This is a genomic window from Comamonas sp. MYb21, assembly GCF_037479395.1.
Classification (GTDB): Bacteria; Pseudomonadota; Gammaproteobacteria; order Burkholderiales; family Burkholderiaceae_C; genus Comamonas.
Window position 1 is genome coordinate 168654 of the sequence record NZ_JBBGZC010000003.1, and the last position, 56429, is coordinate 225082.

52 protein-coding genes (2 of these 52 cut by a window edge) are annotated in these 56429 nt (G+C 64.7%); 32 read left to right on the forward strand and 20 right to left on the reverse strand.

Translation table 11 applies throughout. The annotated features are described in order from the left end of the window. Both WH367_RS05795 and WH367_RS05800 read left to right on the forward strand, forming a co-directional pair. Positions 1 to 83 carry the 3' end of an acyl-CoA dehydrogenase family protein gene (locus WH367_RS05795; RefSeq protein ID WP_027011285.1) on the forward strand. 1081 nt of this gene lie to the left of the window's left edge, so 83 of the gene's 1164 nt are visible here — the last part of the coding sequence; its start codon lies off the left edge, out of view; it ends in the stop codon at positions 81 to 83. An 80-nt stretch (positions 84 to 163) separates the two neighbouring features. Continuing rightward, entirely contained in the window at positions 164 to 1066 is a 903-nt protein-coding gene (locus WH367_RS05800) for a LysR family transcriptional regulator (RefSeq protein ID WP_052330205.1), read from the forward strand. A 66-nt stretch (positions 1067 to 1132) separates the two neighbouring features. Here the strand turns inward: WH367_RS05800 and WH367_RS05805 are convergent, their stop codons facing one another. From WH367_RS05805 to WH367_RS05815, 3 genes are all read right to left on the reverse strand, one after another. Beyond that, positions 1133 to 1885, reverse strand: coding sequence for a sulfite exporter TauE/SafE family protein (locus WH367_RS05805; RefSeq protein ID WP_339534804.1), 753 nt, complete (start codon positions 1883 to 1885; stop codon positions 1133 to 1135). Between the two features lie 168 nt (positions 1886 to 2053). After that, a complete protein-coding gene (gene ybeY / locus WH367_RS05810; RefSeq protein WP_339534806.1) occupies positions 2054 to 2512 on the reverse strand; it encodes an rRNA maturation RNase YbeY in 459 nt (152 codons plus the stop codon). Between the two features lie 48 nt (positions 2513 to 2560). After that, positions 2561 to 3508 carry a PhoH family protein gene (locus tag WH367_RS05815; protein ID WP_021028528.1) on the reverse strand — a complete coding sequence of 316 codons (948 nt, stop codon included), beginning with the start codon at positions 3506 to 3508 and terminating at the stop codon, positions 2561 to 2563. Between the two features lie 91 nt (positions 3509 to 3599). Here WH367_RS05815 and ruvA point away from each other — a divergent pair, with 91 nt between their 5' ends. The 5 genes from ruvA (at position 3600) to ruvB (ending at position 10990) form a co-directional block, all read left to right on the forward strand. Beyond that, positions 3600 to 4172, forward strand: coding sequence for a Holliday junction branch migration protein RuvA (gene ruvA / locus WH367_RS05820; RefSeq protein ID WP_339534808.1), 573 nt, complete (start codon positions 3600 to 3602; stop codon positions 4170 to 4172). A gap of 76 nt (positions 4173 to 4248) precedes the next feature. Continuing rightward, complete coding sequence (locus WH367_RS05825) at positions 4249 to 5721, forward strand: trypsin-like serine peptidase (protein WP_339534810.1); 1473 nt, start codon at positions 4249 to 4251, stop codon at positions 5719 to 5721. A gap of 613 nt (positions 5722 to 6334) precedes the next feature. Then, on the forward strand, positions 6335 to 7783 hold the full coding sequence (locus WH367_RS05830) for a trypsin-like serine peptidase (protein ID WP_339534811.1): 1449 nt from the start codon (positions 6335 to 6337) through the stop codon (positions 7781 to 7783). 199 nt (positions 7784 to 7982) lie between these two features. Further along, a complete protein-coding gene (locus tag WH367_RS05835; RefSeq protein ID WP_339534813.1) occupies positions 7983 to 9881 on the forward strand; it encodes a trypsin-like serine protease in 1899 nt (632 codons plus the stop codon). Positions 9882 to 9922: 41 nt separating this feature from the next. Further along, positions 9923 to 10990: a Holliday junction branch migration DNA helicase RuvB gene (gene ruvB, locus WH367_RS05840; RefSeq protein ID WP_312987863.1), complete on the forward strand. Its 1068-nt coding sequence runs from the start codon at positions 9923 to 9925 to the stop codon at positions 10988 to 10990. Between the two features lie 85 nt (positions 10991 to 11075). On the opposite strand, the gene WH367_RS05845 is transcribed toward ruvB, so the two are convergent. From WH367_RS05845 to WH367_RS05870, 6 genes are all read right to left on the reverse strand, one after another. After that, positions 11076 to 12032, reverse strand: a complete 957-nt coding sequence (locus tag WH367_RS05845; RefSeq protein ID WP_339534814.1) for a LysR family transcriptional regulator — start codon at positions 12030 to 12032, stop codon at positions 11076 to 11078. Between the two features lie 356 nt (positions 12033 to 12388). Further along, positions 12389 to 13027 (reverse strand): histidine phosphatase family protein, encoded by a 639-nt coding sequence (locus WH367_RS05850; protein ID WP_339534816.1) that lies wholly within the window; start codon positions 13025 to 13027, stop codon positions 12389 to 12391. 10 nt (positions 13028 to 13037) lie between these two features. After that, on the reverse strand, positions 13038 to 13763 hold the full coding sequence (locus WH367_RS05855; RefSeq protein ID WP_339534817.1) for a hypothetical protein: 726 nt from the start codon (positions 13761 to 13763) through the stop codon (positions 13038 to 13040). Between the two features lie 132 nt (positions 13764 to 13895). Then, the gene (gene ttcA, locus WH367_RS05860) at positions 13896 to 14891 is read right to left on the reverse strand and encodes a tRNA 2-thiocytidine(32) synthetase TtcA (RefSeq protein WP_339534819.1); all 996 of its coding nucleotides are present in this window, start codon (positions 14889 to 14891) and stop codon (positions 13896 to 13898) included. Positions 14892 to 14895: 4 nt separating this feature from the next. Continuing rightward, positions 14896 to 15270 carry a dihydroneopterin aldolase gene (locus WH367_RS05865; RefSeq protein WP_116926667.1) on the reverse strand — a complete coding sequence of 125 codons (375 nt, stop codon included), beginning with the start codon at positions 15268 to 15270 and terminating at the stop codon, positions 14896 to 14898. Positions 15271 to 15296: 26 nt separating this feature from the next. Next, the gene (locus tag WH367_RS05870; protein ID WP_339534820.1) at positions 15297 to 16073 is read right to left on the reverse strand and encodes an SDR family oxidoreductase; all 777 of its coding nucleotides are present in this window, start codon (positions 16071 to 16073) and stop codon (positions 15297 to 15299) included. A 78-nt stretch (positions 16074 to 16151) separates the two neighbouring features. Here WH367_RS05870 and WH367_RS05875 point away from each other — a divergent pair, with 78 nt between their 5' ends. From WH367_RS05875 to WH367_RS05935, 13 genes are all read left to right on the forward strand, one after another. Next, positions 16152 to 17225, forward strand: coding sequence for a class I SAM-dependent methyltransferase (locus WH367_RS05875; RefSeq protein ID WP_339534821.1), 1074 nt, complete (start codon positions 16152 to 16154; stop codon positions 17223 to 17225). A gap of 510 nt (positions 17226 to 17735) precedes the next feature. Then, positions 17736 to 18704 (forward strand): TauD/TfdA dioxygenase family protein, encoded by a 969-nt coding sequence (locus WH367_RS05880; RefSeq protein WP_339534823.1) that lies wholly within the window; start codon positions 17736 to 17738, stop codon positions 18702 to 18704. Between the two features lie 246 nt (positions 18705 to 18950). Beyond that, on the forward strand, positions 18951 to 20072 hold the full coding sequence (locus WH367_RS05885; protein ID WP_339534824.1) for an ABC transporter substrate-binding protein: 1122 nt from the start codon (positions 18951 to 18953) through the stop codon (positions 20070 to 20072). 1 nt (position 20073) lies between these two features. Beyond that, on the forward strand, positions 20074 to 21087 hold the full coding sequence (locus tag WH367_RS05890) for an ABC transporter ATP-binding protein (protein WP_339534826.1): 1014 nt from the start codon (positions 20074 to 20076) through the stop codon (positions 21085 to 21087). 20 nt (positions 21088 to 21107) lie between these two features. Next, positions 21108 to 22010 carry an ABC transporter permease gene (locus WH367_RS05895; protein WP_339534828.1) on the forward strand — a complete coding sequence of 301 codons (903 nt, stop codon included), beginning with the start codon at positions 21108 to 21110 and terminating at the stop codon, positions 22008 to 22010. A 347-nt stretch (positions 22011 to 22357) separates the two neighbouring features. Then, complete coding sequence (locus WH367_RS05900; protein WP_339534994.1) at positions 22358 to 24352, forward strand: BCCT family transporter; 1995 nt, start codon at positions 22358 to 22360, stop codon at positions 24350 to 24352. A gap of 589 nt (positions 24353 to 24941) precedes the next feature. After that, entirely contained in the window at positions 24942 to 26555 is a 1614-nt protein-coding gene (locus WH367_RS05905; protein ID WP_339534830.1) for an amidohydrolase, read from the forward strand. A 37-nt stretch (positions 26556 to 26592) separates the two neighbouring features. Next, entirely contained in the window at positions 26593 to 26787 is a 195-nt protein-coding gene (locus WH367_RS05910) for a DUF2905 family protein (protein ID WP_021028510.1), read from the forward strand. A gap of 152 nt (positions 26788 to 26939) precedes the next feature. Further along, complete coding sequence (locus tag WH367_RS05915) at positions 26940 to 27965, forward strand: ABC transporter ATP-binding protein (protein ID WP_339534832.1); 1026 nt, start codon at positions 26940 to 26942, stop codon at positions 27963 to 27965. A 77-nt stretch (positions 27966 to 28042) separates the two neighbouring features. Continuing rightward, entirely contained in the window at positions 28043 to 29341 is a 1299-nt protein-coding gene (locus tag WH367_RS05920; RefSeq protein ID WP_339534833.1) for an ABC transporter substrate-binding protein, read from the forward strand. 84 nt (positions 29342 to 29425) lie between these two features. Continuing rightward, positions 29426 to 30325, forward strand: a complete 900-nt coding sequence (locus WH367_RS05925) for a carbohydrate ABC transporter permease (protein ID WP_021028506.1) — start codon at positions 29426 to 29428, stop codon at positions 30323 to 30325. Then, positions 30322 to 31155, forward strand: a complete 834-nt coding sequence (locus WH367_RS05930) for a carbohydrate ABC transporter permease (protein WP_021028505.1) — start codon at positions 30322 to 30324, stop codon at positions 31153 to 31155. The genes WH367_RS05925 and WH367_RS05930 overlap by 4 nt, the downstream gene beginning before the upstream one ends. A gap of 50 nt (positions 31156 to 31205) precedes the next feature. Further along, a complete protein-coding gene (locus tag WH367_RS05935) occupies positions 31206 to 31601 on the forward strand; it encodes a VOC family protein (RefSeq protein WP_339534834.1) in 396 nt (131 codons plus the stop codon). Positions 31602 to 31623: 22 nt separating this feature from the next. On the opposite strand, the gene WH367_RS05940 is transcribed toward WH367_RS05935, so the two are convergent. After that, entirely contained in the window at positions 31624 to 32775 is a 1152-nt protein-coding gene (locus WH367_RS05940) for an agmatine deiminase family protein (protein ID WP_445228076.1), read from the reverse strand. Between the two features lie 126 nt (positions 32776 to 32901). Between WH367_RS05940 and WH367_RS05945 the strand changes: the two genes are divergently transcribed. From WH367_RS05945 to WH367_RS05955, 3 genes are all read left to right on the forward strand, one after another. Next, on the forward strand, positions 32902 to 33792 hold the full coding sequence (locus WH367_RS05945; RefSeq protein ID WP_339534835.1) for a LysR family transcriptional regulator: 891 nt from the start codon (positions 32902 to 32904) through the stop codon (positions 33790 to 33792). A gap of 84 nt (positions 33793 to 33876) precedes the next feature. Next, complete coding sequence (locus WH367_RS05950; RefSeq protein WP_339534837.1) at positions 33877 to 34512, forward strand: TetR/AcrR family transcriptional regulator; 636 nt, start codon at positions 33877 to 33879, stop codon at positions 34510 to 34512. A gap of 288 nt (positions 34513 to 34800) precedes the next feature. Continuing rightward, entirely contained in the window at positions 34801 to 35508 is a 708-nt protein-coding gene (locus tag WH367_RS05955) for an SDR family oxidoreductase (RefSeq protein WP_339534839.1), read from the forward strand. 23 nt (positions 35509 to 35531) lie between these two features. Here the strand turns inward: WH367_RS05955 and WH367_RS05960 are convergent, their stop codons facing one another. After that, on the reverse strand, positions 35532 to 36056 hold the full coding sequence (locus tag WH367_RS05960) for an AAA family ATPase (RefSeq protein WP_339534841.1): 525 nt from the start codon (positions 36054 to 36056) through the stop codon (positions 35532 to 35534). 179 nt (positions 36057 to 36235) lie between these two features. Continuing rightward, positions 36236 to 36691: a GNAT family N-acetyltransferase gene (locus tag WH367_RS05965; protein WP_339534843.1), complete on the reverse strand. Its 456-nt coding sequence runs from the start codon at positions 36689 to 36691 to the stop codon at positions 36236 to 36238. Between the two features lie 119 nt (positions 36692 to 36810). Here WH367_RS05965 and WH367_RS05970 point away from each other — a divergent pair, with 119 nt between their 5' ends. Together WH367_RS05970 and trxC are read left to right on the forward strand one after the other, a co-directional pair. Next, positions 36811 to 37671 (forward strand): endonuclease/exonuclease/phosphatase family protein, encoded by an 861-nt coding sequence (locus WH367_RS05970; protein WP_339534845.1) that lies wholly within the window; start codon positions 36811 to 36813, stop codon positions 37669 to 37671. A 68-nt stretch (positions 37672 to 37739) separates the two neighbouring features. Then, positions 37740 to 38177: a thioredoxin TrxC gene (trxC, locus tag WH367_RS05975; protein WP_339534847.1), complete on the forward strand. Its 438-nt coding sequence runs from the start codon at positions 37740 to 37742 to the stop codon at positions 38175 to 38177. Between the two features lie 85 nt (positions 38178 to 38262). Here the strand turns inward: trxC and WH367_RS05980 are convergent, their stop codons facing one another. Beyond that, positions 38263 to 40200, reverse strand: a complete 1938-nt coding sequence (locus WH367_RS05980) for a PhoX family protein (RefSeq protein WP_339534849.1) — start codon at positions 40198 to 40200, stop codon at positions 38263 to 38265. Between the two features lie 506 nt (positions 40201 to 40706). Between WH367_RS05980 and WH367_RS05985 the strand changes: the two genes are divergently transcribed. From WH367_RS05985 to WH367_RS05995, 3 genes are read left to right on the forward strand one after another with little or no spacing between them, the layout of a single operon-like run. Continuing rightward, positions 40707 to 42629, forward strand: coding sequence for a PrkA family serine protein kinase (locus WH367_RS05985; RefSeq protein ID WP_021028741.1), 1923 nt, complete (start codon positions 40707 to 40709; stop codon positions 42627 to 42629). Between the two features lie 56 nt (positions 42630 to 42685). Further along, complete coding sequence (locus tag WH367_RS05990; RefSeq protein WP_339534851.1) at positions 42686 to 43957, forward strand: YeaH/YhbH family protein; 1272 nt, start codon at positions 42686 to 42688, stop codon at positions 43955 to 43957. Then, positions 43954 to 45582 (forward strand): SpoVR family protein, encoded by a 1629-nt coding sequence (locus WH367_RS05995; RefSeq protein WP_339534853.1) that lies wholly within the window; start codon positions 43954 to 43956, stop codon positions 45580 to 45582. Before WH367_RS05990 ends, WH367_RS05995 begins: the two co-directional genes overlap by 4 nt. 32 nt (positions 45583 to 45614) lie before the next feature. Here the strand turns inward: WH367_RS05995 and WH367_RS06000 are convergent, their stop codons facing one another. Together WH367_RS06000 and WH367_RS06005 are read right to left on the reverse strand one after the other, a co-directional pair. After that, positions 45615 to 46892: a multifunctional CCA addition/repair protein gene (locus tag WH367_RS06000; RefSeq protein ID WP_339534854.1), complete on the reverse strand. Its 1278-nt coding sequence runs from the start codon at positions 46890 to 46892 to the stop codon at positions 45615 to 45617. A 9-nt stretch (positions 46893 to 46901) separates the two neighbouring features. Continuing rightward, positions 46902 to 47768, reverse strand: a complete 867-nt coding sequence (locus WH367_RS06005; RefSeq protein WP_021028744.1) for a MurR/RpiR family transcriptional regulator — start codon at positions 47766 to 47768, stop codon at positions 46902 to 46904. Between the two features lie 151 nt (positions 47769 to 47919). Between WH367_RS06005 and WH367_RS06010 the strand changes: the two genes are divergently transcribed. Further along, a complete protein-coding gene (locus WH367_RS06010) occupies positions 47920 to 48819 on the forward strand; it encodes an amino acid ABC transporter substrate-binding protein (protein ID WP_339516478.1) in 900 nt (299 codons plus the stop codon). A 93-nt stretch (positions 48820 to 48912) separates the two neighbouring features. Here the strand turns inward: WH367_RS06010 and WH367_RS06015 are convergent, their stop codons facing one another. Both WH367_RS06015 and uraD read right to left on the reverse strand, forming a co-directional pair. Continuing rightward, positions 48913 to 49896, reverse strand: a complete 984-nt coding sequence (locus tag WH367_RS06015) for a Bug family tripartite tricarboxylate transporter substrate binding protein (RefSeq protein ID WP_339516481.1) — start codon at positions 49894 to 49896, stop codon at positions 48913 to 48915. A 19-nt stretch (positions 49897 to 49915) separates the two neighbouring features. Further along, complete coding sequence (uraD, locus tag WH367_RS06020) at positions 49916 to 50461, reverse strand: 2-oxo-4-hydroxy-4-carboxy-5-ureidoimidazoline decarboxylase (protein WP_339516483.1); 546 nt, start codon at positions 50459 to 50461, stop codon at positions 49916 to 49918. Between the two features lie 102 nt (positions 50462 to 50563). On the opposite strand from uraD, the gene WH367_RS06025 reads away from it, so the two are divergent. After that, the gene (locus tag WH367_RS06025) at positions 50564 to 51505 is read left to right on the forward strand and encodes a LysR family transcriptional regulator (RefSeq protein WP_339516485.1); all 942 of its coding nucleotides are present in this window, start codon (positions 50564 to 50566) and stop codon (positions 51503 to 51505) included. 127 nt (positions 51506 to 51632) lie between these two features. Then, the gene (locus WH367_RS06030; protein WP_339534855.1) at positions 51633 to 52679 is read left to right on the forward strand and encodes a hypothetical protein; all 1047 of its coding nucleotides are present in this window, start codon (positions 51633 to 51635) and stop codon (positions 52677 to 52679) included. 75 nt (positions 52680 to 52754) lie between these two features. Here WH367_RS06030 and WH367_RS06035 read toward each other — a convergent pair whose 3' ends face one another. Next, positions 52755 to 53438 carry a glutathione S-transferase family protein gene (locus WH367_RS06035; protein ID WP_339534856.1) on the reverse strand — a complete coding sequence of 228 codons (684 nt, stop codon included), beginning with the start codon at positions 53436 to 53438 and terminating at the stop codon, positions 52755 to 52757. A gap of 78 nt (positions 53439 to 53516) precedes the next feature. Further along, positions 53517 to 54098 carry a 5-formyltetrahydrofolate cyclo-ligase gene (locus tag WH367_RS06040; RefSeq protein WP_021028751.1) on the reverse strand — a complete coding sequence of 194 codons (582 nt, stop codon included), beginning with the start codon at positions 54096 to 54098 and terminating at the stop codon, positions 53517 to 53519. 407 nt (positions 54099 to 54505) lie between these two features. Here WH367_RS06040 and WH367_RS06045 point away from each other — a divergent pair, with 407 nt between their 5' ends. Then, the gene (locus WH367_RS06045) at positions 54506 to 56410 is read left to right on the forward strand and encodes a lytic transglycosylase domain-containing protein (protein ID WP_339534997.1); all 1905 of its coding nucleotides are present in this window, start codon (positions 54506 to 54508) and stop codon (positions 56408 to 56410) included. A 16-nt stretch (positions 56411 to 56426) separates the two neighbouring features. On the opposite strand, the gene WH367_RS06050 is transcribed toward WH367_RS06045, so the two are convergent. Continuing rightward, positions 56427 to 56429 carry the end of an MBL fold metallo-hydrolase gene (locus tag WH367_RS06050; RefSeq protein ID WP_339534857.1) on the reverse strand. The gene runs 921 nt beyond the window's last position, so only the last 3 of its 924 coding nucleotides appear in the window; its start codon lies off the right edge, out of view; its stop codon occupies positions 56427 to 56429.

Here is a 56429-nt window from a genome sequence, read left to right on the forward strand (position 1 = left end):
TTCCGCGCCTGGCGCCGGTGAGCCCGCAGCTGATTCTGTGCTTTATCGCAGAGAAGGTGCTGGGCCTGCCCAAGTCCTACTAGGCGGCGCCATGCGCAGTGCGCTGCCGGGCCATGCCCCTCGCCGTGCGGCCAGCCCGCACTGGCTGGGGCATGATACGCAGATGAAGACCCATTTGCTGCGTTATTTTGTGGTACTGGCCGAGGAGCTGCATTTTGGCCGCGCCGCCCAGCGCCTGGCCATCACCCAGCCGCCGCTGTCGGTGGCCATCAAATCGCTCGAAGAAGATTTGGGCGTGCGGCTGCTCGAGCGCGATGCCAAGCAGGTGCGGCTGACCGATGCCGGCGCCGCCTTTTTGATCGAGGCGCGCCAGGTGCTCAGCCAGATCCAGCGCGCCGCTGACGTGGCACGCAATGTGGCCCAGGGGCGCCAGGGCCAGCTCGATATTGGCGTGACCGGCTCGATGATCTACCGCGACCTGCCCCATGTGATGCAGGCCTTTGCCCAGCAGCGGCCCGATATCGACATCACCTTGCACGAGATGTCCACCACCGAGCAGCAGGCGGCGATTCTGCGCGGCCAGCTCCAAGGCGGTTTTGTCAACATCATCACCCCCGCGCCGGGGCTGGAGCTGTGGCCGCTGGCGCCCGATACCCTCGTCTGCTGCCTGCCGGAAAACCACCCCCAGGCCCAGCAAGCCAGCCTGGATTTGCGCAGCCTCGCGCATGAGCGCTTTGTGATGTTTGTGCGCGATGTCAGCCCGGCCAATTACGACAATGTGATTGCCTGCCTGCACAACGCCGGCATCCACCCGCGCACCAGCCATGCAGTGCGGCAGTGGCTGGCCGTTATTTCGCTGGTTGCCATTGGCCAGGGCGTGGCGCTGGTGCCGTCTTGCATGCAGCGCGCCGGCATGGCTGGAGTGCGCTATGTGCCGCTGCACAGCAACCATGGCCAGACGGCGCTGACCGCCGGGGCCTTTGTCTGGCACCCGCAAAGCCGCTCGGCGGCGCTGGATGCGCTGATCGAGGTGATCAAGGCGCCGAGGGCAGGTGCAGCCGGCTAGGTGCGGCCGGCTAGGCGCCCCCGGCTAGGCACGGCCGGTTAGGCGCGGCCAGCCAGGCGCCCCCGACTAGGCTTTCAAGAAAAACAGCACCGCCATCACCAGGCCCGTCAGCACAATGCCGGCACGTAGCCACTGCGGCGCAATCTTGCGCGCCACCCGGGCGCCCAGGTAGCCGCCCAAGGTGGCAGCGACCATCATCAGCAAGGCGGGCTGCCACTGCACGACGCCGCCAGCGGCATAGATGGCGACGGCAATGGCGGTCAGCAGTGCGGAGACCAGGTTCTTGGTGCCATTCATTGCATGCAGGTTGGTCTGGCCCAGCAAGCCCAGCAGCGCGAGCAGCAAGATGCCCAGGCCGCCATTGAAGTAGCCGCCATAGATGGAGACGGCCAGCATGCCCAGCGCGGCCTTGCTGCGTGAGGGCGTGGCGCCGTGCTGCGCGCCCATGGCCCACCGGCGCAGCTGCGGGCCAAAGGCAAACATGGCAGTCGCTGCCAGCAGCAGCCAGGGCACAATCTTGCGGAAGGCGGCCTCGGGGGTGACCAGCAGCAAGGCAGCCCCGGCTGCGCCGCCGACGAGCGCGAGCAGCATCACCGCCTTCATCGACAGGCCGGGTGGGGCCTGCATATCGTCCTTGAAACCCCAGGCGCCGGCCGCATAGCCCGGCAGCAGCGCGACCGTGCCGGTGGCATTGGCAACGACCGGCGGCACACCGGTAAACACCAGCGCAGGCAGGGTTAGAAAACTGCCGCCTCCGGCGACGGCATTGAGCGCGCCGGCCACCAGGGCAGCGGCCAGCAAGATGGCGGTGTCAAGCATGTCTCCTCCTGTTATGCGCCGGCGGTTGCGGGGTGTCGCTGCCAGCACGGCCTTTATGAGGAGGATTCTAGGTAGTAATGGCGCGAAGAAGCGGTTCGATTAGTCGCTCAAAAGTCATCATTGCCTTGAGACGGGCGCGCCCAATGGCCGGGCAGCGGGCCCCGTTCCTTACTTCTGGTACGGATCGGCAAAGCCCAGCTCTTGCATGATGGCCGTCTCGTAGGCTTCCATCTCTTCGGCATCCTGCTCGCTGGTTTCATGGTCCCAGCCCTGGGCGTGCAAAGTGCCATGCACCAGCAGGTGGGCATAGTGCTCCTGCAGCGACTTGTTCTGCTCCTGGGCCTCACGCGCCACCACGGGGGCGCAGAGCACCAGGTCGGCCAGCACGGTGGGCTCCTGCTGGTAGTCAAAGGTCAGCACATTGGTGGCGTAGTCCTTTTGGCGGTACTCGCGGTTCAGTGCCTGGCCTTCTTCGGTATCGACAATGCGCACGGTGATCTCGGCGTCGTCGGCCAGCGCGTGGCGAATCCAGCGCGTCACCTGGCTGCGGGGCAGGGCTGCGCGGTGCTCGGCCACGCCGTCAAAACGGGCAAATTGCAGCGAGAGGGTGAGTTGGTTCAATGCCATATGGTTTTTATCGGCGGGGTGGCACAGGTGGGGGTGTGCGGGCGGGGCTCAGTCTTCGCGCGCGGGGCGGCGCTGCTTGTCGTAGGCGTCCACAATGCGCGCGACCAGCGGGTGACGCACCACATCGGCGCTGGTAAAGCGGTTGACCGCAATGCCCTTGACGCGCTTGAGCACGCGCTCGGCATCGATCAGGCCGCTCAACTGGCCCTTGGGCAGGTCGATCTGGCTCACATCGCCAGTGACCACAGCCTTGGCGCCAAAGCCGATGCGGGTGAGGAACATCTTCATCTGCTCGGGCGTGGTGTTCTGGGCCTCGTCCAGGATGATGAAGGCGTTGTTGAGCGTGCGGCCGCGCATGAAGGCCAGCGGCGCAATCTCGATGGCATTGCGCTCAAAGGCCTTTTGCACCTTGTCGTAACCCATCAGGTCGTAGAGCGCGTCGTAGAGCGGGCGCAGGTAGGGGTCGACCTTCTGCGACAGGTCACCGGGCAGAAAGCCCAGGCGCTCGCCGGCTTCGACGGCGGGCCGGGTCAGCACAATGCGCTGCACCTGGCTGCGCTCGAGCGCATCGACGGCGCAGGCCACGGCCAGGTAGGTCTTGCCGGTGCCGGCCGGGCCAATGCCAAAGGTGATGTCGTGCGCGGCGATGTTCTCCAGGTAGCCGGCCTGGTTGGGCGTGCGCGCGCGCAGATCGGCGCGGCGCGTGTTCAGCACGATGGCGCCCTCGGGCGCGGCCATCAGCTCGCTGTCGCCGGCCATCATCAGCTGGATCTGGTCTTCGCTGATGGGCGTATCGGCCATCTCGTACAGCGCCTCCAGCAGCTCCAGCGCTTCGTTGGCCACGGCCTTGGGGCCGTCGATCTTGAACTGCTCGTGGCGGTGGGCAATCTTGACGCCCAGATGGTTCTCGATCTGGCGCAGATGCGCATCGGCCGGTCCGCACAAATTGGCAATGCGGTTGTTGTTGTGGGGCGTAAAGGTGTGGCGCAGGATCACGCGGTAAATTCCAGTGAAAAATTCAGTATGCTTGCAGGCGGCAAGCGACGCACACAGGGCGGCCGCACACAAGCTACAAGGAAAGATACAAATGATAGGCCGATTGAGCGGAACCCTGGTGGAAAAGAACCCACCCGAAGTACTGGTGGATTGCCATGGTGTGGGCTATGAGGTGCAGGTGCCCATGAGCACCTTCTACAACCTGCCAGCCGTGGGCGACACCATCACGCTGCTGACGCAGTTTATCGTGCGTGAGGATGCGCAGCTGCTGTACGGGTTTGGCAGCGCCGAGGAGCGCCAGACTTTCCGCGAGCTGATCAAGATCACCGGCGTGGGCCCGCGCACGGCGCTGTCCATCCTGAGCGGCATGGGCGTGAGTGATCTGGCGCAGGCCGTGTCCTTGCAGGAAGCGGGGCGCCTGGTGAAGGTGCCGGGCATCGGCAAGAAGACCGCCGAGCGCCTGCTGCTGGAGCTCAAAGGCAAGCTGGGCGCGGACATGGGTGCCAGGGCCGCTGCCACCAGCGATGCCCAGGTCGACATTTTGCAAGCGCTGGTGGCCCTGGGTTACAGCGACAAGGATGCGGCTGCCGCTCTGAAACTGTTACCTGCCGACATCAGCGTAACCGACGGTATCAAGCAGGCGCTGAAAGCACTGGCAAAATAGCCCGCGCAGAGGCGGCCGGGCAGCAGCCCGGCCGGGTATCACCATCTATACCAACCAACACGGAGTGGACGAATCCATGAAATATCCCAAGTATGCAGTGCCCGGTCTGTTGTGGACTACCGGCGTGGCTGCGGCCCTGGCATTGGCGGGCTGCGGCGGCGGCTCAGGTTCCGACGACGACAACGGCAATGTGACCCAGCCCACGGCCTATGTGCTGGACTCGGTCGTGCTGCCCGCATCGGCCATCAAATCGGCCGCAGTGGCGCCTGTGTCCTTGGGCGCTGCGGTGCAGACCCGCTTTGTCGTGCTGCCCGAGCTGGAAGCGGAAAAGACCGTGGCCAGCGACAACGGCCCGGCCCAGCAGATCGGCACGCAACGCGCGGTGGCGGCCACCAGCACAGTGGCCCAGACCCAGTCGGCCCTGCAGTGGAGCACGCTGGCCAATGGCCAGCAGGTCGCTGCCATCAACATCCAATCGACCGGCGCCTATGGCCTGCGCGCCGGCGTGCTGGTCGACAGCCTGCCCGATGGCGCGCAGCTGCGCGTCTACAGCCAGGAACACCCCAATGCGATCGTCGAGCGCAGCGGTGCTGAGGTGAATGCGCTGCTGGCGCAAAACCGCAAGGCGGGTGAGACCGGTGCGGCTGCCAACACTTGGTGGACGCCCGATGTAGGCGCAGGCGATACCACGCTCGAAGTGGTGCTGCCAGCCGGCACCGGCGCCGATGCACTGCGCATCTCGATCCCCGTGGTCTCGCACATCTACCAGAACCTGTCGCTGCCCACCGAGGCCGAGCTGGCAGACGCGGCCAAGGCCGACACCTCGGCCGCCTGTAACCTGGATGCGACCTGCACCAACAACTACCAGACCGAGCGCAATGCGGTGGCCCGCATGGTGTTCACCCGCTCGGACGGCAAGTCCTACCTGTGCACCGGCACCTTGCTGAACAATACCAAGGGTGACTTTGCTCCGTACTTCATCACCGGCAACCACTGCATCTCGACCCAGTCCTCGGCCTCGTCGATGCAGACGTCCTGGTTCTACCGCTCGAGCAGCTGCAACTCCGGCGTGCCGGGCGCCAATGCCGCACTGCGCAGTGCCGGCGCGACCTTGCTCTACGCCACCAGCACCACCGATTCGGCGCTGCTCAAGCTCAATGAAATGCCTCCTGTTGGCGTGACCCTGGCGGGCTGGGATGCACGCACCGCTGGCCAAGTGGGTGATGCCGTCTATGGCCTGCACCACCCTGGCGGCAACCTGCTCAAGTACAGCGTGGGCGCGGTCGTGGGCTATATGAACTGCACCGCAGGCAGTGGCACCTCCATCACCTGCAGCACCGGTGACTCGAACAGCGGCTTCTACAGCGTGCGCTGGAGCCAGGGCACGACCGAGGGCGGCAGCAGCGGCTCTTCGCTGTTCCGCAATGGCCGCGTGGTCGGTAACCTCTACGGTGGCGGCGCCAGCTGCCTGGCGCCCAATGCGTCCGACTACTACGGCCGCTTTGACAAGGTGTTCGGCGACCGCATCTGGAGCTGGCTGGCCAGCTGACCGCTGCACCGCTGATTGCGGCTCTTGTGCCGCAAGCCTTCCAGCGCTGACAAACCTGCCCGTCAAACGGCAGGTTTTTTTACGTCTGGGGGAGTGGTTTCCGGTCTGCAGATATCCACCGGCCTGCTGCAATGTAGGGCCATCGAATCAGTACCGAGAAGCGGCCCCGCTTGCGGAATTCATCAATACCAAGGCGGATTAAATTTTTGCCCCTGGTATGCGATGTTCTGCTGAGGAAACTCAACCTGCTGCATGAGAGCGCATTTGTAAATCGCCGGTTTTTATAAAAGGATTTCAATAACACCACTCACTTTGTCAGAAAGCGAGTAAATATAGGCATTCTTTGGCTTGCTGTGCCAAGCGAATAGGGTCTGGATTTTATTAATATCGGATGAAAGGAATAATAAATAATATTGGTGGATGAGTTTCATTTTGTGGGCCTATGGCGTAGAGGGTACGGGAGAGATTCGTCGCCCTCTTGCTGTTACTGGTCGATATTTGCTTTACCTTTGTAGGTGTCTGCTCACTTGGATATCTTCAAAATAAAAATGCAAACCGCAATTCGGTGATTTGCAGGCTTTTGAATGGCATTTTGACTTGGAGTGAATCCATCATGAGATACCCAAAACATGCAGTGCTCGGTCTGTTATGGACCTCCGGCATGGTGGTGGCCCAGCCTACGACCTATATCCTGGACCCGGTGGTATTGCCGGATTCCGCCGTCGAATCCTCTCTCTTGGTGCCAGTGCCTTTAGGCACCCGGGTGCAAACGCATTTTGTGGTGCTGCCCGAGCTGGAAATGCAAGAGTCCATGGCTGACGAGGAGGCGAGCGGCCCGGCACTCCAGATTGGCGCCGCACGCGCCGTGGATGCCACCGCATCGGTGGCGCAAACCCAGTCGGCCATGCAGTGGACGCCGTTGCCCAGTGGGCAGCAAGTGGCGGCCATCAATATCCAGGCTATGGGTGCCTATGGCCTGCGTGCCGGTGTGCTGGTGGAGCAGCTGCCCGATGGCGCGCTGCTGCGCATCTACAGCCAGGAGCATCCCGCAGCGATCGTCGAGCGCAGCGGCGCGCAGATCAATGCACTGCTGGCGCAGAACCAGAGCGCGGGCGAGAGCGGCGCGCCTGCTAGCACCTGGTGGACGCCCGATGTGGGTGCGGGCGACACCACCATCGAAGTAGTGCTGCCCGCAGGGATGCCCGCGGAGGCATTGCGGATCTCGATCCCCCGGGTTTCGCACATCTTCTACAACCTGTCCTTGCCCACGGATGTGGGAGCGGCCACCGTGGGAGCGGCCGCCGTGGACCCGGCAGGAGCCACCGAAGCCGATCCGCTGGAGAGTTGCCGCATGGATGTGTCCTGCACCAGTAACTACCAGACCGAGCGCAATGCCGTGGCCCAGATGGTCTACACCCGGGAAAGCGGCCAGTCCTACCTGTGCACCGGCACCTTGCTGAACAACCCCAAGGCGGATTTTGTGCCTTACTTTCTGACGGCCAACCACTGTATCTCTACCCAATCGGTAGCCTCGACGCTGCAGACCCGCTGGTTCTACCACGCCAGCAGTTGCAATTCCGGTGTGCCGAGTGCCCAAAGCGCCCGGCGCAGCGCAGGTGCCACCTTGCTGCACGCCACGGCCACGACAGATTCTGCATTGCTCCGGCTCAACGAGATGCCTCCGGCAGGGGTGGACTATGCAGGCTGGAATGCAACAAATCTGGCCCCCAAGGGCCAGGCCATCTACGGTCTGCACCATCCCGGTGGCGACCTGCTCAAGTACAGCGTGGGCGCTGTAGCGGACCATGCCCGCTGCCAGTCCACCGGCAGCTCCACCTTCAGCTGCAGTGGGGGAGATGCGAATGGCGGCTTCTACAGCGTCAGCTGGAGCCAGGGGAGGACCGAGGGAGGCAGCAGTGGATCGGCGCTGTTCAGTGACGGCCGCGTCATTGGCACCCTGTATGGCGGCTCCAGCCGCTGCCAGGCGCCACGGGGCCTCAGCTACTACGGCAGCTTTGACAAGTTTTTTGCGGACGGGGCCGCGCAGTGGCTGGGCAACTGATCGCTGACACCTGGCGCGGCCGCCGCCCTCGCAGGGCCGGTTTGCCGGCCCTTTTCTTTGCGCAGTTAACCAATGTTTTGTTTTTGTACTAGTCGATAGGCTTGCTTGATGTAAGTGCTTGCTCTAGATTGTCTGTATCCGGTCAGTAGTTTGTGTTGATCGGCGGCGCTTTTCTTGTCGCAACCGCGAGGAGTCCATCATGTCTTGTCGCATTGTGTCCCGCTGGAGTTCGGCGCTTTCTGCTAAGGGGCTGCGTTGGGTCACCGCGCTCATCGTGGCCGGCAGCTGTGGTTGGGCCCAGGCCAGTTGGCAGGTCGATGCGCGCAGGATGCCGGCCAGCCCCAGCGCTGTGGAGGCCAAGGATGCGGTGGCGCTCTCGGCGATGGCTGTGGTGCCCATCGTGCTGCCGCCCTGGCAGGACAGCAAGGCGCTGGCCCCCGATGAGGGCGGCGTCCGCCAGATTGGCGTGGCGCGCGCGCTGGATACCCTGGATACGGCCGACAAAGTCGCGCGTCTGTTGCAGTGGCGAGCCCTGCCATCAGGCCAGCAGGTGGCCGCCTTGCAATGGCGGGCGGACGATGCCTATGGGCTGCGTCTGGGTCTGGAGTTTGCCGCCTTGCCGCCGATGGCGGTGTTCCGGCTCTATGCATCGCCCGATGCCGCTGCCAGCTACGAGGTGACCGGCGCTGCGTTGCTCGAGCGCCTGGCTGCCGATGCGCAGACGGGCCAGCGCACCTGGTGGACGCCCGATGTGGGGCCCACGCCCGTGCTGGAGATCCTGCTGCCCGCCGCGTTGGCGACCAGCAGCCTGCAATGGGCCATGCCCCAGCTCTCGCAGATCGTCGTGCCGCCCCAGGTGGCTGAGGCTCTGAAGACGGCTGACATGGCCACGTTGTCTGAAAAGCGCCTCTCCAATGCCTGCCAGCAGGATGTGAATTGCCAGACTGCGTTGCTGGACCAGCGTGATGCCGTGATCCGCATGGTCTATGTGAGCCAGGCGCGCACTTTCCAGTGCACAGGCACCTTGCTCAACAACCCACGTCAGGACCTGACACCCTATGTGCTGACTGCCGCCCACTGTGTGCGGGACCAGGCGACGGCATCGACCTTGCAGACCTCCTGGTTCTACTACTCGCAGTCCTGCGGCAGCCAGCAGCTGTTTGCCGGCCATGCCGAGCGCTACAGCGCGGCGCGCTGGCTGGCCACAGGCATCGGCAATGACATGACCTTGCTGCAGCTGGATGAGGCGCCGCCAGCAGGCGCCTTGTTTGCCGGCTGGGATGCGTCCACCCAGCCCTGGGGCGTTGCGGTGGCCGGGCTGCACCATCCGCGTGGCGACTTGATGATGCTGTCATCGGGCAAGCTGCAGGACGATGCGGTGTGCGCGGTGGACTATGTGGGCCGCACCTTGGACTGCGCTCCGCAGGCCCAAGCCGATGGGGGCTTTTACCGGGTGCTTTGGAGCCAGGGCGGTATCGAGGCGGGCTCCAGCGGTTCGGCCCTGTTTGTCAATGGCCGCGTGACCGGTACGCTGACGGGCGGTGACAACTGGTGCCCTGCCAAGGATGGCCGTGTCGTCTATGGCCGGCTGGACCAGGCCATCGCCAGCTTTGCGGCTTGGCTGGGGGCCGACAAGGCGATGAACAGCGATATGCACATGCCCGTCTACCGCTTCCTGGTGCTGCGCTCGGGCGGGGAGTTCTATACCTTGTCTGCCTCTGAGCGTGACTATGTGATCGCGAGCTTCCCCAACGAGCTGGTCTTTGACGGCGTTGCGTTCTATGCCGCAGGCCGCGCACATGCCCGCCTGGTGCCCGTGCACCGCTATTTCAACCCCGAGGTCGTCGCCCATTTCTACACCACCAGCGATGCCGAGCGGCAGTTTGTGCAGACCTACCACCCCAGCTGGAACTACGACGGCATTGCCTGGTGGTCGCCCGCGCAGCCCGGTGACGGGGTGGAGGCCGTCTACCGCGCCTACCAGTATGTGCCGGGGGTGCACCTCTACAGCCTGCAAGTGCAGGCGCGCGATGCCTGGCTGGCCAATGCGGGGCTTTTGTATGACGGACTGGCTTATTATGTGTGGGATGCGCCTTAGGGATGCGCTGCACACCTCCCTGGCCATGCCTGCACTGATCCATGACTATCCATACCGATTCCTTCGCCGCTGCGCCAGTCCCCCGCCCTGACAACCGCGTGATTTCCGCGAGCCAGTCCTCGCCGCAGGAGGAGGTGCTCGAGCGCGCGCTGCGCCCCAAGCAGCTCCAGGAGTATGTGGGCCAGGTCAAGGCGCGCGAGCAGCTGGAGATCTTCATTGGCGCGGCCAAAAAGCGCAGCGAGGCACTGGACCATGTGCTGTTGTTTGGCCCGCCCGGGCTGGGCAAGACGACGCTCTCGCACATCATCGCCTCGGAGCTGGGGGTGAACCTGCGCCAGACCAGCGGCCCGGTGCTGGAAAAGCCCAAGGACCTGGCGGCGCTGCTGACCAACCTGGAGCGCAACGATGTGCTCTTCATTGACGAGATCCACCGCCTCTCGCCGGTGGTCGAAGAAATCCTCTACCCGGCGCTGGAGGACTACCAGATCGACATCATGATCGGCGAAGGGCCGGCTGCGCGCTCCATCAAGCTGGATCTGCAGCCCTTCACCCTCGTGGGCGCCACCACACGCGCGGGCATGCTCACCAACCCGCTGCGCGACCGCTTTGGCATCGTCGCGCGCCTGGAGTTCTACACCACTGAAGAGCTGACCAAGATCGTGATGCGCAGCGCTGGCTTGCTGAACACACCCATCGATGACGAAGGCGGGCTGGAGATTGCACGCCGCTCACGCGGCACGCCCCGTATTGCCAACCGCTTGCTGCGCCGGGTGCGCGATTACGCCGATGTCAAAGGCAATGGCCGCATCACGCAGGAGATGGCCAACCGCGCGCTGGCCATGCTGGATGTCGACCCCCTGGGCTTTGACATCATGGACCGCAAGCTGCTCGAAGCGGTGGTGCACCGCTTTGATGGCGGGCCGGTGGGGCTGGACAATATTGCCGCCAGCATTGGCGAGGAGCCCGGCACGATCGAGGATGTGATCGAGCCGTATTTGATCCAGCAGGGCTTTTTGCAGCGCACGCCGCGCGGCCGGATGGCCACCCAGGCGGCCTACCGCCACCTGGGTCTGGTGGGCGGCGGGCCTGGACAGGCGGCATTGGTGTAAAACGTAAAGCCCCATCGATGGGGCTTTTGCTGGGGCTTTAGCGTTTGGTGCCAGACAGGGGCGCGTGGCCCCGTTTGGCGCCGATTCAAGCGGCCTTGGCGGCGCGCTTGGTGGGCGGCGATTCGTTGCCCATGTTCTCGCAGAGGTAGTCCCAGCATTCCTGCACGATGGAGCGGCGGCTGCCATTGGCTGCGCGCGTCATCAGGCAGATGCGGCGCGACAGCAAGGGGCCTTTGAGCGGCACGGTCACCCAGTCATCGCTTTGGTGGCCCTGCGTGTACAGGCGCGAGAGCAGGCCGATGCGCAGGCCGCTTTGCACCAGCGCGTAGAGCGACTCGGTATAGCTCAGCGTCTCGGTGTGGCTGGTGCCCACGCCTTGCTGCTCCAGCACCGAGACAATCATCTCGTAGGTGCTGCCGCGCGAGAGCACGACCAGCGGCTCATCGCTGAGGTCCGACCAGCGCAGATCGGTCTTGTGTGCCAGGCGGTGCTTGGCGGGGATGACGGCCATGACCTCGTCCTCGGTCACGAACTGTGTCTCCACCGACGGGGGCACGGTGAACTCCAGGCCCAGGCCGATGTCCGAGCTGCCATTGGCCACCGAGGCCAGCAGGTCGTCATTGCGCATGTCGTGCAGCTGCAGGTCCACCATCGGGTGGGACTGCTGCCAGAGGGCGAGCCACGGCGCCAGCAGGTGGGTGGTGGAGGGGATGCAGCTGATGCGCACGGTGTCGGCCTGGTATTTGAGCAACTGCTGCAGATCCTGCACGCCTTGCACAAAGTTGTTGATCATCCATTCCACCTGCGGGCGCACGGCTTCGCCGGCCGACGTCAGGCGGACATGGTGGGTGCTGCGGTCAAACAAGGCGGTGCCCAGCAGCGTCTCCAGCTCACGGATGGCCGAAGACAGTGCGGGCTGGCTCATGGACAGCGCCTGCGCGGCACGGCTGAAGCTGCGGTGCGTCGCTACTTCCTTGAAGCAGCTCAGCTGGCGCAGGGAGGGCGTCGGCAGGGGTTTTCGGGTCAGCTCGGCGTCTGGCATATAACGGTCAATACCTTTTTAGTAATCTAACAGAGGAGTCATTGAACTCGTCTATAGATGGTCGCACTACTATTAATAATGATCAAGCAATTAGTGAATTCTAAAAGTAATTAAATGTCACTTGATCACCAGAGGTTGGAGTGAACGCTGACATACCTTGGTATTTTATCGGCTCTATGAAGCATTGCGTTTCATTTGTTTGTGTCATCGCACAGGGCCCTGGGCGATATTGGCGCGGCAGGCAGACGGCCGCCTGCATGGTGGCCACCATGCAGGGGGAGCTGATGCAAAAAAGTCACAAAAAGTGGAGGGAGGAGGCAGAGTTCGGCCCGAAGGGCGGCGGCTTGCAGCCGCTGTTAGAGGGTTTCGTCCAAGCCGACGGTCTGCAGATGGCTGGTGTCGCCCCAGCCCACCAGGGTCAGGCCGCTGTCCGGTGTCCACAGCAGGCGGTTGACGCTGGTATTGGCCAACTCCCAGGTGCGGGGGGCCTGGATGTCCTGGCGTGTGGCCAGGCGGTAGAGGCAATCGAGCACGCCGCCATGGGCCACCAGCGCGATCTGCTGGCCCAGGTGGCTGGCGGCGAGTTCGGCCACGACCTGGGCCACGCGCGCCTGCAGCGCCTGCAGTGATTCGCCCTGGGGCGGGGCAAAGACCGGGTCGCGCTTGCGCCAGCGCAGGGCTGACGGCGGGTCCGAGACCTCGATGTCGGCAAAGCGGGAGCCTTCATAGTCGCCAAAACTGCGCTCGCGCAAGGCGCGGTGGGTGGCGAGCGGCGCGCCATTGGCCTGCGCCAGCGCCTGGGCGGTGCTGAATGCGCGCTGCAGATCACTGCTGTAGATATGGGTCAGCGGGGTCTCGGCCAGCGCCTGGGCCAGCTGCCGGGCCTGGCGCTCGCCGGTGGCGTTCAGCGGTATGTCCGTATGGCCCTGGATGCGAGCGGCAAGGTTCCAATCGGTCTCCCCGTGGCGAATGGCAATGATCTGGGTGCTGTGCATGCGTTCCTTGTTATTGGGGTTTGGCAGCGGGCTTAGCGGGAGTGGCAGGTGCAGCGGCTGCAGCTGGAGTGGATGCGGGCTGGGCGGCGGCGGGCGCGCCGACCGTGGTGCTGACGCGGCGCGGGCCTTGCGGCGGCTTGGGGAAGCCGTTGAGTGCCGAGTCGAATAAGATGCGGTAGATCACCTGGTCATCGACCCAGACATCCTCGTAGCGGGCCGAGGTCTCATAGACCACCTGCTGGGTCTGGACATCGCGCAAGGTCAGCTGCACGGCGCGGTAGTGCAGCGAGGGGCCGGTGTCGCGCCAGGCGATGCCACCGCGCCAGCCCCAACCCCAGCCGGGGCCCCAGCCCAAACCGCCATAGGGGTTATAGGGGCTGCCGGGCAGCAGCCAGCTGTCGGGAATGTAACGAGCTTGTACGTCGATCTGCGCGATCACGCTGCCCTGGCGGTCGTCGCGGCGCAGGCCCACTCCGGCCAAAGAAGCCTCGGCCTGTTGCACGACGGTATCAAATTGTGGCCCCAGTGCAACCTGAGACGGCAGCAACTGCAGCCGGTAGGTTGGCGGCGCGGGCACTTGCTGCAACGTGGAGTAGCTTTGCACATCGCTGTCGATGGTGCGCACGCCGGCGCAACCGGCCAGCCAGAGGCTGGCGCAGGCCATCGCTGCGATACCGGCGATACGACGCCACTGGGGCATGCCTGGCAGGGCCGCCCGGTCAAAAGATAGGAACATGGTGCCGTCTCCCGAAAAAAAAGCGCTGCGCCATAAGGACACAGCGCATGCGCTCAACGATAAACGCTTGGAGCGGCAGCGGCTGTCAGTCAGGGGCGACAAGCAGGGCTGCATGGCTCAAGCAAACGTGGATCAGCCCAATTGCACCACCTGCATGCCGGCGGGCAGCGAGGGGTTGCTGGGCAGGTCGTCGTGGTCGAAGGCCTTGTCGCCGTTTTCATCGGCGATGCCGGTGGGCTTGGCGTTCTGGAAATCGAACAGCTTGGGGTCGGCCAGGTGGGTGGGCACCACATGCTGCAGCGCGCGGAACATGTTGTTCACACGGCCGGGGTGCTTGCGGTCCCACTCGCGCAGCATGTCGCCAATCATCTGGCGCTGCAGGTTTTCCTGGCTGCCGCAGAGGTTGCAGGGGATGATGGGGAAGTCGCGGTACTGGGCCCAGCGTTCGGTGTCCTTCTCGGGCACATAGGCCAGCGGGCGGATCACCACATGCTTGCCGTCGTCGCTCACCAGCTTCGGGGGCATGGCCTTCATGATGCCGCCGTGGAACATATTGAGCATCAAGGTCTGCACGATGTCGTCGCGGTGGTGGCCCAGGGCCACCTTGTTGCAGCCCAGCTGGTCGGCCACCTTGTACAAGATGGCGCGGCGCAGGCGCGAGCACAGACCGCAGGTGGTCTTGCCCTCGGGCACCACACGCTTGACGACGCTGTAGGTGTCCTGGTTCTCGATGTGGAAGTCCACGCCCACGCTTTTGAGGTACTCGGGCAGCACATGCTCGGGAAAGCCGGGCTGCTTCTGGTCCAGGTTCACGGCCACCAGGTCGAACTTGATGGGAGCGCGGGCGCGCAGCTTCATCAGGATGTCAAGCAGGGTGTAGCTGTCCTTGCCGCCGGACATGCAGACCATCACCTTGTCGCCGTCCTCGATCATGTTGTAGTCGCCAATGGCGCGCGCCACCTCACGGCACAGGCGCTTTTCCAGCTTGTGGTTCTCGCGCTGGATCTTCACCCGCTTTTCGTTGTTAGCCGATGCCTGCGCATCGTCGCTGGTGGCGTCGTCAAAGTCCCATCCGTTCGCGGCGGCGGGCTGGGGCTGGAGGAGTGCGGTATCGGTGGGGGCGTTCATAGGTTCACCATTGTCCGGTTTCGGTGCGGATTGCAACTTCGCAATCGTCAAAAATCTCTAGCTTGGCGATCTTCACGCGAACGCCGCGCACATTGGGCAACTGCATCAGCCGCTGGGCGACCTTGCCGATCAGGGTCTCAAGCAGGTTGACATGCTCGGCCGTGCATTCATCGATGATGATCTGGCGCACCTTGCGGTAGTCCAGCACATGCATGATGTCGTCATCACTGGGCGCCAGCGGCTGCTGGCCCATGTTGATTTCCGCATCCACCAAGATGGGTTGCGGCGCAGTCTTCTCGTGGGCGAGGATGCCTAAATTGGCATCAAAACGCAGGCCCGTCAAGCTCAGGGTTTGCAACCCGGTGTCAAATGTCGTCATAAAAACAGCAAGGCAGCGAAGAATCGCTACATCATCGAAAAATCGCGGTCAAACCGCATCAGGTGCTGGCCGCCGTCCACCAGCAGGCTGGTGCCGGTGATGGAGCTGTTGTCCAGCGCAAAGCGCACGGTGGCGGCCACATCGTCTGCCGTGGATGAGCGCCCCAGCGGGCTCATGCGGTGCAGGGCCTCGAACTTCTCGGCGCTCAGGTAGTCGCTGGTCAAGGTCAAGCCCGGGGCCACACCGACCACCCGCAGGCGCGGCGCCAGCGCCTGGGCCAGCAAGGTGTTGGCCGCTTCCAGCGCCGCCTTGCTCAAGGTGTAGCTGACAAAGTCGGGGTTCATGTTCCACAGCTTCTGGTCGAGCAGGTTCACCACCACGCCCTGGGCCTCATCGCCCCGCTGGCAGATATGCTGGTGCAGCAGCTGGGCCAGCACGATGGGCGCGGCCGTGTTGCTGCGCAGATGGCGCTCCAGCCCGGCATAGCCAAAGTCGGCGGCGCCATCATGCTCGAACAGCGAGGCGCTGTTGACCACCGCATCGACCTGGCCGAAATGGGCTACCACCCGGGGCAGCAGGCCGCGCACTGCGGCCTCGTCGTCGAAATCGGCGTCAAAATGGCCGCTCAGGCCCGACAGCGCGGCGCACTCGGCAGCGGTCTGCGCAGCCTCGGCAGCCGAGCCCCGGTAGTGCACCGCCACCTGCCAGCCATGGCGGGCCAGCCCGAGCGCAATCACCCGGCCCAGGCGCTTGGCAGCGCCAGTGACCAGTACGGTGCGTGGGGTCGAAGAAGGCATGGGCATGGCAAGCGCTCAGCAAGCGGCGACAATAGGGGGGTGAATACAGAACCCTCTAGTTTAACGACTGTGCTGGCCAAGCGCATGGCTGAGGCTATTGCCCAGGCCGGCGGTTGGATCCCGTTTGATGACTTCATGCGCATGGCGCTGTACGAGCCCGGCCTGGGCTACTACGCCAATGACCGCAGCAAGTTTGGCGTCATGCCCGAGGAGGGCAGCGACTTTGTCACCGCGCCCGAGCTCTCGCCGGTGTTTGGCGAGCTGGTGGCCGCCCAGGTGCAGGATGCCTTTGCCCACACCCAGACCAGCGAGGTCTGGGAGTTTGGCGCCGGCACCGGTGCGCTGGCCGAGCAGCTGCTGTCCACCCTGGGCCCCGCCTGCTCGCGCTACACGATTGTCGATGTCTCAGGCAGCCTGCGCCTGCGCCAGCAAGAGCGCCTGGCCCGCTTTGGTGACCAGGTGCAGTGGGCCGATAGCTTGCCCGCGCAGATGCAGGGCGTGGTCGTCGGCAACGAGGTGCTTGACGCCATGCCGGTCAAGCTTTTGCTGCGCCAGCAGGGTGTGTGGCAGGAGCGCGGCGTGGTCGTGGCGAGCGCCGAGGGCGACGAGGTGCGCTTTGGCTGGGACCAGCGCCCCACCCACCTGCGCCCGCCGGTGGAGCCGGAGCTGCCGCAGGAGGCCGAGTACCTGACCGAGATCCACCCGCAGGGCGAAGCCTTTGTCGCGACGCTGGCCGACCGCATCACGCGCGGCGCGGTGCTGCTGATCGACTATGGCTTTGGCGAATCGGAGTACTACCACCCGCAGCGCCATATGGGCACCCTGGTCTGCCACCATCTGCACCAGGTCGACAGTGACCCGCTGGTGCTGGTGGGCCTGAAGGACATCACCGCCCATGTGAACTTCACCGGCATTGCGGTGGCGGCGCAGGATGCCGGCATGGATGTGCTGGGCTACACCAGCCAGGCCCATTTCCTGATCAACTGCGGCCTGGGCGCCAAGCTCGACGGGCTCGAAGTGATTGCCCGCAGCAAGGCGGCCAAGCTGATGATGGAGCATGAGATGGGCGAGTTCTTCAAGGCCATCATGCTGAGCAAGGGTGTGGCCGTCTGGGAGCCAGCAGGCTTTGTGCAGGGCGACCGCATGCACCGGCTATAGGGACCCTCTGCAAAAATCCCTGCCGTGGTCTGAACGCGGTCTCGGGCGATCCACTGCGTTGTATTCCTTGTCAATAGCTACAGCTATTGACTGCAAAAGACGCCTTGCGCCTCATCCCGATCCGCGTCCATCCCGCTTGGCGAGGGTTTTGCAGAGCATCCCTAGCCGCTGGCACCAGGGCAGAGAGGGGGCAGGGTGGGACTGGGTGAGGTGGGCCCGCAGAGGCGGGCCGACAAAAGATGGCTGCCGGTGCCAAGCCCTGACACATGCCCGCCGCCCGGTGCGTCCGATCTGTACGCCCCCGGCACGGGGCATGCAGGCTGGCTTGTGCTGCACCGACAGACTGCGATCATGGCGGCGTTGCATGACGGCCTGATGACAGCAGACACAACAGCAGCGCAGCAGCACCCTTCATCGGTTTGCGCATAAAGATACGCGTTTTCATTCGTTTTCTGATTGCAGCGCGCCTTCTACAGTGGGCCTATCACTGGTCCGCCAAGGAAAGCTGCCATGTCCGCGCTGTTTGATGTTCTGACTGCCCATCCGTTCTTCTTCCGCCGTCCGGTGCCCGACAGTGCCAGCCAGGCAGGTAGCGCCGCTGGCACCACGCAGGCCTTCAGCCTGCGTCCCATCCAGCAGCCCGCTGGCGCCCAGACCCGCCTGGGGGTGGAGGTCGTGGGCCTGGACCTGTCCCGCCCGCTGGGCCCGGACGACTTTGCCCGGCTGCAGCAGGCGCACCAGGACCACAGCGTCGTGGTCTACCGCAACCAGCGCATCAGCCCGGCCGAGCAGATTGCCTTCAGCCGCCGCTTTGGGCCGCTGCAGCGCCATGTGCTGCGCAACTACCAGCTGCCGGGCCATGACGAGATTCTGATCGTCTCCAACATCATTGAAAACGGCCAGCCCGTGGGCCTGGGCGATGCCGGGGCCTACTGGCACTCCGACCTGTCCTACAAGCCCCAGCCTGCGATGGGCTCGCTGTTGCATGCGCAAGAGCTGCCCGAGGTCGGTGGGGACACCTTGTTTGCCGACCAGGTCGCGGCCTACGAGGCGCTGCCCTATACCCTCAAGCAGCAGCTGGTCGGTTTGCTGGCCGAACACAGCTATTTGCTCAAATATGAGGCACTGCGCGAGCGCAATGCCTTCCGCCCTACGCTCACTGCTGCGCAGGTGGCCGAGGTCAAGCCCGCCGTGCACCCGGTGGTGCGCACCGATCCGCAGACCGGCCGCAAGTCCTTGTTTGTCAGCGAGCATTTCACCACCCGCATCCTGGGCCTGCCCGAGGGCCGCTCGGCCGCGCTGCTGGCCGAGCTGTTTGCCCACAGCACCCAGCCGCAGTTTGTCTACCGCCACCACTGGCGTGACCGGGACCTGGTCTTTTGGGACAACCGCGCGGTGCTGCACCTGGCCACCGGCGTGCCGGCCGGCCAGCGCCGCAAGCTCTACCGCACGACGATCGAAGGGGATGTGCCGGTATGAACGCCGCCTCCCCGACCTTGCGCGCTACCGGGCTGCCCCGCCCGCAACGCCACCAACCGCTGTTTCTGCTGTCGCTGAGCCTGGCTGCCGCTTGTTGTTGATCGCCAGCGCCCGCCATTGCGGCGGCGCTGCCCGCTCCTGACAACGGCGATTGACGCCCACCCCCAGTGCCTGCCCACCCGCGCCAAAAAGCGCGGTGGTGCTGCGCTGCGGCCCAACGATTCCAGCCATACCTCTTGACGCACTATGAACATCCGCAATCCTTGGGCGCTGCGCAGCCAGCCGCCCGGCAAACAGTCCACCACACCATCCAGCCGTCCCGCTGCCGCCGCCCATGGCGCCCGCCTCGGCTCTGCCAGCAAGCATGCGGCAGCCGTGCTGGCCGCCACTGCTGCGCTCTGGGGCGTGGCTGCAGGCGGCGCGCAGGCGGCCGAGGGCCAGCTGCGCATTGCGCAGCAGTACGGCATCGTCTATTTGCTGCTCAATGTGGCGCAGGACCAGCAGTTCATCGAAAAGCAGGGCAAGGCCCAGGGGGTGGACATCAAGGTCAGCTACCTGCAGTTCTCCGGCGGCCCGGCGGTCAACGATGCGCTGCTCTCGGGCAACGTCGATATTGGCGGCGCCGGCGTCGCGCCGCTCTTTACGCTCTGGGACCGCACCAAGGGCAAGCAAAACGTCAAGGGCGTGGCCTCGCTGGGCAACTTCCCCTACTACCTGGTCAGCAACAACCCGCAGGTCAAGACGATTGCCGACTTTACCGACAAAGACCGCATTGCCACGCCGGCGGTTGGCGTCTCGGTGCAGTCGCGCGTACTGCAGTACGCCTCGGCCAAGCTTTGGGGCGAGCAGCACTACCAGCGGCTCGACAAGCTGCAGGTCGCACTGCCGCACCCCGATGCGGCAGCGGCCATCATCAAGGGCGGCACCGAGATTACCGCGCACTTTGGCAACCCGCCGTTCCAGGAGGTGGAGCTGGCCGGCAACCCCAATGCGCGCATTGTGCTCAACAGCTATGAGGTGCTGGGCGGTCCGGCCTCGTCCACCGTGCTCTACGCCACCGAGAAGTTCCGCCAGGAAAGCCCCAAGACCTACCGCGCCTTCCTCGATGCGCTCGATGAATCGGCCCGCTTTGTACAGGCCAACCCCGAGCAGGCGGCCGATATTTTTTTGAAGAGCGGTGGCGGCGGCAAGGTCGATCGCAACCTGATCCTGCAGATCATCAAGAACCCGCAGGTGCAGTTCACGATCCAGCCGCAGAACACCGTGGGCCTGGGCCAGTTCCTGCAGCGGGTGGGCGTGATCAAGACCAAGCCCGAATCGGTGCGCGACTATTTCTTTGACGACCCGCGCATCTCCGGGGGGAGCTGAGATGCGCTGGCCCCACGTTTTTGCGCAGGAGGGTGATGTTGCGCTGTCGCGCGGCAGCTGGCTGCGCAGCGCTGCCGAGCCCTATGCCAGCCTGGCCGAGGCCGAGCTGGCCGACCGCCTGATCAGCCGTGCCCCGCCCATCCCAACATCGGCACCCAGCCAGACCTTGCACAGCCAGGCAGCGCAGGCGGGCAGCGCCTTGCTGGAGGTCGACCAGGTCAGCATCGACTATGTGACCGACGAGCGTGTGCTGCGTGCCACCCACCAGGTCAGCCTGCAGGTGCATGCGGCCGAGCGCTTTGTGCTGCTGGGGGCGTCTGGCTGCGGCAAATCGACCCTGCTCAAGGCCATGGCCGGTTTTGTGCCGGTCAGCGAAGGGGCGATCCGCCTGGCTGGCCAACCGGTCGAGGGCCCCGGGCCGGACCGGGTGATGGTGTTCCAGGAGTTTGACCAGCTGCCGCCTTGGAAGACGGTGCGCGAGAACGTGATGTTCCCGCTGCTGGCCTCGCGCCGCTGCAGCAAGGCCGAGGCACGCGAGCGCGCCGATCTCTACCTGGACAAGGTGGGGCTGAGCCGCTTTGCCGATGTGCACCCGCACCAGCTATCAGGCGGCATGAAGCAGCGCGTGGCCATTGCCCGTGCGCTGGCCATGCACCCGCAGGTGCTGCTGATGGACGAGCCCTTTGCGGCCCTCGATGCGCTGACGCGCCGGCGCATGCAGGAAGAGCTGCTGGCGCTGTGGGACGAGCTGCGTTTTACCTTGGTGTTTGTCACCCATTCGATCGAGGAGGCGCTGGTCGTGGGCAGCCGCGTCGCCATTCTCTCGCCTCACCCGGGTCGCTTGCGGGCCGAGATCAACGCCCATGCCTTTGGCCTGGCGAGCGGCGGCAGCGCCGAGTTCGAGGCCGCGCACCAGCGCATCCACCGGCTGCTGTTTGACGAAGACCGCGCTGGCGCCCCCGCCGCCGCCGACCCCGCCAGCAGCGCAGCCACCGGCTTGCGCCGCGTGGCCTGACACGAGAGAAGAGACCCGCTATGGCATCCACCCCCGTGACGGCCTGGCCTGGCGCTGCCAAGGCCCTGCCACCCCTGCGGCCCGAGGCCGAATACCCCCTGCCCGATGCCCCGGCACACCTGGCGGTGCGCCGCTTGCCGCTGGCCAAACGCTTGCTCCAGCATCCGGCCTTGCGCAAGGCCCTTATCTTGGTGGTGCTGGCCCTCCTGTGGGAGCTGGCAGCGCGCTGGCAGAACAACGACCTGCTCTTGCCCACCTTCAGCCAGACGGCAGCGACCTTGCTGCGCGAGCTGGGCAATGGCGCGCTGCTGGGCAAGGCGGCGATATCGCTGGGCATCTTGCTGCAAGGCTATCTGCTGGGTGTGGCCGGGGCCTTGCTGCTGACGCTGCTGGCGGTATCGAGCCAGTGGGGGCGCGATGTGCTGACCACCTTGACCAGCATGTTCAACCCCCTGCCGGCGATTGCGCTGCTGCCACTGGCCCTGCTGTGGCTGGGCCTGGGGCAGGCCAGCTTGCTGGCGGTGCTGGTGCATTCGGTGCTGTGGCCGCTGGCGCTGGCCACCTATGCCGGTTTTCAGTCGGTGCCCGAGACCTTGCGCATGGCCGGCCGTAACTATGGCCTGCGCGGCGCGCGCTATGTGCTGCAAATCCTGGTGCCAGCTGCGCTGCCATCCATCCTGTCGGGCCTCAAGATTGGCTGGGCCTTTGCCTGGCGCACCCTGATTGCTGCCGAGCTGGTGTTTGGGGCGTCGTCGGGCAAGGGCGGCCTGGGCTGGTACATCTTCCAAAGCCGCAACGAGCTCTATACCGACCAGGTGTTTGCCGGGCTGGCCCTGGTGATCATCATTGGACTCTTGGTCGAAAACCTGGGCTTTCACCCGCTGGAGAGGGTCACCGTCAAGCGCTGGGGTGTGCAGCGCTGATGCGCTCACCGGGCTGCGGGCGCTGTGGTCGCATCCCAACAAGCGCAGCGGGCCGGCAGGGGCGCAGCTGTAGGACTGTAGCGATTGTTGAAGATTGCCGGCTTGTTAAAATAGCATTTTTGCAATCATTTATTGCATACTGATAGGTTTTGCAGTGCCTGATCATGCCCATTGGGGGCCGGAGGGCTGCTGCTGCGCGCCTGTGACGGATGGGGCGTGCTCCCAACACGGGTAGACCTATGACCAATTCTTCTTCTGATACTGCGCTCTCGCCAGAGGCCGGCGCAGCGGCCCCGGAGCCCGCTGCGCAGACGCCGCAGGGGCCGCAAGCGAGCCAGCGCTCGACCATGTCGCTGCCGGTGGTGGTGCCTGCACTGCTGGTGCTGGGCGTCCTGCTGCTCGTTTGCGTGCTGGCGCCTGATGCCGCAGACCGCCTGTTCTCGGGCGCGCAGCGCTGGGTGGTGGCCAGTTTTGACTGGTTCTATGTGATGGCGCTGAGCGCCTTCTTGCTGTTTTTGGTGGTGCTGGCAGCCAGCCGCTATGGCGATATCCGCCTGGGCCCCGATGACGCCAAGCCGGAGTTCAGCTTTGTCTCCTGGTCGTCGATGCTGTTTGCCGCCGGCATGGGCATTGGCCTGATGTACTTTGGCGTGGGCGAGCCGCTGCAGCATTTCCTCAACCCGGCCACACAGGAGCCGGGCACGCCCGCTGCCGCGCGCGAGGCGATGGAGGCCACGTTCTTCCACTGGGGCTTTCATGCCTGGGCGGTCTACGGCACCATGGGCCTGGTGCTGGCCTATTTTGGCTTTCGCTACAACCTGCCGCTGACGATGCGCTCGGGCCTGTACCCGCTGCTGCGCGAGCGCATCAACGGCCCCATTGGCCACGGCGTCGATGCGTTTGCGCTGGTGGGCACCATTGCCGGTATTGCCACCACCTTGGGCTATGGCGCGCGCCAGATCGCCGCCGGCATCCACACCTTGACCGGCTGGGAAACCGAGACCTCCGGGTTCCTGGTGGCCGTCATCGTCGTGGTGGTGACCCTGGCCAGCCTGTCTGCGCTGCTGGGCGTGGACAAGGGCGTGCGGCGCCTGAGCGAATTCAACATGCTGCTGTCGGTGCTGCTGCTGAGCTTTGTCATCATCGCCGGCCCCACCGCGCATATCTTCAAGGCCTTGAGCGAGAACATCGGCAACTACCTGCAGGGCCTTATCGGCATGTCGCTGCGCACCTTCGCCTATGTGCCGTCGCGGGAGGAGGGCTGGTTTGGTGGCTGGACGATCCTGTACTGGGCCTGGTGGGTGAGCTGGTCACCCTTTGTCGGCCTGTTCATTGCGCGCATCTCGCGCGGCCGCACGGTGCGCGAGTTCGTCATCGGCGTGCTGCTGGTGCCCACCGCGTTCAACCTGCTGTGGATGACGGCCTTTGGCAACAGCGCGATCTGGACCGACAGCCATGTGGCCGCTGGTGCGCTGGCGCAGACGGCCACCAATGTGGACGCCTTGCTGTTCCGCTTCTTCGAGTACCTGCCCTGGGTCAAGCCGGTGTCCTGGCTGGCGGTGCTGCTGATTGGCGTGTTCTTCATCACCTCGGCGGACTCGGGGGCGCTGGTGGTCAACTCCATCGCTTCGCGCGGCAACAACGAGGCGCCCGTCTGGCAGCGCCTGTTCTGGTGCGTGCTGCTGGGCCTGACCTCCATCGTGCTGCTGCTCGCCGGCGGCCTGGGCGCCCTGCAGGCGGTAACCCTGGTGACCGCCTTGCCGGTGGCCTTCATCATGCTGGTGCTGTGCGTGGGGCTGTGGCGCGGCATGGTGGCCGACCTGGCCCATTACTCGCCCGATCTGGCGCCCGCCACCAACTTCTGGAGCGGCCAGCACTGGCGCAAGCGCCTCGAGCAGATCGTGCACCAGCCGCACAAGGACGATGTGCAGCGCTTCCTGAGCACCACCGTGCTGCCTGCGATGAACGAGGTGGCCGCAGAGATGCAAAAGCGGGGCTTGCAGGCGCATGTGCAAGACAGCCTGGAGGGCGATGCCGACAGCGAAGCACGCCTGGTCGTGCCGGTCGAGCAGCTGCGCGACTTTGTCTATGGCGTGCGCGCCGTGCGCCGCACCATGCCCACGTTCACGGTGCGCGAGAGCGCCGGCAGCAACGCGCGCCGCTACATGTATGAGCCGGTGACTTTCTTCGAAGATGGGCGCTCGGGCTATGACGTGCAGTACTTGCGCAGCGAGGAGCTCATCGCCGATATTCTCCGCCAGTACGAGCGCTATCTGTCCCTCAGCGCAGACAAGCGAACGCAAATGCTGAACCGGGCTCCAGGGCATACGGATCCTGTGTAAGTTCTTTTAGCCACCTTCGGGTGGCTTTTTCTTTTTGTGTCTTGGCTGGTTATGCGTTGGGGGGGTGACTGCTCTGGCGGTGCTGTTGTTGGTGGTGGCGCTGGCAGTTTTCGTTTTTAGGTGGCGATATGGGCGCGTAGGCTTTGTTGCGGGGGCTTGCCATACAGGCGTATTGTCTGCGCCCCCGGCGTCGCGCCTACGCACCCATCTCGCCATTGGATGTGGCGGTTCAGGCGCTGCGCTTGCTGCTGGGGTGGTTGTTTTGAAGTCCAATGCGGTGGGTGATTGGCTGTGGCGAACCTTTGCCCTGGCGATGCTGTTTTTGGCTGGGGCGCTGGCAGTCATCGTTTGGGGGTGGCGATATGGGCGCGTAGGCTTTGTTGCGGGGGCTTGCCATACAGGCGTATTGTCTGCGCCCCCGACGTCGCGCCTACGCGCCCATCTCGCCATTGGTGTTGGTGGTTCAGGCGCTGCGCTTGCTGCTTGGGTTGCTGTTTTGAACGGCCAACGCGTTAGGTTCGTTGGGTGGTTACTGCAATCGCCGACAATGGCGGCTTCTTTGCCGCCTTTGCTTTTTGCAGCCTCTGCCATGCCTTCTTGTCTGTTCACCCATGCCCATGTTTTTACCGGCCGCAGCGAGAGCGATTTCGCCTCGGCTTTTGTGGTCGCAGACGGCAAGATTGCCTGGGTGGGGCATGTGGGCGATGCGTCGCAGCCGGCGGCAGAGCACCAAGTGGATTTGCAGGGGCGCACGGTGGTGCCGGGCTTTATCGATGTGCATACGCATCCCACCTTTTTGTCGCAGATCGTCGATGCGGTGCCTTGCACGGTGCCGCTGGTTGAAGACATTCCGGGGCTGATTGCGGCGCTGAAGAACCACCCCAAGGCGGGGTTGGGGCCGAACGACTGGATTGAGGGCTGGGGCTATGACGAGTCCAAGCTGAAGGAAGGGCGCACGCCGACGCGCCATGACCTGGATCTGGTGTCGGCCACGCAGCCGGTCTATGTGGGCCGCTCCGACTGCCATTCGGGCATCTGCAACAGCCGTGCGCTGGCGCTGGCGGGCATTGGCAAGGACACGCCCGACCCCATCGGGGGCCACTTTGGCCGGGATGCCGATGGCTCGCCCAATGGCGTTTTGACCGAGCTGGCGGCCAACAGCGTGGTGCAGCGCGCCAAGGCGGTGCTGGACTATGCGCAGGCGGTGGGGAGCCTCGCGCGCACCTCGCAGCGCTTTAGCGAGCGCGGCATTGTCGCGGTGACCGACATGATGGCCTTCACCCAGCCCTTCCACCACCTCGATGTCTACCGCGATGCTGCCCAGGCCGGCTTCAAGCAGCAGGCGGCACTGTATTTCTCCTGGGAGCCTTGCAAGGGCGATTTGCTTGCGGGGCTAGAGGCCGCGCAAAAGGATGGACGGGTGAAGATCGCCGGCATCAAGCTGTTTGCCGATGGCTCCATCTCCGGCAAGACGGCATGGTGCAGCTGCGCCTACAAGCACACGGGCAGCCTGTTTGGCATGTCCTTGCTCAGCAGCGCAGCGCTGGCGCAGGCCTATGCATGGTCAGTGGCCAACGGCGCGCAAATGGCCGTGCATGCGATGGGCGATGCGGCCCTGCAGTTGGTGATCGACTTCTTTGCCGATAAAAAGCCCTGGCTGCCTGCGGGCGTGCCTTCCGTGCGCTTGGAGCATGCGACCTTGCTCAAGCCCGCGCAGATCGTGCAGATGAATGCGATGCCGATGCAGTGGGGCGTGGCCACGCAGATCATCTTTATGTTTGCCGAGTACGAGGCCTATACCGAGAACCTGGTTGATTCCGAGTTTGACCAGTCCTACGCGCTCAAGACCTTCTATGACGAGATCGACCATGTGGCGCTGTCGTCCGACGCGCCGGCCACCACCTGGGCCGATCCGGACAATGTCTTTGTCTCCATCCAGGCTGCCGTGCAGCGCCGCGCCTACAACGGCGCCCCCATTGTGGACAGCCAGGCGCTGACGGTGCCCCAGGCCCTGCTGCTCTACACCGCACGCGCTGCCAGCCTGTCGCCGTTCGAGGGCCAACTGGGCCAGATCGCCCCCGGCTTTGAAGCCAGCTTTGCGGTGCTGGACCGCGATATCTTCACCGTGCCGGTTGCCGACATTGGCAGCCTGCGTGTGCAAGCCACCTGGATTGCCGGTGAGCAGGTCTACTGCGCCGCATGATGACTTCGCCACCCATTCACCTGCCGGAGGCGCTGCGATGATCCGCTGGCTGATTGTCATTTTCCTCGCGCTGCTGCTGCTCAACGGTTTTGCCGCGCTGCTGCGCAAACTGGGGCTGGGGCGGCTGCCGGGGGATTTTGAGATCCGGTTGTTTGGCAGAACCTTGTGGCTGCCGATTGCGACGACCGTGGTGCTGAGCCTGCTGGCGGCCGGGATTGCGCGCTGGCTGTAAGCCCAGGGAGCGCCAACCACTGCTGCACCGCAGCATCTGTCATGGTTGTAAGCAAATCTCGGGTGTGAATAGACCCGACGTCCCTTGAGCGCCTTGTCAGCTAAGGGAAAGCTTGTAAACAAATTGTCACCGTGCTTTCATACACTGGCGCGATGTCAAGCATTGAGTTACGGCAGGTTGCCAAATCCTGGGGCAGCACCACGGCGCTGCATGCGGTCGATCTGCAGATCGCGCCGGGCAGCTTTTGCGTGCTGCTGGGCCCCTCGGGCTGCGGCAAATCGACGACCCTGCGCATCATTGCAGGGCTGGAGACCGCCAGCGCCGGCCAGGTGCTGATTGGGGGACGCGATGTGACGCAGCTGCCGCCAGCGCAGCGCGGCATTGCGATGGTGTTCCAGAACTATGCGCTGTTTCCGCATCTGTCGGTGGCCGAGAACATGGGCTTTGGCCTGGCAGTGCGCAAGGTGCCCAAGGCCGAGGCCGACAAACGTTTGAAGGATGCGGCCGAGCTGCTGGGCCTGTCGCATCTGCTGGAGCGCAAGCCAGGCCAGCTCTCGGGCGGCCAGCAGCAGCGCGTGGCGCTGGGCCGGGCCCTGGTGGCCCAGGCCTATGTCTGCCTGATGGACGAGCCGCTGTCGAACCTGGACGCGCAGCTGCGCCAGGAGATGCGTGCCGAGCTGCGCGAGCTGCAGCAGCGCCTGGGGCTGACGGTGGTCTATGTCACCCATGACCAGACCGAAGCGATGAGCATGGCCGACCAGGTGGTGCTGCTGCACCAGGGCCGGGTCGAGCAATGCGCGACCCCGCGCGAGATGTATGCCCGTCCGGCCAGCCGCTTTGCCGCGCGCTTTATTGGCACGCCGGCGATGAACCTGGTCCAGCTCAGCGGCGGCGCCATTGCCGGCAGCCAGGTGCAGGTGGCGGCGCCGGCCGGTGCTGCTGCGCTGGGCCTGCGGCCTGAGGCCGTGCAGTGCCTGGCCACCGAAGGCGTGGATGCGCAGGTGAGCAGCCTGGAATACCTGGGCGCCGATACGGTGCTGCGCTGCGCGATTGGCAGCGAGCAGATCACGGTGCGCGCACCCGGCCAGCAGGCAGTGGCCGTGGGGCAGGCGCTGCGCCTGGCCTGGCGCGCGGAGGACATGCATTTCTTCGATGCCCATGGCCAGCGCATGGCCTGAGGCACGCAACCCCTTTTCTTTGACTGAGCTGTTTGTGCAGCGCCTGCGGGCAGGCGCATAACCCGAGGAGTGATTCCGTGCAACGCAATATCTTTTTGAAGACCCTGGCCGCATCGGCCGTCGCCATGCTTGGCCTGGGCGCCGGCCTGGCGCATGCCGCCGATCCGCTGGAAGTGCCTTTTTACTACCCCGTGGCCGTGGGCGGCCCGATCACCAAGGTGATCGACGGCTATGCGAATGACTTCAACAAGGCGCATCCGCAGTACAAGATCACGCCGATCTACGCGGGCACCTACCAGGAAACCATCGTCAAGGCGCTCACCGCCAACAAGTCGGGCAAGGCGCCGGCCACCTCGGTGCTGCTGTCGACCGACATGTTCACCCTGATTGACGAAGACGCGATCGTGCCGATCGACGACTTTGCCAAGACCGATGCCGACAAGGCCTGGCTCAAGGGCTTCTACCCCGCCTTCATGGCCAACAGCCAGACGGGTGGCAAGACCTGGGGCGTGCCTTTCCAGCGCTCCACCGTGGTGATGTACTACAACAAGGACACCTTCAAGGAAGCCGGCCTGGACCCGAACAAGGCCCCTGCCACCTGGAAGGAGCTGAGCGAGGCGGCCAAGAAGCTCAGCAAGAAAGACGCCAGCGGCAACGTCACCCAGTACGGCATCCAGATCCCGTCGACCGGCTTTGCCTACTGGATGCTGCAGACCCTGACCACCCCCAACGATGTGCTGCTGGCCAACGAAGCGGGCACCAAGGTCACCTTCGACAACCCCAAGGTGATCGAGGCGCTGGACTACTGGGTCAACCTGACCAAGGAGGGCGTGCACCCCAAGGGCGTGATCGAGTGGGGCACGACGCCCAAGGACTTCATGGAAAAGAAGGCCGCGATCATCGTCACCACCACCGGCAACCTGACCAATATCAAGGCCAACGCCAAGTTTGATTTCGGGGTTGGCCAGATTGCCGGCCATGTGCGCAAGGGCGGCTCGCCCACCGGTGGCGGCAACTTCTACATCTTCAAGAAGGCGCCCAAGGAGCAGCAGCAGGCCGCTTTCGAATTTGCCAAGTGGGTGACCCAGCCCGAGCGCGCTGCGCAGTGGAGCATGGACAGCGGCTATGTGGCCGTATCGCCCGCCGCCTATGACACGCCGATCCTGAAGCAGTACGGCCAGGACTTCCCGCAGGCGCTGGTGGCCCGCGACCAGCTGCCCGTCTCGGTGGCCGAGTTCTCCACGCATGACAACCAGCGCGTGACCAAGGTGCTGAACGACGCCGTGCAGGCTGCGCTGAACGGCACCAAGACCTCGGCGCAGGCGATGAAGGATGCGCAGAAGGAAGCCGACCGCATCCTGCGCAGCTACCAGTAACGTCCCCACCCGGCCTGGGCTGCTTGCAGACCATGCCGGGCCAGGGTTGGGCAAGGCCCCAGCCCGGTTGAGAGAACCCAACGCATGAGCGCCTCTTCCTCGTCCATTGCCGGCAGCGGCCAGCGCAGCATCCACGCCTGGTTGCTGCTGCTGCCTGCGCTGGTGCTGCTGGTCGCCTTTACCCATTGGCCGGCCGTGGCGACCTTCATCGACAGTTTTTATTCCACCCCCAAGGGCGCGCGTGCAGCGGTGTGGGTGGGCATCGAGAACTACCAGGCGATGGCCGATGACCCGGTGTTCTGGCAGGCGGTGCGCAACAACCTGTGGTTTGCGGCGGCCACGATTCCTGCCTCCATCGGCCTGGCGCTCTTGATGGCGGTCTGGGTGAACGAGCGCATCGCAGGACGCACCTTTGTGCGCATGGCGTATTTCACGCCCACGGTGCTGCCGATGATTGCAGTGGCCAATATCTGGTTGTTCTTCTACACGCCGCAGTACGGCCTGCTGGAGCAGGTCACCGGCGCGCTGGGCCTGCCTTCGCACAACTGGCTGGGCAGCCCGTCGACCGCGCTGGGGGCCATCACCTTGGTGGCGGTGTGGAAGGAAGCGGGCTTTTTCATGATCTTCTACCTGGCTGCGCTGCAAACGCTCAACCCCAGCCTGAAGGAGGCCGCCGCCATTGAGGGCGCATCGCGTTGGTATTTCTTCCGCCGGGTGCAGTGGCCGCTGCTGATGCCGACCACGGTGTTTGTGCTGGTCAATGCGGTGATCAATGCCTTCCGCCTGGTCGACCATGTGTTTATCCTGACGCGCGGCGGCCCGGACAATGCCACCACCTTGCTGCTCTACCACCTCTATGAGGTGGGCTTCAAGTTCTGGGATACGGCCTATGCAGCGGCCATCACCGTGGTGCTGGTGGTGGTGCTCTCCAGCGTGGCGCTGTTCCAGTTCTTTGTGCTGGACAAGAAGGTGCACTACCAATGAGCCGCAGCCAAGCCCCTGCCGTCATCTACCGCCACACCTGGCTGGACACCTTTGCCGCCTGGCTGCTGGCGCTGCTGTGGATTTTGCCGCTGGCCTATGCGTTCTGGACGGCCTTCCACCCCAGCGACTACGCGATCCGTTTTGACCTCGGCGCCCCCTGGACCTTGCAGAACTTCCGCAAGGCCTGGGATGCGGCACCGTTTGCGCGCTACTTTCTGAACACCAGCTTGCTGGTGGCCCTGATCCTGGCAGCGCAGTTGGTGCTGTCCACGCTGGCGGCCTTTGCCTTTGCGCGCTACCAGTTCCGGGGCAAGAACATCGCCTTTGCGCTGGTGCTGGTGCAGCTGATGATCATGCCCGACATCCTGCTGGTGGAGAACTACCAGACCATGGCCCGGCTGGGCCTGGTCGATACCTTGTTTGCGATTGGCCTGCCGTACTTTGCCTCGGCCTTTGCGATCTTTTTGCTGCGCCAGACCTTCATGGGCATCCCCAAGGAGCTGGACGAGGCCGCGCGTGTCGAAGGGGCCAGCACCTTGCAGATTCTCTGGCGCGTCTATGTGCCGCTGGCTCGGCCGGTCTATACCGCCTTTGCGCTGGTCTCCGTGAGCTTTCACTGGAACAACTTTCTCTGGCCGCTGATCATCACCAACAGCGTGGAATCGCGCCCGCTCACCGTCGGGCTGCAGGTGTTCTCCAGCGTGGAGCAGGGCGTGGACTGGTCCACCATCACCGCCGCCACCTTGATGACTTCGGCGCCGCTGCTCGTCGGCTTTATCCTGTTCCAGCGCCAGTTTGTGCAGAGCTTTATGCGGGCAGGGATCAAGTAAAAACGCTAGAGTGGCGCTTTTTGGGTGAGCATCTTCTCAGGGAGCTTTCTATGTCCGCAAAGGGTCAGGCTGGCGTGGTGCTGTACGTCCAGGATATCGAGCGCGTGGCGCAGTTTTATGCGCAGGTGCTGGGCCTGCAGGAGCAGCACCGTCTGCCCGGTTGGGTGGCGCTGGCATCTGCCGCATTCCAGCTGGAGCTGCATGCCATACCGGCCGAGATCGCCGAGCGCATCCACATCAGCACGCCGCCCCAGCGCCGCGAGAACGTGGCGCTGAAGTTCTTTGTCAGCGTGCCATCGCTGCAGGATGCCGGCGCGCGCGCCAGCAGCTTGGGCGGAGCGATGTTCCACGAAGCCTGGGCCGGCCCTGGCTACAGCGCCTGCAATGCGATGGACTGCGAGGGCAATGTCTTCCAGCTGCGCGAGGACGCCCCGGCGCTGGTGTAGCCGGGGCCAGCGCGGTCACTGCTCAGGCCGGTTGCTGCTGCGTGGTGCAGTGGATGCCGCCGCCGCCCGCTGCGATGGCATCGATATTGAGCTGCACAATCTCGCGCCCCGGGAACTGTTCGCGCAAGAGGGCGCGGCTGTTGCGGTCAGCGCGGCTATCGCCAAACTCCGGGCTGATCACCGCGCCGTTGCAGACGTAAAAATTGATATAGCCTGCCGCAAAATCCTTGTTCTCGTACTGCGGCCGGACCTCGTCAGGCCCCGGCATGCGCAGCACCTGCAAGGGGCGGCCCCGCGCGTCCGTCGCCTTGCGCAGGATGGCCAGGTGGCGCTGGGTGACCGCATATTCTGGCGAGGACCTGTCATTGTCCACACCGGCAACCACGACCCCGGGCGCGCAGAAGCGGGCATAAAAGTCGGTGTGGCCATCGGTGATGTCGTGGCCGGCAAGGCCGGGCAGCCAGATCACCTTGTCGATCCCCAGCACCCGCTGCAATTCCTGCTCGCACTGCGCCTTGTTGGTGCCGGGATTGCGGTTGGCGTTGAGCACACAGCTCTCGGTGATGATGGCAGTGCCCTGGCCATCCACTTCAATGCCGCCGCCTTCCAGGATCAGGTTGCTTTTCAGCAAGGGAACCCCTGCCGTACCGGCTACAAAGGCCGCGACCTGGGCATCGTTGCGGTGGGATTGTTTGTTGCCCCAGCCATTGAAATTGAAACCGGCCCCGGCAAGCCCGCCGCCTGCCTTCTTCACAAATACCGGGCCGGTGTCCCGCATCCACAGGTCATCAATGTCTTGCACCAGCAGCTTGACCTTGTTGCCGCACAGGCGCGCGGCCAGGTCGTAGTCCTGGGCGTTGACCAGCATCTGCACCGGCTCCATCTGGGCAATGGTCTGGGCAATCAGCGCCAGGTTGGCCTGTGCGCCCGCCTTCAGCCGGCGGCCCCAGATCGCGTCACTGGCACCAAAGGCCATCCAGGTGGCGGCATGGCGCTCACCTTCATCGGGCATGCGCCCTTGGCTGCCTGCAGCGGGCGCCGACTGCGCTGGCATGCCTGCCGTTGCGCCAGCGACCAGCGTGGTGCCGGCCGAGAGAAATTGTCGTCGTTGCATGGTGTGGGCTCCCATGGGGTCGTTCGCGCCATCGCGCATCACATCTTGACCTGTCTTCATCACTTTTCCAATGGCTCCTATCGGGAGCGGTTGCGTTGCCGAATATTCGGACGAGGTCGCATTGTGGATCGCCGTAGGTATGAGATCAAATGATAAGATTTACGCTTATTCATTAATATCTCTCATATGTCCGAGCCGCGTCTCCCGTCCTTGAAGCTGTTGATGGGGTTTGAGGCCGCCGCCCGGCATGGCAGCTTTTCACGCGCAGCCGATGAGCTGCATGTGACCCAGTCTGCGATCAGCCACCAGGTGCAGCAGCTCGAAGCGCAGCTGATGCAGCCGCTGTTTCGGCGTGCAGGGCGCGGTGTGGAGTTGACCATCGCAGGCGAGGTGCTGCTGCGCAGCGTTCAGCGCTCGCTCACTGTGCTGCGCAGCGGCATGGAGCGCATTGGCACCTACCTCGATCCGGGCCTCGTGTCCCTGGTCTGCCCCGCGCCGCTGTTGCGCGGCTGGCTGCAGCCCCGGCTGCCCGAGCTGCATGCGCTGCTGCCCGGGCTGAGCCTGGTGCTGTCGGCCGACGAGAGCGCCCGCTTTGTCGATGAGATCGATGTGGACATCGCCATCAGCCGCAGGCCGCTGTTGCAGCCGGGCTTGCAGGAGCAGCCCCTGCTGCAAGACGAGTGGCTGCTGGTGGCCGATGCGGGTATCGCCCAGAAGCTGGGCCGCATTCCGCAGGCGCAGCACCACCTGCATGCCGATCTGGTGTGCCTGGAAGAAAGCCTTAGCTCCGAGGCCACGGCGCCGCTTTTCCTGGGGACGCTGGCGCAGTTTCGCAAGCGCGCCATGTATGACGATGCGCGGCTGGTGCTTGATGCCGTGTTGGCAGCGCAAGGCATCGCTTGCTTGCCCAGCCTGTTGCTGGAGGGCAGCCTGGCAAGCGGGCGGCTGCAGATGCTGCCAGGCTACCCGCGTGTGCTGGGCAGCACCTGGTGGCTGTCGGGCGTGGCTGGGCCTGCCCGCTCGGACATGGTTGCGCAGGTCTTTGAATGGCTGGGCGCGCAAGGCCAACCACGGTGACCGGGGACAGGGCGCTGCCTGCAGCTTGCTGCGCCGGCATCGCGCGGCATTTACCCTGCAATGCGCAGGGCCTGAAAATTATCTATGATGAGTGTCATGCGAAATGATACTTCCAACACCCGGGCTGCCGCCAAGCAAGCGACGCATGAGCGCATTGTGTCCGTTGCCGCGCGCGCCATCCGCCGCAGCGGCTATGGTGGCACGGGGGTGGCCGACATCATGAAAGAGGCGGGCCTGACGCATGGGGCCTTCTACGCGCATTTCGCCTCGCGCGAGGCGATGCTGGCAGAAGCTGCCGGTCTGGCGTGTGCCGAGTCTGCTGCCGTGGTGGCCGAGGTTGCGGCCCAGGCGCCCCCTGACCAGGCCTGGGACGCCCTGCTGCGGGCTTACCTCTCGAAAGCCCATGTGCAGCATGCCGAACAAGGCTGCCCGCTGGTGGCCTTGGGCTCGGAGACCGCACGCCAGGCGCCGGAAGTGCGCCGCCTGACCACCCAGCACATCAAGGGCATGGTGGACCTCATCGCCCGCCAATCGCCCGATTGGGGGCAGGCGCTAGCGCACGAGCGCGCGATGGTGGCCTTGTCCACGATGGTGGGCAGCCTGCTGCTGGCCCGTGCGGTGGACGACCCGGCGCTGTCGGACAGCTTGCGCGAAGCGGCGCTCCAGCATCTGCTGCCCGCCGATCGGGCAGCAGATCTTACGCCCGGCAGCAGCGCCTAGCAGCGCGCTGCTTTTTTTTGATTTTTAATATTATGAGCATCATGCGAAATGCAGCCGTGCAAGCGTTGGTGCCAAATCGCCCTGGCAAAAAGAGCTGGCTGCTGCGCGCAGTTGCGCGAATCCGCAGCGCTGATCGGGGCGGGTGCTCCGCCCGGTGGCAGATCTTGTTTTCGCCTTTGAATGCACCCCTGACGCACTGGCCTCTGCTGTGGCCGGTGATGCCAGGGGAAAAGTCCCCATCCAGCGCCCGTGCGCGCTTCTTCAACCTCGTTCAATGTGGAGATTTCCATGAAAATTGCTAACGCTGTCGTTCTTGTCACCGGTGCCAACCGTGGCATTGGCCAGGCCTTTGTGCGCGAGTTGCTCGCCCGCGGTGCCCGCAAGGTCTACGCGGGTTCCCGCGATCCCGCCAATATCAGCCCGCAAGCGGGGGTGCATCCGCTGCGGCTGGATGTCAATAAGCCCGAGGACGTGGCGTCAGCTGTGGCGCAGGCGCCCGATGTGACCCTGGTGATCAACAACGCCGGCATCGCGCAGACAGGTGGTTTTCTTGCCGAGGACAGCGAAGCGGTGGCACGGCGCATGTTCGAGACCAATTTCTTCGCGGTGTTGCGCATGAGCAAGGCCTTTGCACCAGTGCTGGCGGCCAATGGTGGTGGTGGCTTGCTCAATGTGCTGTCGATTGCCTCCTGGGTGAACGGCAGCGAGCTGGCCGCCTATTCGGCGAGCAAGTCCGCCGCCTGGTCGCTCACCAACTCGCTGCGCTACGAGCTGGCTGCCCAGAAAACGCAGGTGCTGGGCCTGCACATGGCCTTTGTCGATACCGATCTGACACGGGGGCTGGATGCCCCCAAGTCCAGCCCGGCCGATATCGTTAGCCGCACGCTCGATGCGCTGGAAGCCGGGCTGGACGAGGTGCTGGCCGATGACCTGACGCAGCAAGTCAAGCGCGGGCTGGCGGCGGACCGGCTCAGCTACCTGCCGCAGCGCGCCTGAGGCTGGGTGCTTGGCCGTGCGTATCAGCCGTGCAGCACCAGCGCAAAGCCTTCCGCCGCTGATGGCGCGACAAAGTGCTGGCTGATCAGCTCAAACTGCGCATCGCTGGTCTCAAACGGATGCTCGCCCGACGCATTGCGCGCCCGCAGGCGGCGCTTGCATTCTTCGTCGGGCAGCTGCAGCCAGTGCAGCGCATGCGGTGCGCCAGCTGCTTCAAACATGCTGCGCGCCCAGGCGCGGGTGCTGGGGGTGTTGGACGGGAAATCCAGCACCACCGAGGTACCCGCTTGCAGCAGCGACACGATATGGGGCTGCATCGCGCCGCGCAGCCTGGCGGACAGCAGCACATAGTCCTGGATCGAGACCAGTGCATCCGGGTAGAGCTGGGCGAGCCAGGCATCTTCGCTGACCAGCACGGTGCGGGGCTGCGCGGCGAGCTGCCGGGCCAGCGTGGACTTGCCGGAGGCGATCTTGCCGCAGAGCAGGTGCAGCGTGCCGGCGTCTGGGTCTCTATCGGCGAATGTGTCAGGCGTTTGGCTGGTGTTCATTCCATCTCCTTGGAGGAAACCCCAGAGACGGAAAACCCACCTCCAGGGTGGGTTGCATGCTTGCGTGGCCGCGCGCTATCCCACCGTCGGTATGACGATGCGAATAATTCGGGGGCTGGTGCACAGGGCCATCAGCGCAATGTAGCAGACGCCAGGCCAGCGTGCAGCGCTGCGCGCCCTCAAGAGCGCCGCTTGGTCAGGCGGATATCTCCGTCGCCCACATCGCGCTCATCGCCCCAGCCCAGGTGGCGGTAGAGGCGCGCGGCGCGGCTGCTTGTGGCCGTCTCCAGCCAGGCCGCCTCATGCTGCGCCAACAAGGCCTGCTCGCCGGCCCGGCACAGCGCGGTGCCCAGACCCCGGCCTTCGCAGTCGCTGCGCACAAACAGCGCAAACAGGCAGGCGCTGTCCAGGTCCACCATCGCAAAGCCGGCGACCTCGCCCTCGATGGTGGCGACCCAGGCGCAAGAGGCGCTGCGAATAGCCTCGGCAATGGACTCGGGCGTGACGCCGGCGGCGGCCAGCTCGTCTAGGGTCATGCGGTTTTCCGTGACGGCCAGGCGCACCTGGAACATGGCCGCTACATCGCCCACGGTGGCGGGGCGGATCTGAAAGGAATCGGGTGGGTGGTTGCGCATCGCCCGACTATAGAGGTGCGGGGCCCGGCTTGGGGCGCTGACACGAAAAATGCCGGACCCCTGCTGCACAATAGCAGGCGATGGCGCCAGCGGGCGCGGCTATCCACAGAGTTTTCCACATGCAAATACTGAGCTGGAATGTGCAATGGTGCTGCGGCCTCGATGGCCTGGCCGATCCGGCGCGCATGGTGCGCCATGCGCTGGCCATGGGCGAGGGCTCGGGCGGCATCGATGTGCTGTGCCTGCAGGAGGTGGCTGTGGGCCATGGCGCGCTGGCGGGCGCACCGGCTGACCAGGTGGCCCAGCTGCAGGCACTGCTGCCGGGCTGGCAGCTGTTCTTTGCCGCCACCACCGATGGTTTTGATGCCAGTGGCCAGCGCCGCAGCTTTGGCAATGTAGTGGCCAGCCGCCTGCCGGTGGCCGAGGTGGCGCAGCACCGCCTGCCCTGGCTGGCCGAGGCGGGGGTGGTCAGCATGCCCCGGGGCTGCCTGGTGGTGACGGTGCGCGACCCGGCCTTGGGCTTGGTGCGGGTGATGTGCACGCATCTGGAATACCACAGCGCGAGCCAGCGCATGGCGCAGGTGCAGGCGCTGCGGGCGATCCATGCCGAGGCGCTGGCACAGCTGCAGCCGCTGCCCGCTGCGGCATCGGCGGCCACGCCCTACACCACGCCGGTGCACACGCCCCATGCGGTGCTGTGTGGCGATTTCAACCTGCACGCGGGTGAGGCGGCCTATGCCGCCCTGGTCGCTGCGCAGGCCGATGGATCCGCGCTCTGGCATGACAGCTGGCCCTTGCTGCACGGCAGCGCGCTGCAGCCGCCCACCTTCTGCCTGTTTGACCGTACCTGGGGGCCCGCGCCGGTGGCCTGTGATTTTGCGCTGGTCAGCGACAGCCTGCGCAGCCAGGTGCGGGCCTGGCACAGCGACAGCACCACGCAGCTGTCCGACCACCAGCCGGTACTGTTGACACTGGCTTGAAATATGCGGCACCGGCCTGCAACTGGCGTGTGCATCGCTGCCTATGATGGGCAGCAGGAGAGTGCCTCATGACCGAAGACAGCCTGCACATTGTGTGCCCCCATTGCCATACCACCAACCGCGTGCAGCGCGCGCAGCTGGCCCAGCAGCCCGATTGCGGCAGCTGCCACCAGCCTTTGTTCACCGGCGAGCCGGTCGCGCTCGATGCCGGCAGCTTTGCCAAGCAGCTGGGGCGCAACCACATCCCCGTGGTGGTGGATTTCTGGGCGCCCTGGTGCGGCCCCTGCCTGCAGATGGCGCCGGGTTATGTGCTGGCTGCCAAGCAGCTCGAACCCCGGCTGCGCTTTGCCAAGCTCGATACCGAGGCCTATCCACACGTCGCCCAGCCCTTTAATATCCGCAGCATTCCGACCATGGTGGTGTTCAAGGGCGGCCAGGAGGCGGCGCGCATCTCTGGTGCGCTGCCGCCTGGCGAGATCGTGCGCTGGTTGCAGTCGGTTTTGTAAACGCACTGCCCCACGAAAAAATGCCATCCGTCAGGATGGCATTTTTGTTGTGAAGAGAGCGCGCGAGTGGCCACGCGCTCTGTGCTTACAGCTTCACCGCTTGCGGGGTGCCGGTCAGGTAACCCACCGAGGCGCCAAACTTGTTCTTGTAGTTGGCGTTGATCAGCGGATCGAGCTGGTCCTTGATCTTGGCGTGCAGTGCGCTCCAGTCACCCGGGTGCTGGAAGTTGCTCATGATGTAGGTCCAGCCGTTGGCCTCGTCCACCGCGTGCAGGCCGGTGGATTCGGCGCCCGCAGGCGTCGACAGGATGCGCGACAGCTGCTTGGTGTCGGCGTTGTAGGCCCACAGGAAGTTGTTCACGTGGTTGCCGCTGTCTTCGCCGATGAACAGGGTGCGCATCTTTTCGGAGAACTTGAGGTTGTCCGGGCTGGCGATCTTGTCGGGGTTGGAGGTGTTGCCCAGTGCGTCTGCGGCAATGTCCTCACCCATCATCAGCATGTGCGATTGCTGTGGCACCCATTCGCTGTTGATGGTGGCGCCCTGGCGGTCCTTGATGCCGCCGCCCAGGTTGTGGGCCAGCACGCCGCCGGCCTTCACGGTCTTGGGGAAGGTCACGTTGTGCTTGGCGTTCCAGGCCTTGTCACCGTTGATCATCGAGGTCTGGATGTTGGCCAGTGCCGAGTAGGCGACCTTGTCCTTGATGTTGACGGTGGTGCCTTCCATCTTGGTGAAGGCCATCGAGCCGCCCACCAGGTTGGCATAGCGGTGGGTTTCGAGGAAGGCGGCCGCCTTTTCCATGCCGGGCTTGAGCTTGAGCCAGGCGGCCTTGCCGTCCAGGAACACCGCGGTGTAGCTGGCGTCCTGCGGGTCGGTGGTCAGCGACTCCATGATGTCGGCCGGCTTGAGGGTGTTGGCCAAAGCTTCGATCTCGGCGCTGGTGGCGTGGCCCAGGTGGATCCACTCCATCTTGGCGGTCGAGGTGTCGGTCAGCACGTCGGTGTAATGCGCAACGTACAGGTTGCCGGCGGACAGGTCTTTTTCCTTGTCGGCCACGAACATGAACAGGCCACCATTGGTGTAGTCATCGCCCATCAGCGCAGTGCGGTTGTCGGGCATCACATGGATCAGCTCGTGCGAGATGCGACCCAGGCAGTAGTGCTTCTTGACCGTGCCGGTGCCGTCCTTGTTGACGGTGATCTCGGGCAGGTGGCCGTAGTGGTAAGGGTTGGCCGTGGTTTCGTTGCCGTACACATGCTTGCTGAAGGCCTTGAACTGGGCCGAGCTGGCCGCGGTGAAGGCATCGGGCTCGTACTCTTCGCTGGACAGGTGGGTGTTCCAGGGCGAGAGGCTGGCGCCGCAGGTGATCCACAGGCCGTGGGCCTTGGACATGTCGACGTTGTGGTACTTGACCAGGCTCAGCTTGCCGGTGTCCTGGTCCTGGTCCAGGGTCAGCACGGCAATGGGCGAAGGCAGGGTGCCGTAGGCATCGGCGCCCGACAGGTCCTTGGAGGTGTACTCGAACTGCACCACGGCAAACACGGGCTTGCCCTTGACGCCGTCGACCTTGGCATCGGCGACCTGGATGATCGAGGAGCCATCGGGACAGTCGGAGAAGAAGTGGCGCTCGCTGCCCGCCACAGACTTGTCCATGATCGGCTGGTTGTTGATGTCGTAGTAGCCGCCAGCCAGGATCTTGCCGCCCTTGCCGTCTGCCACCATGTCGCCGGTGACAAAGAAGGATTCATAGGCCAGTGCCACTTCGCGCTTGCTGTCATCGGCGTAGAGGATGGTCATCACCGCCGTGGTCGAGGTCGTCGCCATCGCTGCGGGGTTGGTCAGGTTGGGCGCTGCCATGTTGGAGAAGCTCACCGACTTGAACGCGGCCGTAGGGCCATCGTCATCACCACCGCCGCCGCAGGCGGTCAGCAGGCCTGCTGCAGACAGGGAGCCGGACAAGGGCAGCAAAGGTGCGCTGCCCAGAAATTGCAAAAGACGGCGACGCGAGGTCAGCACTGCGCTCATATCGGTAACTCCGTGGGGTGTTATGTGGTGTTTGGATGCACCACAGAGGCCCATGAGAGATCCGGGCCAACATACTCTGTGGTGCGCAGCGAGTATCGGCGGCGCCCATGGCAGAGGCATGACGTTGTTGTGTCGTTTTTATGACGATGCGCGCGGGGCGGGCTGCCGTCTTCAGCCGCCAAATGGAGCCGTTGCGGCGATGTGTGACGGGCGTTGCTGGACGGTTTTCCGAGGGCGGCAGAGCCTATCAGAGGCCGGCGCGGCCGCTGGCGCCGTAACCAGAAATATTGCCTGCATTGTGGTCATCCGTGTGTAGGACATGTGATCTGGTCAAAGCGCCGCTAAGGTGCTAAAACCAAGTCACGATAACGGTTGCCTAGGGAGGCTCTGCAAAGCCCTCGCCAAATGGTATGGACGCATTCCGACCACGAGGCAGGGAGTTTTGCAGAGGGGTCCTAACAAGTTTGCGGCACGGTCAGCCCCTTGGGTGCCGCCACGGAGGTCGTATGGATGTCATCAGCAACTCTGCCGCCCGCTACGTGCGCCTGCGCGAAGAGGAAATGTCGCTCGACGAGTTTCTTGGCTTGTGCCAGCGCGACCCGATGGTCTACGAGGGCGCGGCACACCGCATGCTGGCGGCGATTGGCGAGCCGGAGATGGTCGACACGCGCAACGATCCGCACCTCTCGCGGCTGTTTGCCAACAAGATGATCCGCCGCTACCCGGCCTTTGCCGAGTTCTACGGCATGGAGGACTCCATCGAGCAGGTGGTGAGCTTTTTCCGCCATGCCGCCCAGGGCCTGGAAGAGCGCAAGCAGATTCTCTACCTGCTCGGCCCCGTCGGGGGTGGTAAGAGCTCCATCGCCGAGCGCCTGAAGTACCTGATGCAGAAGGTGCCGTTCTATGCGCTCAAGGGCTCGCCGGTCAATGAGTCGCCGCTGGCGCTGTTCGATCCGATCGAGGACGGCCCGGTGCTCGAGGAGCAGTTCGGCATTCCGCGCCGCTGCCTCAACCATGTGCTCTCGCCCTGGGCCGTCAAGCGCCTCGATGAATACGGCGGCGATATCCGCCAGTTCCGCGTCGTCAAGCGCTACCCCAGCATCTCGCGCCAGGTGGGCGTAGCCAAGACCGAGCCGGGCGACGAGAACAACCAGGACATCTCCAGCCTGGTCGGCAAGGTCGATATCCGCAAGCTGGAAAACTATGCCCAGGACGACACCGATGCCTACAGCTACTCGGGCGGCCTGTGCCTGGCCAACCAGGGCCTGCTGGAGTTTGTCGAAATGTTCAAGGCGCCGATCAAGGTGCTGCACCCCTTGCTGACCGCGACGCAGGAGGGCAATTACAAGGGCACCGAAGGCTTTGGCGCCATCCCCTTTGATGGCATCGTGCTGGCCCACAGCAACGAGAGCGAGTGGAAGGCCTTCCGCAACAACCGCAACAACGAGGCGTTTCTCGACCGGGTCTATATCGTCAAGGTGCCGTATTGCCTGCGGGTCTCGGAGGAGGTGCGCATCTACGAAAAGCTGATCCGCGAATCCTCGCTCGCCAGCGCGGTCTGCGCGCCCGGCACCTTGAAGATGATGGCGCAGTTTGCGGTGCTCACGCGCCTCAAGGAGCCCGAGAACTCCAGCATCTTCAGCAAGATGCAGGTCTACGACGGCGAGAGCTTGAAAGACACCGACCCGCGCGCCAAGAGCTACCAGGAGTACCGCGACTACGCCGGCGTGGACGAGGGCATGTCGGGCATCTCCACCCGCTTTGCCTTCAAGATCCTGTCCAAGGTGTTCAACTACGACAGCACCGAGGTGGCGGCCAACCCGGTGCACCTGATGTATGTGCTGGAGCAGCAGATCGAGCGCGAGCAGTTCCCCGCCGAGCTGGAGACCAAGTACACCGGCTACATCAAGGAATACCTGTCGCCACACTACGCCGAGTTCATCGGCAAGGAGATCCAGACCGCCTATCTGGAAAGCTACAGCGAGTACGGCCAGAACATCTTTGACCGCTACGTCACCTACGCCGACTACTGGATCCAGGACAGCGAGTACCGCGACACCGACACCGGTGAGGTGTTCGACCGCAATGCGCTCAATGCCGAGCTGGAGAAGGTGGAAAAGCCCGCCGGCATTGCCAATGCGAAGGATTTCCGCAACGAGATCGTCAACTTCGTTCTGCGCGCGCGTGCCAACAACCAGGGCAAGAACCCCAGCTGGACCAGCTACGAGAAGCTGCGCCTGGTGATCGAGAAGAAGATGTTCTCCAACACCGAAGAGCTGCTGCCCGTCATCAGCTTCAACGCCAAGGCCAGCGCCGAGGATGCACGCAAGCACGAAGACTTTGTCACCCGCATGGAGGCCAAGGGCTACACGCCCAAGCAGGTGCGCCTGTTGTGCGAGTGGTACCTGCGTGTGCGCAAGAGCAGCTGAGGCAACGATAACGGCGCGCCGGCACCGAACGCGCCGGGTCATGGATGGGGGCATAGATGGCATTGCAAATCATCGACCGCAGGCTCGCCGGCAAGAACAAGTCGGTGGGCAACCGCGAGCGCTTTGTGCGCCGCTACAAGACGCAGATCGCCGATGCGGTGCGCCGCGCGGTGGCCAAGCGCGATATCCGCCACATCGAGCAGGCCGAGAACATCACCATCCCGCGCAAGGACATCCAGGAGCCCGTTTTTCACCATGGGCAAGGGGGTGTGCGCGACACCGTGCACCCGGGCAATACCGAGCATGTGCGGGGCGACCGCATTGCGCGGCCCCAGGGCGGTGCGGGCGGGGGTGGTGGCTCCCAGGCCAGTGACAGCGGCGAGGGCGAAGACGACTTCACCTTCACCCTGACCAAGGAAGAGTTCATGGAACTCTTCTTTGAAGACCTGGCGCTGCCGCGCCTCTTGCGCACCCATATCGCCAGCACCTTGCAGTACAAGACGCGCCGCGCCGGCTACAGCCATGACGGCACACCGCACAACCTGGCCGTGCTGCGCACCATGCGCGGCGCGCTGGGCCGGCGCATTGCGCTGACCAAGGCGCCCAACCGTGAGCTCAAGGCGCTGGAGGACGCGCTGGCAGACCTCGTGGCGCAGGATGACGGCACCAGCGAAGCGGTGGCCGAGCTGCAGCAGCGCATCGCCTTGCTGCAGGCGCGCATGGGCAAGGTGGCCTTTCTCGATCCGCTGGACCTGCGCTTTCGCAGCCGCACCAAGGTGCCCGAGCCCAGCAGCCAGGCGGTGATGTTTTGCGTGATGGATGTCTCGGGCTCGATGGACCAGTCGCGCAAGGACCTGGCCAAGCGCTTTTTCATCCTGCTCTACCTGTTTCTCACCCGCCACTACGAGAAGATCGAGATCGTCTTCATCCGCCACCACACCCAGGCGGCCGAGGTGGGCGAGGACGAGTTCTTCCATTCCACCGAAAGCGGCGGCACCGTGGTCAGCAGCGCGCTGGTGCTGCTCGACCAGGTCATCAGCGCACGCTACCCGGTGGCCGACTGGAACATCTACGTGGCCCAGGCGAGTGACGGCGACAACTTTGGCGACGATGGCGGCAACTGCCGCAGCCTGCTGGCTGACAAGATCCTGCCGCTGGCGCGCTACTTTGCCTATGTGCAGGTGGCCCCGGACGAGCAAAGCCTCTGGCAGGAATACAGCCAGTTGCTGCCGCTGTTTCCGCATTTCGCGATGCGCAAGGTGGCCGAGCCCGGCGATATCTACCCGGTGTTCCGCGATCTGTTCAAGAAGGAAGGGGTACCGGTATGAACCCGTCGCAATACCCCGTGCTCGCACGGCGCAAGGGCTCCCCGCATTGGAAAGTGCCGTTTTCCGGCGACCGCTCCCAGCGCGATGTGCCCGCCACGCCGCGGCCTGCAGGCCAGCGCCCGAACCAGCCCTTGCCCGATCCGAGCGACTGGACCTTCGAGCTGATCGAGCGCTACCACGCGGCCATCGCCGCAACGGCCGAGCGCTACGGGCTGGACACCTACCCCAACCAGCTCGAGGTGATCTCGGCCGAGCAGATGATGGACGCCTATGCCAGCGTCGGCATGCCCGTGGGCTACCGGCACTGGAGCTATGGCAAGGAGTTTTTGGCCACCGAGCGGCGCTACCGCCGCGGCCACATGGGTCTGGCCTACGAGATCGTCATCAACTCCAACCCCTGCATCAGCTACCTGATGGAGGAGAACACCACCGCGATGCAGGCGCTGGTGATTGCCCATGCGGCCTACGGGCACAACAGTTTTTTCAAAGGCAATTACCTGTTTGGCATGTGGACCGATGCGGGCAGCATCATTGACTACCTGGTCTATGCGCGCGACTTCATCTCGCAGTGCGAAGAGAAGCACGGCATTGATACCGTGGAGCAGTGGCTCGACTCCTGCCATGCGCTGGCCAACCTCGGCGTGGACCGCTACCGCCGCCCCTCCAAGAAGACGCTGGCGCGCGAACGCGCCGAGCGCGAACAGCGCGAGGCCTATGCCCAGCAGCAGGTCAACGAGCTGTGGCGCACCCTGCCGGCGCGCCCGGACAAGAACAGCCCGGCCCAGCACCATGAGCGCTTTCCCAAGGAGCCCGAAGAAAACCTGCTGTACTTCATCGAGAAGAACGCCCCGCTGCTGGAGCCCTGGCAGCGCGAGGTGGTGCGCATTGTGCGCAAGATCGCCCAGTACTTCTACCCGCAGCGCCAGACCCAGGTGATGAACGAGGGCTGGGCCACCTTCTGGCACTACACCTTGCTCAACACCTTGTATGACGAGGGCTGGCTCACCGATGGGGTGATGATCGAATGGCTGTCGTCGCACACCAATGTGATCTACCAGCCGCCTGCCGGCCACCGTGCCTACAGCGGCATCAACCCCTACGCGCTGGGCTTTGCGATGTACCGCGACATCCAGCGCATCTGCGAGCACCCGAGCGAAGAAGACCGGCGCTGGTTCCCCGATCTGGCCGGCACGCCCTGGCTGCCGGCGCTGCACCATGCCATGCAGAACTACAAGGACGAGAGCTTTATCGGCCAGTACCTGAGCCCCAAGCTGATGCGCGACATGCGCCTTTTTTCCATCCATGATGACGCCAGCGAGCGCGAGCTGCTGGTCAGCGCCATCCACAACGAAGACGGCTACCGCAACCTGCGCCAGACCCTGTCACAGCAGTACGACCTGGGCGCGCGCGAGCCCAATATCCAGGTCTGGAACGTGAACCTGCGCGGCGACCGCTGCCTGACCTTGCGCCACACCCAGTACCAGGGCCGCCCGCTGTCCGACGATGTGCAGGAGGTGCTCAAGCACGCCGCGCGCCTGTGGGGCTTTGGCGTGCAGCTCGAAAGTGTCAACGGTGATGGCGCGGTGCCGGTGTTGCTGCATTCAGTGGCGGCGCCGCTGGCTTGACCTGGCAGTGCCTGACCCGGCGCCGCAGCTGCTCAAGGCTGCCCGCTGGCAGTGGCAGTGGCTGCGGCAGCGTCGGCTGCCACCATCTGCGCCACCGCCTGGCAGCGCGCCTCATGCACCATCGCGCCAATCTCCGCACCTTGGCGGCCGCTGCGGGCGGCGCGTTCTGCCACCCCCTTGGTGCTGACGGCCTGCGCGGCGGCCAGCAGGCGCAGCAGCTGGGCGCGTTGCGGGTAGGGCTTGTCTTGCAGCCCCAGCCGCCCCTGGGCGTCGCACTGGCAGGCCAGCAGCGCCTGCGCAAAGCGTTCGGGTTTGCGAAAGGCGTCGCAGCGCTCGAGCAGGCGCACGACGGCAGCGGGCGCAATGCCCGGGCTGCGGTGGATATTGCCGTGTTCGGCGGCGACGATCAGGGCCAGCTCGGCGCAGTCGCTAGGCACACGCAGGCGCTGCTGCAGCTTGCGGGCCAGCTCCACACTGCGCTCCTCATGGCCGATATGGCGGGGCAGCACATCGGCTGGGGTGGTGCCCTTGCCCAGGTCATGCGCCAGGCAGGCCCAGCGCACGGGCAGCGCGGCGTCCAGCTCGGCGGCGCGGTCCAGCACCATCATCACGTGGATGCCGGTGTCCACCTCGGGGTGGTAGTCGGCGCGCTGGGGCACGCCCCAGAGGCGGTCCAGCTCGGGCAGCAGGCGGGCGAGGGCGCCGCAATCGCGCAGCACCTCGAACATGCGTGAGGGCCGGGCCTCCATCAGGCCGCGTGCCAGCTCCTGCCAGACGCGCTCGGGCACCAGCGCATCGACCTCGCCATCGGCGACCATCTGGCGCATCAGCGCCACGGTTTCCGGGGCGACGGAAAAATCCTGGAAGCGCGCCGCAAAGCGTGCCAGGCGCAGGATGCGCACCGGGTCTTCGCGGAAGGCATCGGTCACATGGCGCAGCACCCGGGCCTGCAGATCGGCCTGGCCGCCATAGGGGTCGGTCACCGGGCCGCTGCCATTCCAGTCGACGGGCGCGGCCATCGCATTGATGGTCAGGTCGCGCCGGGCCAGGTCCTGCTCCAGGGTCACATCGGGCGAGGTGGCGATGCTGAATCCCCGGTAGCCCCGGCCGGACTTGCGCTCGGTGCGGGCCAGCGCATATTCCTCATGCGTGCGCGGGTGCAGAAACACCGGGAAATCCTTGCCGACCGGCACAAAGCCCTGGGCCAGCATGGCCTCGGGCGTGGTGCCCACCACCACCCAGTCGTGGTCATTCACCGGCAGTCCCAAGAGGCGGTCCCGCACTGCGCCGCCGACCATGTATGTATTCATCGTGCGAGTTTACTTGCGTACCGGCTGCACATAGACACCGCTGTCGTGCAGCTCGCCTTCAGCTGCATCGATGCGGGCCACGGCCTGCGGGCCGGCGCGGCTGACCAGCACTTCCAGCAGCGACTCGGACAATGCCTGGGCGGCGGTGACCGAGGGGAAGAAGGAGGGGCTGTTGACGGCAAACAGCAGGGTTTCATCGGCGGCCAGCGACAGCGGTGAGGCCAGGCTGTCGGTCAGGGCCAGCACCTTGCAGCCCCGCGCACGGGCCAGTTCCACCGCATGCACGGTCTCTTGCGAGTAGGGCGCAAAGCTGATGGCGACCAGCGCATCGCCCGCATCGATGGCGCGCAGCTGCATCTCGCGCACGCCACCCATGCCTTCGAGCAGGTGCACCGAGCGGCGGAACAGGCGGTAGACATAGACCAGCGAGAAGGCCACCGGAAAGCAGGCGCGCATGCCCATCACATGCACCTGGTCGGCCGTCTCCAGCAGCTGGGCGGCGGTCAGCAGGCGCGCTGCGCTGTGCTGCTCGGTCACATCCAGGTTGCTGCGCTGCATGGCAAACATCTCGGCGGTGAGCTGCTGGTCCTGCGCGCGGCCCAGCAGGCTGCGGGCGCGCTCACCGTACTGGTTGCCCGCCTCGCTGGCCAGGCCCATATCGGCGGTCAGCGCCTGCTTGAACGGGTTCCAGCCTTCAAAGCCGCAGGTCTGGGCAAAGCGCACCAAGGTGGTGGGGGGCACCTGGGCATGCTGGCCCACGGTGCGCATCGATTGCGTCACCACCTCATTGGGGTGGTCAAGCACATAGCGCGCCACTTGCTGCAGCGACGGGCTCAGGGAGGCAAAGCGGTCTCGCAATTGGTCGATTACGCCCATGGCGGCGGGTCTTTCTTCAGATTTAGGGAAATCACGGGTAGCCATTGTGCGGCATGGAACATATGATCCAAAAAAAATAAAAAAGGAGCAAAAGTTCTAAAACGCCGCAAGGCATTGGCCGGTACCGATGGGGTGCCAGGAGGATCAGGATATGCAAGGAAAAATGGGTGTGAAGCGCGCGGTGGCGCTGGCTGCGCTGGTGTGTGCCTCTGCGGGCGCGATGGCGCAAAGCAGCAGCACGCTGGACAAGATCAAGAGCTCGGGCGCGATCACGCTGGGTTACCGCGAGGCCTCGTTCGGCTTCTCCTACCTGGACGCCAACCTCAAGCCCATCGGCTACAGCATGGATATCTGCGCGCATATTCTGGACGCGATCAAAACCAAACTCCAACTGCCCGAGCTGAAGGTGAACTACCAGGCGGTCACCTCGGCCAACCGCATTCCGCTGGTGCAAAACGGCACTGTTGATCTGGAATGCGGCTCGACCACCAACCTGGTGGAGCGCCAAAAGCAGGTGGCCTTCTCGCCGGATATCTTCCGCTACAACGTGCGCATGCTGGTCAAGAAGAGCTCGGGCATCAAGGGCATTGCCGATCTGCAAGGCAAATCGGTCGCCACCACCACCGGCACCACCTCGTTCCGCCTGCTGCGCCAGGCCGACCGGGCCAGCAAGCTCGACATCACCAATGTGCCGGGCAAGGACCATACCGAGTCCTTCCTGCTGGTGCAGGGCGACAAGGCCGCTGCCTTTGTGCTGGACGACATCCTGCTGGCCGGCCAGATCGCCAATGCGCGTGACCCGCAGAACTACGAGATCGTTGGCGAGAGCCTGCGCACCGAAAACCAGGCGCTGATGCTGCGCAATGACGACCCGGCCTTCAAGCAACTGGTGGACGAGACCGTCTCGGGCCTGATGCAATCGGGCGAGATGGAAAAGCTCTACAACCGCTGGTTCATGTCACCGATTGCGCCCAAGGGCATCAACATCAACTACCCGCTGAACGCCGAGACGCGCGATGCCTTTGCCAACCCCTCGTCCAAGGGGATCTGAGCGCCGGTCAGGCAAAGGCTGCTGAACACCGGCAGCCAGGCAGCCACGCCGCAAAGAGACCAGGACCAGGGGCCAGCCCCGGTTCCTGGTTTTTTATTGCGGCACCAGACCTGCGGCCTTGACCAGCTGCGCATGCAGGCTGATCTCCTGCGCAATGGTGTGCTGGAACTGCTCCGGCGTGGTGGGTGCCACTTCCATGCCCACATCCTGCAGCTGCTGCCGGATATCGTCGCGCAGCAAGATGGCCTGCACCTGGCGGTTGAGCGCATCGACGATGGGGCGCGGTGTGCGCGCCGGGGCCAGCAGACCGATCCAGGTCTGCATCACCATGTCGGGGATACCGGCCTCGGCCATGGTTGGCACCTCGGCAATCAAGGGTGAGCGCTTGTCGCTCATCAGCGCCAGCGCGCTGAGCTTGCCGGACTTGAGGTGGGGCAGGGCCTCGGGCAGCGGCGCAAACAGCAGATCCACATTGCCGCCCAGCATGTCGTTGATGGCGAGGGCACCGCCTTTGTAGGGCACATGCGTCATCTGCAGATGGCCCCGGGTCTCGAACATCAGCGCTGCCAGGTGCTGGGGGCTGCCTTCGCCCGAGCTGGCATAGGTCACGAGGGTCGGCTGGGCCTTGGCGGCGGCCAGCACGGCTGCAGCGTTGGGGAATTTCTTGCGGTCCTTGACCACCAGCACCATGGCCTGGTTGGCGAGCTTGGTGATGGGCGCAAAGTCGGCCTGCGGGTCATAGGGCAGGTCCTTGAAGATGCTTTTGTTGGTGGTCAGGAAGGACGCGGGCGAGGCCATCAAGGTGTAGCCATCGGGGCTGGCCTTGGCGACCACCGGCAGGCCAATGCGGCCGGAGGCGCCCGCGCGGTTGTCGACGATGAACGGCTGGCCGGTGCTGGCCTGCAGCTGCTGGCCGACCAGGCGCGCAATCATGTCGACACCGCCGCCCGCGGGCAGGGCCACCATCAGCTTGACGGGGTGGTTGGGGTAGCTGGCGGTCTGGGTCTGGGCCTGGGCACCGAAGGCCAGGAGACCCAGCGCTGCGGCCAGGCTGAAAAAGCAGTGACGACGATGCATGATGAACACTCCTGAAAAATCAATGGCTGGGGGCCGGGGCGGGATCGCTGGCCTGCAGGTAGCGCGCCAGCCGCAGGCGGCTGATGGCGGCAATCTCGTTCAGTGCCAGTTGCAGCTCCATCTGCCGCGTGTGGCCCAGGCGCTGCTCGAACACAAGCAAGGCCGATGCCAGGCTGTGCTGGCGGATGCAGAGAATGAAGGGAAAGCCAAAGCGTTCGCGGTAGGCGCGGTTGAGGCCATCCCAGCGCTGGGCCTCGGCCGCCTGCAGCTGGCCCAGGCCCAGGCTCGCCTGCTCGTCGGTGGATGCGGCATTCATCGCCCCCTGCCGGGCCAGCGCGCCGCCCAGCTCCGGGTGGCCGGCGTAAAAGCGGATGCGTGCCGGCTCGTCGAGCCGGGCGACCACCGCCAGCATGGCGCTGTGCAAGGCATCAGCGCTGGCAAAGGGGCGCAGCGCCACGGTCTGCGCCGCCACCCAGGGCGCATGCTCCCAGATGTCGGCCAGGGCCGCGCAGAACTCGTCAGGGCTGCAATGGTTGAGGTGGTCGAGGCGTTGGGCAGGCGTCATGCGGGCCATGCTAGGCCTGCAGACCATTGCCGTCCATCATAGGTTTGGCAATGCTGCATACGCAAAATTAGTACAATCGCCGCATTCCGGAGACCCCAACCGATGCGCCATTCGCTTGTCCCTACCGCTTTGCGCTATGCCGACCAGGTGGCCCGTTCGGGCTCGATCCAGAAAGCCGCGCGCGAGTTGCATGTGGCTGCATCGGCGATCAACCGCCAGATTCTGGCGCTGGAAGAAGAGCTGGGTGTGCCGCTCTTTGAGCGCATGCCCAGGGGCATGCGGCTGACGGCCTCGGGCGATGCGCTGATCACGATGGCCCGGCGCTGGCGCCAGGATGAGACCCGCATGGTGGCCGAGGTGCGGCGCATCCAGGGCATCCACCAGGGCCATGTGTCGCTGGTGGCGATGGACAGCCATGCCACCGGCGTGTTGCCCGCGCTGATCGAGGCGCTCAATGCCCAGCATCCCCTGGTCAGCCTGTCGGTAGAGCTGAGCACCCCGGACGATGCCGAGACGGCGCTGATGACCGGCAAGGCCGACCTGGCCGCCATCTTCAACCTGGCGCCGCGCCGTGAGCTGCTGGTGCTGTGGCAAGCCCAGCTGCCGCTGGGCTGTGTTGTGGCGCCGGGCCATGCGCTGGCCGGTCGCAAGAGCGTCAGTTTTCAGGAAGCGACCGCCTATCCGATCGCACTGCAAAGCCGCGCCATCACCATCCGCCGCCTGCTGGAGGCGCAGTACAGCTGGCTGTTCAAGGATGCGCGCGGCTTTGTCGAGAGCAATTCGCTGCAGCTGGTCAAGCAGCTGGCGCTGGGCGGGCAGCGCCTGATCTTTACCTCGCAGCTCGATGTCGCGCCTGAGCTGGCGGCCGGTACGCTGGTTTTTATCCCCATCCGCGACCAGGGCGCCGAGCCCCAGAGCATCAGCGTGGCCGTCGATGCCACGCGCCCGCCAGGCCCGGTGGTCAAGCTGGTGGCCCAGCAGCTGGCCGAGGCCCTGCAGGCCAGCCTGGACCGGGCCCGCCAGCCTGGCCGCAGCTTGGCCTGACGTCGGGCGAAGGCTGCGTAGTGGCCGCCCACAGGTCCCCGGCGCTTTGCATCAGCCGCACTTCCTCGCTATGCTGCTCGGTTGGCCCGATAGGCTGATTCGAAATAAGACAAAGAGGGAGGGATTTATGTGGACAACCATGGGCGTGGTGCTGGTAACCATCGCATTGACGTTTGTCGGTCTGTTTGTGCTGCTCAAGTTCGGCATTCGCTGGTATTTTTCGCGCATGCTCAAACATGTGCAGGCGCTGGGCAGTGCGCAGCAAGGCGTGGTGGCGCGCATCACGATGCAGCTGGAAAAGCTGCAGTTCAGCGACCCGCAGGTGCGCCGCGTGATGCAGGAGTTCAAGGCGCTGGGCTATGCATCGGCCGGGCGCTACACGGTGGATGAAATGCCTGGAATCAAGATCTGGGCGGGCACGCATCCGCACAACGGCAGTCTGGCCTTGGTGATGGAACTGGCAGACCGCTACTTCTGCGCAGATGTGGTCCGGTTTTATGAGAATGGTGCAGCGCTGGGCGCGGGCACCAACCCGGTGTTCCATGCCGAGCACTACCCCAACCATGTGCAGTACCGCCAGTTTCCACGCGATACGGCCATGCAGGACCTGGCCCAGTGGCTGGAGGCGCGGCCCTTGCAATCTGCGGTGGTCGCGGCCACGCCCAAGAATCTGCGCCAGCTCAATGCCCGCATGTACGCGGAGATGATGGACTTTCAGCTGTCGCAGCCCATGCCTGGTCTGGAGGCCTGGAAGCGCCTGGCTTTGCAGGATGCCGCCGCCCTGGGCAGTGCCCTACCGACCTTGACCGAGCCGCAATGGCAGGCCGCCTACGATGCGCAGCGCGAGAGCCAGCAAACTGCGACCGAAGAGGCCCTGCAAGACCATGTGCTGCGCAGCGGCCAGGTGTCTGCTGCGCAGTGGCAGGCGATGGCCCATGAGCTGGTCTATGTGCATGCGCTCCTCGGCGCAGAAGAGGTCGCAGAGCGCGCACTGCGCCGCAGCGCCTGGACGGCGGATGCGCCCCAGGTGGAGGCGCTGTTGCGCCAGAACCTGGCGCATGCCGAGCTGTTTGAAGCGATCCAGGGCCTGCTGCCCGAGGACGAGCGCTTTGTCTACCTGATCAGCATCAATGCGCCGCTGGATGCGCGGGTGTACCGGCCCCAAGTGCTTTGACCACCAGGCGGCCGATGCCCGTGCTCTGGCACCCCAACAGCGCGGTGCCAGACACTGCGCAAAGGCCGACGATGCTCAGCGCTCTGCGCGGTAAGGCTCGTCCATCGCGACAAAATCCTGCTCGGCCAGTGCCGCATCGATCCAGGCCTTGACGCCGGGCAGCTGGTGCACGCGCTCGATATAGGCGGCGATCTCGCCGGGGATGGGCAGCTGGTAGGTCTTGAGGCGTGAGCACACCGGCGCGTAGTAGGCATCGGCAATGCTGAACTGGTCAAACAGCATGGGGCCGCCATGCTGGGCCAGCAGGTGGCTCCACATGCTGCACAGGCGCTCGACATTCTTGCGCACGGCGGCGTTGTCGCGCCAGACGATCCGGCCCACCTCGGCCAGGTCGGCCTCGATGTTCATCGGGCAGGCACTGCGCAGGGCGGTGAAGCCGCCATGCATCTCGGCGCAGATGCTGCGGGCGCTGGCGCGGGCTGCCTTGTCCTTGGGCCACAGCTGCTTGTCCGGGTATTGTTCCGCCGCATATTCGGCAATCGCCAGGCTGTCCCAGACGCTGATGTCGCCATCGCGCAGTAGCGGCACCGTGCCGGTGGGGCTGATGGCGGTCATCGTGCGCTTGAACTCGGACTGGCTGTCAAAACCGTCGAAGCGGACAAACTTCTCTTCAAAAGGAATACCCGCCTGGCGCAGCAGCACCCAGGCGCGCATGGACCAGGAGGAGTAATTTTTATTGCCGATATAAAGCTGCAGCATGATCTCAACCGATTGATGAATGAAGGTACAGAGCGACTTATACCGTATGCGCAAGCCCCCAAACGGGCTCGCTTGCGGCTACGAATCGCCCAGGGGCCAGACCACGCCGTTGTCGTTGAGGATGGCGTCGAGCGGCAGGTCATGCGCTTCGGGCTCGAAGTCATCGACAAAGCCATTGGTAAAGCCCAGGCCCACGGTGAAGGGGCGCGGCTCCAGCGCGGCCAGCGTGCGGTCATAAAAACCGCCGCCATAGCCCAGGCGGTAGCCACCCGGGCCATAGCCCACGCAGGGCACAAACAGCAGGGTGGGCACGACCAGCTCGGTATTTTGCGGCTTGGGGATGTCGTAGGCGTCCATCTCCATCGGGCAACCGGGGTACCAGGCGTGGAAGCTCAAGGTCTTGTGCTGCTTGTTCACCACCGGCAGGGCGATGCGGCGCAGCTTGGGCTCGTCCATCAGCGCACCGTCTTCCTTCCAGCGGTGCAGCGCGGGCAGCGGGTCGAACTCGCCCTTGATCGGCCAGTAGGCGCCGATCACGGCATCCTGGCGCTCCATCAGCCAAAAACGCAGGACTTGCTGGAGCTGTTCGGCGCGCTCCAGACGATCGGGCATATGCAGACGCTGTTCAATGAGCGCTTGGCGTACGGCTTTTTTATCCATTGCAAATATCCCTACAGAAACACGCTGGGTCAACCATTCTGACAGCCAAAAGTGACGTTCCCAGCAAATTGGCTAGCGTGAAAACCAGATAGCTTTTTTACATATTGCGGCAGTTTCCGTAAGCGCATGTAAGAGGAGGCCGGGTATTGCAGCCTTTGGGACCGCTGGCGCGTCAGGCGATGTGTATGATTTTAGGGATCACCTGGGCGCCGCTCTACAGCGCCGCTGTCTCACAACCTGGATCGGCTATGCCTCGGAATGTTTTGCTTACCCCCTTGATGGCGGCCTTGCTGGCCTGGAGCGCGCTGCCGCTGGCCGCCCAGACGATTTTGCAGGGCGCAACGGCCGCGCCCACCTCGGTACAAACGCCGGTGCAGCTGCAGTCGAGCCCGTCGGTCAGCAGCGGCATGGTCAACGACGACGTGATCGTCGACATGCAGCAGGCCTTTCGCAAGCGCGAGAAAAGCAAGCTGACCCAGCTCTTGCCCGGCGCGCGCGGCCATGTGCTCGAGCCCTGGGCCGCGTACTGGGAGCTGCGCGCCCGCCTGAACGAGGCCACGCAGGACGAGGTGCAGGCCTTTTTGACCCGCTGGGCCGGCACCTACCAGGAAGACCGGCTGCGCAACGACTGGCTGCGCCTCCTGGGCCAGCGCCGCGACTGGAGCAATTTCGATGCAATGTACCCGGCCTTCCGCATGGGCGATGACCGCGAGCTGCGCTGCTACGCGGCGGTGATCGATCTGGCCAAGGGTGGCGAGCGCGAGCCGCTGGCCAGCACGGTCAAGAGCAACTGGTATGCGCAGCGCGATTCGGAAGACGGCTGCAACCTGGCGGCCTCGGAGCTGTTCTCGGCCGGCGGCCTGCAGGCCGACGATATCTGGCGCCGAGCGCGGCAGACCATGGAAGCGGGCCGGCCCCGTGCCGCCCGCGCTGCGGTGGAGGCGGTGGCCCCGATGCAGCTGCCCGCCTTTGCGACCATGCTGCAGTCGCCCAGCAAGTTTTTGACGGCCAAGGCCAAGACCTCGTCCAAGGAGCAGCAGGAGCTGGCCACCTTGGGGCTGATCAAGATCGCCGCAGACAACCCCGATGGCGCCGCCACCCTGATGGAAAGCCGCTGGAACGAGCTGCTGACGCAGCCGCGCCGCGACTGGGTCTGGGGCGTGATCGGCAAGACCCAGGCCACGCGCCTGTCGCCCGATGCGATGGCCAGCTTTGCCAAGGTGAGCAAGGAGTCCAACCTGAGCGACGACCTGCTGGCCTGGAAGACGCGCGCGGCACTGCGCGCCGGCCAGTGGCAGCAGGTGCGCAAGAGCATCGAGGCGATGAGCGCCGAGGAGCGCGAAGACCCCACCTGGATGTACTGGCAGGCCAAGGCCTTGCAGGCGGGCCGCATCAGCGAGGCGCAGACCCAGCAGTCGCGCCAACTGCTGCAAAAGATTGCCGGCACACAGGGCTTTTATGAGCAGCTGGCGCAGGAGGAGCTGGGCCAGCCCATTGTCATCCCGTCGCAGCCGGTGGCCATCGACGAGCAGGCGCGCCAGGCGGTGCGCAGCAGTGCGGGTCTGGCACGTGCGCTCTATGCGATCCAGCTGGGGCTGCGCAGCGAAGGGGTGCGCGAGTGGAACTACATGACCAACCTGCACCAGCGCGGCGGCATGGATGATGCCCAGCTGCTGGCCGCTGCCGAGCTGGCCTGCCAGCGCCAGATCTGGGACCGCTGCATCAACACCAGCGAGCGCACCAAGACCGTGGTCGATGTGGGCCAGCGCTACCCGATGCCGTTCAAGGAGGCCGTGGTGAACCGCTCGCGCGAGATTGGCCTGGATCCCGCCTATGTCTATGGTCTGATCCGCCAGGAAAGCCGCTTCATCATGGATGCCCGCTCGGGCGTCGGTGCCTCGGGTCTGATGCAGATCATGCCGGCCACCGCCCGCTGGACCGCCCGCAAGATCGGCATGACCGATTTCACGCCGGCCAGCATCAATGACCGCGACACCAACATCACCCTGGGCACCGCCTACCTCAAACTCGCGCTGGATGATTTTGATGGCTCGATGGCGCTGGCAGCTGCCGGCTACAACGCAGGCCCTGGCCGGCCGCGCAACTGGCGCAATGGACCGGTGCTGGACGGCGCCATCTGGGCCGAAAACGTGCCCTTTGCCGAGACGCGCGACTATGTGAAAAAGGTGCTCTCCAACACCACCAGCTATGCCGCGATTCTGACCGGCCAGCCCCAGTCGCTGCGCGCACGCCTGGGCTCGGTCGGTCCCAAGCCTGAGGGCGAACCGGATCTGTCCAAAGAGCTGCCCTGATAGCGCATAGGCTCGTTTA

Excerpts from the sequence above, each read along its gene's own strand:
- WH367_RS05800 (WP_052330205.1), top strand. The coding sequence starts at position 164 with ATGAAGACCCATTTGCTGCGTTATTTTGTGGTACTGGCCGAGGAGCTG.
- WH367_RS05805 (WP_339534804.1), bottom strand. The coding sequence starts at position 1,885 with ATGCTTGACACCGCCATCTTGCTGGCCGCTGCCCTGGTGGCCGGCGCG.
- ybeY (WP_339534806.1), bottom strand. The coding sequence starts at position 2,512 with ATGGCATTGAACCAACTCACCCTCTCGCTGCAATTTGCCCGTTTTGAC.
- ruvA (WP_339534808.1), top strand. The coding sequence starts at position 3,600 with ATGATAGGCCGATTGAGCGGAACCCTGGTGGAAAAGAACCCACCCGAA.
- WH367_RS05825 (WP_339534810.1), top strand. The coding sequence starts at position 4,249 with ATGAAATATCCCAAGTATGCAGTGCCCGGTCTGTTGTGGACTACCGGC.
- WH367_RS05830 (WP_339534811.1), top strand. The coding sequence starts at position 6,335 with ATGAGATACCCAAAACATGCAGTGCTCGGTCTGTTATGGACCTCCGGC.
- WH367_RS05835 (WP_339534813.1), top strand. The coding sequence starts at position 7,983 with ATGTCTTGTCGCATTGTGTCCCGCTGGAGTTCGGCGCTTTCTGCTAAG.
- ruvB (WP_312987863.1), top strand. The coding sequence starts at position 9,923 with ATGACTATCCATACCGATTCCTTCGCCGCTGCGCCAGTCCCCCGCCCT.
- WH367_RS05845 (WP_339534814.1), bottom strand. The coding sequence starts at position 12,032 with ATGCCAGACGCCGAGCTGACCCGAAAACCCCTGCCGACGCCCTCCCTG.
- WH367_RS05850 (WP_339534816.1), bottom strand. The coding sequence starts at position 13,027 with ATGCACAGCACCCAGATCATTGCCATTCGCCACGGGGAGACCGATTGG.
- WH367_RS05855 (WP_339534817.1), bottom strand. The coding sequence starts at position 13,763 with ATGTTCCTATCTTTTGACCGGGCGGCCCTGCCAGGCATGCCCCAGTGG.
- ttcA (WP_339534819.1), bottom strand. The coding sequence starts at position 14,891 with ATGAACGCCCCCACCGATACCGCACTCCTCCAGCCCCAGCCCGCCGCC.
- WH367_RS05865 (WP_116926667.1), bottom strand. The coding sequence starts at position 15,270 with ATGACGACATTTGACACCGGGTTGCAAACCCTGAGCTTGACGGGCCTG.
- WH367_RS05870 (WP_339534820.1), bottom strand. The coding sequence starts at position 16,073 with ATGCCCATGCCTTCTTCGACCCCACGCACCGTACTGGTCACTGGCGCT.
- WH367_RS05875 (WP_339534821.1), top strand. The coding sequence starts at position 16,152 with ATGGCTGAGGCTATTGCCCAGGCCGGCGGTTGGATCCCGTTTGATGAC.
- WH367_RS05880 (WP_339534823.1), top strand. The coding sequence starts at position 17,736 with ATGTCCGCGCTGTTTGATGTTCTGACTGCCCATCCGTTCTTCTTCCGC.
- WH367_RS05885 (WP_339534824.1), top strand. The coding sequence starts at position 18,951 with ATGAACATCCGCAATCCTTGGGCGCTGCGCAGCCAGCCGCCCGGCAAA.
- WH367_RS05890 (WP_339534826.1), top strand. The coding sequence starts at position 20,074 with ATGCGCTGGCCCCACGTTTTTGCGCAGGAGGGTGATGTTGCGCTGTCG.
- WH367_RS05895 (WP_339534828.1), top strand. The coding sequence starts at position 21,108 with ATGGCATCCACCCCCGTGACGGCCTGGCCTGGCGCTGCCAAGGCCCTG.
- WH367_RS05900 (WP_339534994.1), top strand. The coding sequence starts at position 22,358 with ATGTCGCTGCCGGTGGTGGTGCCTGCACTGCTGGTGCTGGGCGTCCTG.
- WH367_RS05905 (WP_339534830.1), top strand. The coding sequence starts at position 24,942 with ATGCCTTCTTGTCTGTTCACCCATGCCCATGTTTTTACCGGCCGCAGC.
- WH367_RS05910 (WP_021028510.1), top strand. The coding sequence starts at position 26,593 with ATGATCCGCTGGCTGATTGTCATTTTCCTCGCGCTGCTGCTGCTCAAC.
- WH367_RS05915 (WP_339534832.1), top strand. The coding sequence starts at position 26,940 with ATGTCAAGCATTGAGTTACGGCAGGTTGCCAAATCCTGGGGCAGCACC.
- WH367_RS05925 (WP_021028506.1), top strand. The coding sequence starts at position 29,426 with ATGAGCGCCTCTTCCTCGTCCATTGCCGGCAGCGGCCAGCGCAGCATC.
- WH367_RS05930 (WP_021028505.1), top strand. The coding sequence starts at position 30,322 with ATGAGCCGCAGCCAAGCCCCTGCCGTCATCTACCGCCACACCTGGCTG.
- WH367_RS05935 (WP_339534834.1), top strand. The coding sequence starts at position 31,206 with ATGTCCGCAAAGGGTCAGGCTGGCGTGGTGCTGTACGTCCAGGATATC.
- WH367_RS05940 (WP_445228076.1), bottom strand. The coding sequence starts at position 32,775 with ATGAAGACAGGTCAAGATGTGATGCGCGATGGCGCGAACGACCCCATG.
- WH367_RS05945 (WP_339534835.1), top strand. The coding sequence starts at position 32,902 with ATGTCCGAGCCGCGTCTCCCGTCCTTGAAGCTGTTGATGGGGTTTGAG.
- WH367_RS05950 (WP_339534837.1), top strand. The coding sequence starts at position 33,877 with ATGATGAGTGTCATGCGAAATGATACTTCCAACACCCGGGCTGCCGCC.
- WH367_RS05955 (WP_339534839.1), top strand. The coding sequence starts at position 34,801 with ATGAAAATTGCTAACGCTGTCGTTCTTGTCACCGGTGCCAACCGTGGC.
- WH367_RS05960 (WP_339534841.1), bottom strand. The coding sequence starts at position 36,056 with ATGAACACCAGCCAAACGCCTGACACATTCGCCGATAGAGACCCAGAC.
- WH367_RS05965 (WP_339534843.1), bottom strand. The coding sequence starts at position 36,691 with ATGCGCAACCACCCACCCGATTCCTTTCAGATCCGCCCCGCCACCGTG.
- WH367_RS05970 (WP_339534845.1), top strand. The coding sequence starts at position 36,811 with ATGCAAATACTGAGCTGGAATGTGCAATGGTGCTGCGGCCTCGATGGC.
- trxC (WP_339534847.1), top strand. The coding sequence starts at position 37,740 with ATGACCGAAGACAGCCTGCACATTGTGTGCCCCCATTGCCATACCACC.
- WH367_RS05980 (WP_339534849.1), bottom strand. The coding sequence starts at position 40,200 with ATGAGCGCAGTGCTGACCTCGCGTCGCCGTCTTTTGCAATTTCTGGGC.
- WH367_RS05985 (WP_021028741.1), top strand. The coding sequence starts at position 40,707 with ATGGATGTCATCAGCAACTCTGCCGCCCGCTACGTGCGCCTGCGCGAA.
- WH367_RS05990 (WP_339534851.1), top strand. The coding sequence starts at position 42,686 with ATGGCATTGCAAATCATCGACCGCAGGCTCGCCGGCAAGAACAAGTCG.
- WH367_RS05995 (WP_339534853.1), top strand. The coding sequence starts at position 43,954 with ATGAACCCGTCGCAATACCCCGTGCTCGCACGGCGCAAGGGCTCCCCG.
- WH367_RS06000 (WP_339534854.1), bottom strand. The coding sequence starts at position 46,892 with ATGAATACATACATGGTCGGCGGCGCAGTGCGGGACCGCCTCTTGGGA.
- WH367_RS06005 (WP_021028744.1), bottom strand. The coding sequence starts at position 47,768 with ATGGGCGTAATCGACCAATTGCGAGACCGCTTTGCCTCCCTGAGCCCG.
- WH367_RS06010 (WP_339516478.1), top strand. The coding sequence starts at position 47,920 with ATGCAAGGAAAAATGGGTGTGAAGCGCGCGGTGGCGCTGGCTGCGCTG.
- WH367_RS06015 (WP_339516481.1), bottom strand. The coding sequence starts at position 49,896 with ATGCATCGTCGTCACTGCTTTTTCAGCCTGGCCGCAGCGCTGGGTCTC.
- uraD (WP_339516483.1), bottom strand. The coding sequence starts at position 50,461 with ATGACGCCTGCCCAACGCCTCGACCACCTCAACCATTGCAGCCCTGAC.
- WH367_RS06025 (WP_339516485.1), top strand. The coding sequence starts at position 50,564 with ATGCGCCATTCGCTTGTCCCTACCGCTTTGCGCTATGCCGACCAGGTG.
- WH367_RS06030 (WP_339534855.1), top strand. The coding sequence starts at position 51,633 with ATGTGGACAACCATGGGCGTGGTGCTGGTAACCATCGCATTGACGTTT.
- WH367_RS06035 (WP_339534856.1), bottom strand. The coding sequence starts at position 53,438 with ATGCTGCAGCTTTATATCGGCAATAAAAATTACTCCTCCTGGTCCATG.
- WH367_RS06040 (WP_021028751.1), bottom strand. The coding sequence starts at position 54,098 with ATGGATAAAAAAGCCGTACGCCAAGCGCTCATTGAACAGCGTCTGCAT.
- WH367_RS06045 (WP_339534997.1), top strand. The coding sequence starts at position 54,506 with ATGGTCAACGACGACGTGATCGTCGACATGCAGCAGGCCTTTCGCAAG.